The sequence below is a fragment of the Eikenella sp. genome (genome assembly GCF_057315495.1).
In genome coordinates, this window is sequence record NZ_DBHKXY010000032.1 from 1 (window position 1) to 42,632 (window position 42,632).

Below are 42,632 nucleotides of genomic sequence, written 5' to 3' on the forward strand. Positions count from 1 at the left end.
GAAAGAATGCGAATTTCGGTTTAACTTCGGCACACCGTCCCGGCAGCTAAAAATCCTGCGGGATTGGTGTGGAATTTAGGGCTAATCTACGTCAGCCCCTATTTTTATGTGGGGATCATGAGCTAGAGCCCTTCTTGCTCTGCCAAGTTGTGTTGCTCTAGTGTAACGTCAGCGGTTTGTGGTTTGTATGGGACAGATAATTGCTCAGCCATAGTAGACAAAAAGGCTACCTGAAATATTCAGGTAGCCTTTTTGATGCTGCAGACAACAGCGTAGGTTTATTCTGCGGTCGGTACAACAACTACAGTAATATTAGCCACAGCATCGGTATGCAGGGCGATTTCGATTGCGTATTCGCCAACTGCTTTGAACGGGCCATTGGGCAGGCGTACGTTAGCTTTAACAGCTTCCACACCAAATGCACGGATGGCTTCGGCGATGTCGGCGTTGGTTACAGAACCGAACAGACGACCGTCCACGCCAGCTTTCTGGGCGATGGTGATGGATTGGCCTTCCAGTTTGGCCTGGCGAGCCTGCGCATCGGCCAAGATTGCAGCCTGACGAGCTTCAAGTTCGGCACGGCGGGCTTCGAAATCAGCCAGGGCAGCTTCGGTAGCGCGTTTGGCTTTACCTTGCGGGATCAGGAAGTTGCGGGCATAGCCGTTTTTTACGGTTACTACATCGCCCAGATTACCCAAGCCGCCAATTTTTTCTAACAGAATGATTTGCATAATATAAATTCTCCGTTAATTATTTGTGTTGGTCGGTGTAGGGCAGCAGAGCCAGGAAACGGGCGCGTTTTACGGCCACAGACAACTGGCGCTGATAGTGAGCTTTGGTGCCGGTAATGCGGGCGGGGATGATTTTGCCGTTTTCAGAAATGAAATCTTTCAGCAAATCAACTGCTTTGTAATCTACTTGTTTGATGCCTTCTGCAGTAAAACGGCAGAATTTTCTACGTTTAAATGTTTGACGAGCCATCTCATTCAACCTTTATTTTCAATAATTGTCTGTATATGCAATATGGGGCGGCGGTATTTTTGGCTGTAAGCTGCAAGAAATCCGGATATATCCACCATACTGCCTGCTTTGTGTTGCCAGAGTTTTGCCTGTTCGCCGATTAATTTCGCCTGGAGTTCAAACCGGGCTAGATAGGGTTCGCCTGCTTCGGTTTGCCATGATTCATGCTCTAGCATCAATCCCAATACGGCTATGCCGGCCGGGGTGTAGCGCAAGGTGTCGGCATATTTGATGCGGGCGGTAAGGCTTACAGTATTGTTCAAAATCTCACGCTTAGGCTTCGGCGGCAGCTTCTTCCTGAGACTGGCCGTTCAGCAGATTTTTGGATTTTTCTTCCTTCATCATGGGGGAAGCTTCGGTAACGGCTTCGTCCATTTTGATGGTCAGGTGGCGCAATACGGCGTCGTTGAAACGGAAACCGGTTTCCAGCTCTTCGATGGCAGCCGGGGTGCACTCGATATTCATCAGCACGTAGTGTGCTTTGTGCAGCTTGTTGATTGGGTAGGCCAATTGGCGGCGACCCCAGTCTTCCAGACGGTGAATGTGGCCGCCAGACTCGGTAATCAGGGTTTTGTAACGTTCAACCATAGCGGGCACTTGCTCGCTCTGGTCGGGATGAACGATAAATACAATCTCGTAATGACGCATGTTATCTCCTTATGGCTAAATACAGCCCGCCGTCATGCGGAAACAGCGGGCAAGGGGTGGAAAACGCGGCATTATATCGGCAAAATACAGCGTAAGCAAGCATTTGCTGAGTAGGGTGTGGTGACTATGGCTTGGTATGTGTGCAATATTTCACACAGTGAACACAGGCTACCTGAAAAATGAAGATTCAATAACTTGGAAGTGAGTTTGGGATATAAAAAACCCGTATGCCAAAGCATACGGGTTTTAATTTGGGGTGGCTGATGGGGCTCGAACCCACGACAACCGGAATCACAATCCGGGGCTCTACCAACTGAGCTACAGCCACCATAAAACTTTTGGCGCGCCCGACAGGACTCGAACCTGTAACCGCCCGCTTAGAAGGCGGGTGCTCTATCCGGTTGAGCTACGGGCGCTCTACCTATCCTGTCGTTCACAATTTTTCGGAGAACTTTGGTCGGGGCGGTGGGATTCGAACTCACGACCCTCTGCTCCCAAAGCAGATGCGCTAACCAGACTGCGCTACGCCCCGATAAGAAAAGCGAATTCTACTCATACTGCTTTTACCCTGTCAAGCAAGTAATGCAAAATTAAATATCAGTTTTGATTTGTTGTATGGTTTCATGCTAAATAACAGTATGTTAATTGAAGATATGCTTACGCAACATCAGTACATATATGCATAAGAAGTTTACATGGCCAACGTCTCTTCCAGCCTAAAAGTGTTATGAACAACATGCTATAATTGCCAAGCCAACAATCGTTGAAATCTCAGCAAAATAGCCGGCTGTAGCATATGTTGCCGCGTAAAGTGTTTTTATTTTTTTATCAATAGATTAATACATGATTTAATTTTTACCCGAGGCAGCCATCCAGCCCGTCCAGTTTACTTCTCCACCCAACCCGATAGAAAAGGAACAGCCTATGACAGCCCAGATTCTCGATGGTAAAGCCGTTGCTAACGAACGTCTGCTGAAACTTGCCGACAAAGTGGCCGAGCGGCGCAAACAAGGCTTGCGCCCCCCGTGTTTGGCTGTTTTGCTGGTTGGTAGTGATCCTGCCAGTGTTGTGTATGTGAACAACAAAAAAATTGCCTGTGAAAAGGCTAGTTTCGACTCCCGTTCCTACGAATTGGCAGCGTCCACTATCGAAGAAGAGCTGCTGCAACTGATTGACGAACTCAATGCCGCCCCTGATGTGGACGGTATTTTGGTGCAGCTGCCTTTGCCGGCACACATTAACAGCCAATCAGTTATCGAGCGCATCCAGCCGGATAAAGACGTGGATGGCTTCCATCCTTACAACGTTGGCCGCTTGGCCGTGAAAATGCCGCTGATACGCCCATGCACACCTAAGGGCGTGATGACCTTATTGGAGACTTACGGCGTGGAGCTGCGCGGTAAAAAAGTGGTGATTGTGGGTGCATCCAATATTGTCGGTCGCCCGCAGGCACTGGAAATGCTGCTGGCCGGTGCCACGGTTACCGTATGCCACCGCTTCACCGTAAACTTGGAGCATGAAGTTTCTGAAGCCGATGTAGTAGTAGTGGGCGTGGGTAAGCCTAAATTGATTCATGGCAGCTGGATTAAACCCGGCGCCGTGGTGGTGGATGTGGGCATCAACCGGTTGGAAGACGGTACGCTCTGTGGTGATGTGGATTTTGAAGCCGCCAAAGAACGCGCTTCCATGATTACTCCTGTCCCCGGCGGCGTAGGCCCGATGACCATCGCCACCCTGCTGGAAAACACCTTCTACGCAGCCACTCTGCACGACCAACCGGCAGCCTAGGCGCATATTGGTGCACAATAAAGGGCAAACAGCTATATCGACTGTTTGCCCTTGTTTTTCTAGATGATTTAGCTGATCACAAGGCTACCTGAAACCCTGCTGGGCACATCAAACAATATTTTCAGGTAGCCTCTCCCTCTTCACCTAAGATTTCCTGAAACGCCTGAAACAGTTCGCGCTCTTCAAAACGCGCGTGGCCGCGCAGGGTTTCGGCAAAAGCCTTCATCCAATCTGGATTATTGAACTGCGGCGCAGCCAGCATTTGGCGCAACAGCGCATGTTCTTCCTCAAAACGCCGTTGCATGGCCGGCTGTGCCAATTTATCCCACCATGGCGCAAACAGCGTTTCCTCCTCGGCAAAATGCGCCAGCAAATCATCTTTCTGCTTGGCAAAATCGGCACGGTGATCGGCGGCAGGATCGCGCAGGATGCGGGCACACATGGCCAGCGAGTGGTGGTGGTCTTGCGACAGCGGAATCAGTAGGGAATGGCGTTTCATTTTTCAGGTAGCCTGAAGTGGTTGCACAATAGCCGGATTATATAGCGGACAGTGCAAAACGCCCACAAACACGCCGCCATTTCATGATAGACTGCCCAACGTTTGTCATCCTGTTTTCCTAATTGAAATGACCCCGCAAAAACTCGTTATCGCCAGCCGCGAAAGCGCCCTCGCCATGTGGCAGGCCGAACACATCCAATCCCGCCTGCGTGCGCTCTATCCCGGCTGCGAAGTATCCATCCTCGGCCTCACCACCCAAGGCGACCGTATTCTCGATAAAACCCTCTCCAAAATCGGCGGCAAAGGCCTGTTTGTGAAAGAGCTCGAACAAGCCCTGTCCGACGGCCGCGCCGACCTTGCCGTACACTCTATTAAAGACGTGCCAATGGTATTGCCCGAAGGCTTTGCCTTGGCCGCCATCTGTGAGCGCGAAAGCCCGTTTGATGCCTTCGTTTCCAACGACTACCAGCGGCTTGAAGACCTGCCCGCCGGCGCCATTGTCGGCACGTCCAGCCTGCGCCGCGAAGCCCAGCTGCGCGCCCGTTTTCCACAGCTTCAGGTAGCCCCTTTGCGCGGCAACGTGCAAACCCGCCTTGCCAAACTCGACCGTGGCGACTACGCCGCCATCATCCTGGCCGAAGCCGGCCTCAAGCGTCTCGGCCTCACGCAGCGCATCCGCCACACCCTCTCCCCCGCCGACAGCCTGCCCGCCGCCGGCCAAGGCGCGCTCGGCATCGAAATCGCCACACACCGCAGCGAATTACTGCCCCTGCTCGCCCCGCTGAATCACGCCCAAACCGCCGCCTGCGTTACCGCCGAACGCGCCCTCGCCCGCGCGCTGGGCGGCAGCTGCCAAGTGCCGCTGGCCGCCTACTGCACCGAGCAAGACGGCCTACTCACCCTGCACGGCCTGGTCGGCCATCCCGACGGCTCCGTCATCCTGCGTGAAGAAGCCCAAGCTCCGCGTGAATACGCCGACGCCCTCGGCCGTGCCGTCGCCAAAAAACTGGCCGATAACGGTGCCCAAGAGCTCATCGCCGCCGTACTGGCCGAGCAGGCTACCTGAAAAAGTAGGCACAAAACCGGACAGCATCAGGGCAGTATTTCAGTAAAAGCAAAACAAAACAAATTCCCTCCAAACGTTTTCAGGTAGCCTGTGCTTGAGGCTACCTGAAAACGCAATTTTCCACAAAATTATAATCTTATCTGCTATTTGTCTAGTATCAAACACCTCAAAGCGATTGACCACATGGTAATAGACCGCGAACAAGCCATGCGCCAACTGGCCGAACACAAAATCGGCCAACTCTCTGGCGAACAAAAGCTCAATCTGGTTTTGGATTATTGGTATTCGTTTGAAGATTTTGACCTCGCTCACGAATTAAAATCCTTTCTCGCCAGCCATGAAGCCGAAAGCCTAACCGAATACACAGATTTTTTCCGCCCCATCGTCCTTATCGGTTTGGCATACCAATATCAAATCTTCAACAACAAATACCTGGCTGCAGAATTAAAACGTTATACTCAAAACGAATTTCAAGTAAGCGGCAACGAAAAACAAACCTTATCCCCTTGCCCCTACTGCTCGTTTTATTCCCTCAGTCCTCCAACAGATTACGCTGTTTGCCCGATTTGCCAATGGGAAAACGACGGCACAGCCGGCGAGCAATACTCCGCCATCAACCGCGGCACACTCAGCCGCTATCGGGAAAACTTCCTGGAAAAGCATTCAAAAAGCGCACTACAAACCAAATACATTTTGTAAACGGTTCTACACAGAGGCCGTCTGACTCTCCCCAGAAAGGCAGAAACCATGAAACCTAAATCCCTCTACCGCGCCGCCCTGCTCGAATACCTCTTTTATGCCTCCTTAACCGCCGATCCTGCCGAAGCCCGCGCCGCCTACCGCACCTACCGCCAACTTGCCAGAAAAGGCTGTCCCGACGGCTGGTTCGGCCTCGGTCGCGCCCGCCAGTACGGCTACGGCGTCAAGCCAAACCCCGCAAAAGCCGAAAAATATTACCGCCGTGCCGCCAAAAACGGCCACGCCGAAGCACAGGAAGCACTCGGCTGCCTATACGAATTTGCCGAAAAAACCGACTACCGCCGCGCCCGCAAGTGGTACGCCCGCGCCGCCGCCCAACGCAGCAGTGACGCCCCCGATGCCGCCTACCGCCTCGGTTATCTATATGAAAAAGGCCTCGGCGGCAAAAAAGACGTTCAGACGGCCTACCGGCTCTACCACCGCGCCGCCAAAAACGGCCACGCCGATGCCCAACGCGCCCTCGGCTACCTATATGAAAAAGGCCTAGGCCTACACAAAAACCATGCCAAAGCCCGCAAATGGTACATCCGCGCCGCCCTGCAGGCGGATGCCACCGCCTGCAACAACCTAGGCTTCCTCTACTACAATGGCAAAGGCGTACGCCGCAGCAAAAGCTTGGCGAAAAAATGGTACAAACTCGCCGCCCGCGCGGGCAGCATCCATGCCTTATCCAATCTCGGCGTTCTCTATGAAGACGCAGGCCGTCTGAAAAAAGCCGTCCACTACTACCACTGTGCCGCCGAGGCAGGCAACAAATATGTTGCCAAGCAATTGAAACGGTTGGATAAGTAATCACCGGCCGTTTTCAGACGGCCTTTTTGTAGAAGGCCGTCTGAAAACAAAAAATCGGCAGGTACAGGTAGGATTTTGTCATCCGGCCTGCTCCTGCCGATTGCCGCTTAAGGGGATTACAGCCGCCAGTTCAATTTGAACATGATATTGCGCGGCATGCCGTAAAAGTTATCGGCACCGTTGCTGCGGTTGGCATTGTTTTCAAAATAACGCTTGTCCGAAAGATTGTTGCCTATCAAGCTCAAACGGATTCGGTCGGTCGGCGCGTATTGCACATCGGCATGCCACAAGGTGTAGCCGCCCTGCTTGAGATTAGGCTGGTTATACAGGTTGCCGGTACGGCTTTGCGTGCTCATACCCACACCTATGCTCCAACGGTTGGCAGCACCCGGCAAACGATAGTTGGTGTAAAGTCGGAAAATATTGCGCGGCGTGTGCTGACTGAATCTTTGCCCGTCTTCGTTGTGTTCATCACCGTTGCGGTATTTGCTGTCGTTGTAGGTGTAGCCGGCAAACAGCTTCCAGTTATCGGTCAGATTACCGGAAATTTCCGCATCCAAGCCTCGGCTGACCACGCGGCCTGTGTTGATATAGTAGCCGTTGCCCATGCCGTCGTCACCGCCATAAACGGCGCGGTTTTTCTGGTCGATTTGGAACAAGGCGACGGCGGTGTTCAAGCGATTGTTGTTCCAAGCGGATTTCCAGCCAATTTCGTAGTTGGTGCCGATAACGGGCGGTAAATCATTGCCACTGGCATCTTTATATTCGAGCTGCGGTTTGAAAATCGAGGTGTAGCTGGCATACAGGCTGTGATGCGGCGTTACATCCCATGTAATGCCCAGATAAGGCACAAAGCGGTTGCGGTTGATGCGGCGGGTCAGTGTTTCCAATGAGACGGGGTTGGCAGGGTCGATAATGTCATCGGTGTTTTGCCGATAACGCCAACGGGTGTAGCGGAAACCAGCCAGCAGGTGCAGTTTGTCGGTCGGATTAAAGCGGATGCCGGCACTGACGGCATGGGAACGGGTATGCTCATCGGTATGTCGGTGGATGGGATTGAAGCGGTAATCCAGATCGGCCAGTTTGCTCCAATCGGGGCGCGGGATAACGGAACCGTCAAACGGCTCCAGCGGGAAATCGCGGCTCAAGTTAGGGTCGCACCAGTTCGGCCAGCCGCGCGATGCGCAAAACTGGTTCCAAGAGTCGGACGGGTCTGCCCACAAATTCCAATGCTGCATGGTTTCGGAATCGGTACGCCGTTTGTTGTAGCTGTATGTGGCAAACACGTCGTGCTGCCGCCCTAAAGCCTCAAAGCGGCCGGTCAGCTTGCCTTGCGCCGTCCATTGCACGGTTTTATTATCGGCAAGGCGGTTGCCGCTGCCCCAAATGGTGCCGCTGCTGTTTTGCCAACTCGGCCCGCTGCTGAGCGCGGCATACTCGCGAAATGCCGTGTCGCGGCGATAATCGACCAAGCCGACAGCCCGCCAGTTATCGTTGAAATCGTACCGCAGCTCCGAAAATAAATTGAATTTGGTGAAACGGCTGTTGTTCCACGGCGCACCGGAATAAGCATTGCGCGGCAGATGCAGCGGATGATCCTCGCTGCCCGCAGGCAGTCCGTACACATCCGGCACCGCATGGCGGTTTTGATACAGGCTGCCCACCGTCCACACTGCCTTTTCACCCAAATCGAAATCAAGCACGCCGTACACCACGTTTTGCCGGCTATTGATGTGGTCGATGAAAGAGCCAGCCTTTTCCCATGCGCCCGACAGACGGCCGCGCACCGTGCGGCTGCTGTTTAGGCTGCCGGAAACATCCAATTCGCTGCGGTAAGTGGCGAAACGCCCCGCACTTACGCTGCCCTGTATCTGCCGTACGGAAGTCGGCCGTTTGCGTACCGCATTGATGGTTCCGCCCGGCTCGCCGTTGGCCTGCGTCAAACCGGTGGCACCGCGCACCACTTCGATGTGGTCGTACACCGACAAATCGGTCTGGCTCTCGGCATTGAGAATGGTTTCGCCCACATAGCTGGAAACATCGGAAGAAACGCCGTCTTCTTCTATTTGGTCGATATAGAAACCGCGCGACATGAAGCGCGAGCGGTCGGAATCGCGCACAACGGTAACCCCCGTAGTGGCCTTCAGCGCGTCTTCCAAACTGGTAATGCCCTGACCTTCAATCTGGGTTTTGGTAATGACACTGACTGACTGAGGCGTTTCCTTGGGCGACAAAGCCAAACCCGTGGTGGTACGCATGGCGGAGGTGGTGAACGAATCGCGGTTTTCGGTACGCGTACTGCGGTTCACCGCCTGAATATGGATATCTTCCAACACTGCAGATCCTTCAACCTCATCGGCAAGCGCTACGGCATGGCTGCCCAACAGCATGGAGGCAATCAGACTCATGCGGAATCCCAAACAGTTCATTTCTTCACCTTTCCTTTTCACAGATTAAATTAAATTAACTTTTTATTTTATCGGTGAAGGAGCAGTACACTTATCGGTAGAACGGCGTAGTTCTAAAGCATAGGGCATAGGCAAAAGAAATCCTAGGACAGGGAGCATTGCTTTGCAGGCTACCTGAAATGCTATCGGGGCAGTGTTTGTGCCGTCATTTTCCAAAATGGGCAAAGGCTACCTGAAAATTGCCAAACTCTTTCTAGTTTGAGCTTTCAGGTAGCCTTTGTTGTGCGCTGGGCGGCTTGGATAGCTGTTGGATAAACTCAAGCTCGCAAACTGCCGTCGTCCATAGTGAGCACGCGGTCGAAGCGTTTGGCCAGCTGCTCGTCGTGGGTAACCACGATGAGGGCGGTACCCAGCTCGCGTTTGAGCTCCAGCATCATTTCCAGCGCGTGGGTGGCGTTTTTGCGGTCGAGGTTGCCGGTGGGCTCGTCGGCCAGCAGGCAGTCGGGCTTGGTTACCAGGGCGCGGGCGATGGCGGCACGTTGGCGTTCGCCGCCGGAGAGTTCTCCGGGGCGGTGGGTCATGCGGCTGCCCAGGCCGACTTTTTCTAAAATTTCGGCAGCGGCTGCCTGCGCTTCAGCCCGGCTTTTGCGTGCCACCAACAGCGGCATCATTACGTTTTCCAGTGCGGAAAACTCGGGTAGCAGGTGGTGGAATTGGTACACAAAGCCAAGATGCCGATTACGCAGCTGGCCGATGGCTACTTGGGAAAGGCTGTTTAGGCCCTGGCCTTGGATTTTCACTTCGCCGCTGGTGGGCTTGTCCAGCCCGCCGAGAATGTGCAGCAGGGTGGATTTGCCGCTGCCGGAGGCGCCGATGATGCCGATGCCTTCGCCTGAGGCTACCTGAAAATCGATATTGCGCAGCACTTCCACTTTGAGGCTGCCGTCGTCGTAGGTTTTACCTACATTTTGGCATTGGATAACGGCTTCTTTATTCATAGCGCAAGGCCTCTGCGGGTTGGGTTTTGGATGCGCGCCAGCTGGGCAGCAGGGTGGCCACGAAGGAGAGGCCGAGGGAAATGGCAACAATCGCCAGCACGTCGGACAGCTTCACTTGCGAGGGCATGTAATCGATGAAATAGATGGCGGAAGTAACCAGTTTGCGGCCGGCCATTTGCTCGATGGCGGAAACGATAGCGCCCACGTTCAGCGCTACGGTTACGCCCAGCACTACGCCGATAGCGGTACCGACCACGCCCAAAAGCGTACCCTGTACCAGGAAAATCTTCATAATACCGCGCGGAGGCAGGCCGAGGGTGCGCAAAATGGCAATGGCTGCCTGCTTTTCGGTTACGGTCATGATGAGGGTGGAAATCAGGTTGATGGAGGCGACAAGGCTGATGAAGAACATGATGACGAACATCATCTTTTTCTCCACTTCCACGGCTTGGAAGTAGTCGCGGTTTTGGTAGGTCCAGTCGAAGGCGGCGATGCGGTTGCGCTGCTCGGCGGGCACAATGGTGGCGGTCACGTCGGGGGCGGTTTCCGGCTGCGAAAGGCGCAGCTGGATGCTAACATCGCCATCACCGGCGCGATACAGGGTTTTGGCGTCTTCAATATGGATGATAGACAAGCTGTTATCTACAGCAAAAATGCCGGTGGAGACGGTGGAAGCCACAGTGAATTGCTTCATGCGCGGCACCATGCCCACCGGTGTAACGTTGCCTTCGGGCGAAATCAGAGTAACTTTTTCGCCCGGCTGCACGCCTAAGCGGTCGGCAATATCTTTGCCTAAAATCATTTCAAACTGGCCGGGTTTGAGCTGCTGATACAGCTCATTGGGCAGCTTGTCGCCGTATTCCGACACTTTCGGTTCTTCAGCCGGGTCGATCCCCTTCACTTGTACGCCCTGCACTTCGCCGGAATTAGCCAGCAGCGCCTGCCCGCTCACATAAGGTGCTACACCCAGCACGCGCGGATTGGCTTGAGCGATTTTGGCTAGGCCTTGCCAAGTGTCGCCTGGATCGGCTTGCAAATAGCTCATCTGCATATGCGGGGTAACTTGCAGCAGTTGGCCGCGAATCTCTTTTTGAAAACCGTTCATCACGGAAAGCACCACAATCAGCGCGGTTACGCCGGTGGCAATGCCGAAAATCGAGATGATGCTGATTACAGACATCAACCCGTTGCGTTTTTTGGCGCGCATATAGCGCAGGCCGATCCAGGTTTCTAAGGAAAGCATAGTAGAATGGGCTCCGCAGTCTGCAATCGTGGGATTGGCGGGGTTTCAGGTAGCCTTTATCCGGCTAAAAATCACTTCATGCAGCGCATGGGTTCGCTTTGTTTGCAAAATATGCTTCAGTTGTGCATTTGATACGGTAGCGTGACATATAAATATGCAAGCTTGGCTAAGCATGAGATTTGCCAAAAAGCGGCGCACAGTATACAGGCTCTTTGCCGGGCAGGGCATTGGTATTACGCGCATTTGCCCTATTTAACGGCAGATGCGCCCTTAGTACGGCAGATATAGAAAACTGCATTCTCTGCCAAGCAGAAAATGCAGTCTGAGTAGAAAGTGTGGCTGAAGATTATTTCAGCTTGGTTTCTTTGTAAACCACGTGCTTGCGGGCAACCGGATCGAATTTTTTGATTTCGAATTTGCCGGGAGTAGTCCGCTTGTTTTTGGTGGTGGTGTAGAAATGGCCGGTGCCGGCGCTGGATTCCAGCTTGATTTTATCGCGCATGACTCTGATTCCTTAAATAATGTGATTAGGCTTCGCCGCGTGCGCGCAGATCAGCTAGAACGGCATCAATGCCAACTTTGTCGATCAAACGCAAAGCCGCATTGGAAACGCGCAAACGTACCCAGCGGTTTTCGCTCTCAACCCAAAAACGGCGCGATTGCAGGTTCGGCAAAAAACGGCGCTTGGTTTTGTTGTTGGCGTGCGATACGTTGTTACCGGACATCGGCCGCTTCCCGGTTACTTTGCAAACTCGTGCCATGGTTAATTCTCCAAACTTCAAAAAATATTAGATAGAAACGAAACTTGCTTTATACCATAGAAAGCATTTCCGGTTCAAGTTTTATCGCGATGAACTTGGCGGATGTGCTGCTGGATGCAACATTTTGCAGGCAGAGTGCATAGAGCATGCGCGTTAGACGGTTTTTGCATTTAATGCGCTGTTTTAATAATTTAATTGCTTTAATAATTTTGTTTTTAGGTAGCCTTAATTGGCAGGAACATACGCGTCATCAAAGCCGGCATAGTTTGATAAATGCGGTCAGGCTCATTTAATATTTCTTGTTTTCAATCGTAGTGAAATGCTTTAAATGTAGCTAAACACTAGATTTAAAGGCAATGTCATGGATAAACCTAACACCAGCGTGAGCAAATTTCTTAGCTATATCCTGCGCCACCACCCCGAAGCCATCGGTTTGACGCTGGATGGCGAAGGCTGGGCAGATGTGGATGAGCTATTAGCTCAAGCGGCGGCACATGGGCGCAACATCAGCCTGAAGCTATTACATGAAGTGGTGGCCACCAATAATAAAAAACGGTTCTCCCTGTCTGCTGATGGCCGCAAAATCCGTGCCGAGCAAGGGCATTCCACGGCACAAGTGGATATTGCCTACACCGAAACTGAGCCGCCGGAAATCCTGTATCACGGCACGGCGCAGCGTTTTGCTGAGGCTATTGAACAGCAAGGCTTGCTGCCGGGTAGCCGGCATTATGTGCACTTGTCGGGCGATGTGAAAACGGCTGTATCGGTGGGTAGCCGCCACGGCAAGCCGTTGGTGTTGGAAGTGCAGGCCGAGCTGATGCGGCAGAAGGGTTTTGTATTTTATTTAACAGCCAATAAAGTGTGGTTGATTAAGGAAGTGCCGCCACAGTTTTTACGGCGAATGTAAGAGGCTACCTGAAAATTGTCGATTGCTCAGGCAGACTTTCAGGTAGCCTGTTGGGTATGGATTGAAGGGCTACCTGAAGGTGTAGCTGCAACCTAAGCCAAACACTTGGTCGGCGATATTCTTTAATAATCTACGGTGTGCTATTTTCCCTAATTGAACAAAACCCTCGTTAAAATCCGCCATTTCCGCCGTATGGGCAAACAATTTACTTGCTACTTGCGCCATGTGGCTTTACAGTTCAGCCTGTGCGAAATGGCACGTTTTTCCGGAGTAACCCATGCAACAAATAAAAAACCAAGAATGGCTGCTGGTAGACAGTGGCAATCTTGAAGTGAGCGTAACCCGCGAAGCAGATGCCGTGGAAGAAGCGCAACGCTTGCGTTTCGACATTTTTGGCCGCGAGATGGGCGCCGGCATACACGCTGAAGACGGCCGCGATATCGACCGTTATGATGAATTCTGTCGCCACCTGATCGTGCGCGACAAAAACAGCGGCCGCATCATCGGTACCTACCGCCTGATTACCGAAGAAGCGGCCCAAGCCGCCGGTGGTTGGTATTCCGATTCGGAATTCGACCTCTCCCGCATTCGCCATATCCTGCCCAAAACTGTGGAGCTGGGGCGCGCCTGTGTACACAAAGACTACCGTACTGGTGGCACGATTTCGCTGCTGTGGATGGGTTTGATCAGTTTCATGCAAGCACATGGTCTGGAATACATGATCGGCTGTGGTAGCGTGCATGTGGACGACGGCGGACACTATGCCGCCAGCCTGTTTAACCAGCTTAAACAAACCTATTACTCGCCCGAGGAATACCGCGTATTCCCGAAAGTGCCGCTGCCGTTGAATGAACTGCGGCAGGATTTAGAAGTGGAAGCGCCGCCTCTGATGAAGGGCTATCTGCGCGCCGGCGTATGGATTTGCGGCGAGCCGCATTGGGATAAGGATTTCGGCAGTGCCGATATGCTGGTGATGATGCCGATGGCCAATATCCATCCACGTTACGCCAAACATTTTGTTAAATAAATCAGAAGACAAGGTTAGCTGATGCGTAGGCTCAGACTGATTGTCAGGCTATTTGGGGTGGCTGCCATTTTGTTGTGGGGCTGCCTTCAGGTAGCCTTGTTTTTCGGCCGTGAAGATAAGGCCAAACGTCAATGGCGGATTCAACGCTGGTCGCGCCAATGTATGAAAGTGTTCGGTACCAAGCTGACCGTACATGGTGCGGAGCGTTTTTTCGCCGAAGGCGGTCAGTTTATGGTGGGTAACCATATTTCCTGGCTGGATATTTTCCTCATCAACTCTGTGCAGGCTGTGCGCTTTGTGGCTAAGCAGGAGGTGCGCGATTGGCCGGTAATCGGCTGGCTGGTGGCTCGGGTGGACACGGTGTTTATCAAACGCGGCAACCGCCAATCGTCACAGCAGGTGATGGATGTGTTGTTGCAGATTTTGGCGGAAAAGGATTACGCAGTGGTGTTCCCTGAAGGAACCAGCACCGATGGGCGGGGCATCAAGCCGTTTAAGAGCGGGTTGTTTGATACCGCCATCATTGGCCAATATCCGGTGTGGCCGGTGCTGGTGTACTACCCGAACGAAGACGGCAGCCCGAACACGGATATGGCCTATTGCGGCGAAATCAGCCTGTGGGAGTCGTTTTGCCGCATCCTGCCGCAAAAGCGCAGCGAAGGCGTGCTGTATTTTCTGGAACCAATTTCACCGGAAGGTAAAACTCGGCAGGAGCTGTGCTCGGCCGCCCAAGCGCAAATTGCGGCCAAGATGGGCGAGCTGCGCGGCCTACCACCTGAGAGCGTGGTGGAAGAAAAGGGTGCCGTGTTTGAGCGGACTTAATCTGTTGTGATGATTGTTGAGCCGTCCCGTTTGTGGGACGGCTTTTTGTTTGAGTGGGTGGATCTGATTGGTAGCCACATCAACAGTTTTACATACAAGCTGGTGAGAGTTGCAGGCAATACAGCAACATGGTGAGATGAGTTTGATTACATGTAGTTTCTATTGGAACAGCTAAAAACCTTTTCAGGTAGCCCCAAGGTGATATGGAGGCTACCTGAAAACCGATGCAAGCCAAATAAACCGGCTGCCTGATGAGTTCTGGCAGCCGGTGTTTTGTGCGCGGATTACTTGAAGAAGTTGTCCATGCCGGGGGGTAGGCTGAGGCCTTGGGTGAATTGCGATATATGCTGTTGAGCAGCGGCTTCTACTTTGCGGGTAGCATCGTTGAAGGCGGCGGCAATCAGGTCTTCCAGCATTTCTTTGTCGGAAGCGACATCGGCGGCGAGGCTGTCGTCGATGTGCACGCGTTTAACGGCGTGGTGGCAGCTGAGGGTGATTTTCACCATGCCGCCGCCGGCTTCACCTTCCACGGTGATGTTGGCCAGTTCGGCCTGTGCCTGTTTCATTTCTTCCTGCATTTTTTGTGCCTGTTGCATCAGGTTGCCGAGGCCGGCTTTGTTGAACATGAGTGTGCTCCTATTTAAAGAGTGGGTGGGAATAAAAAAGTGCGGGAACGGCCTTAGGTTTGGCCGTTTTCCTGCAATACAAGGCTTTCAGGTAGCCAGCAGGCGCCGAATAGATTGAGGATATCTTGCGCGGCAGGGTCTTGTTCCAGCAGGCTTTGTGCTTGATCGCGGGCGGCTTGGCGCAGGCGTTGTTGGCGCATAGCGGGGGTTTCGGCGACTTTGCCGCCGGCCGGCCAATCGATGGTGCGGATGCTGACGGGATGGCCGTAGGCGGCAGCCAGGTGCTGCTCGATGCGCTGGATGTGTTCGCGGCTGATGCTGACTTGCCCGGCTTCGGCCACGGCAAGGGTGAGCAGGTGTTGCTGCGGGTCGTAGCCGAGGCAGGCGGTGTGCTGGGCGCTCATTTGGGCGGCACCGATTTTGGGGGCGATGGCGGCGACGATCTGCGGCCAGGTATCGGCATCGGGCAGGGGCAGGGCTGCGGTGTCAGTGCTTTCTGGGGTTTCAGCAGCGGCTGATTGGGCGGGAAATGGTTCGTTTTGCCCGTTTTGGCTGTGTGGAAGCTCGCCTTGTTCGTTTTCAGGTAGCCTTTGGCTTAATGCGCCGCCCGACAACGCGGTTTCTAAACCGGCGGGTGGGGCATCATCCCACGGCGGGCTGCTTTCGAAGGCGGCGGGGATGGCTTCCGACACGGCAGGTTGCGGCTCGCTAGGATAGGGGCGGCTGGGTTCGGCTGAAGCGGGTGCCGGGCTGCCGGATTCGTTTGGGTTTGGCGAAAGCCCGTGCTGACCGTTTGGGCTACCTGAAATATTTTCAGGTAGCCTTTCGGTATGTCGAGCAGCGGGGGCAGTTTCTTGCGTCAGGGGTTCGTTGTGCGAAAGCCTGCCGTTGTCGTCTGGGCTACCTGAAAAACGGTCGTATTCATTTGGGCTGTGCGGGAACTCGCGTTGCTCGTTGTTGCTGCGCAGAAGCGCGCTATGTTCGCTTTCAGGTAGCCTTGGTTCGGCTTGGGCGGGTGGGGTTTCTGCTGCATGGTTTTCAGTTAGCCTGTGGGCCTTATCCGGCTGCGGTGTGGCAGCCGGACGGGGCTTTGGGGCGGGATCGTGCAGTTCGCTGCCGCTGATTTGGCTGCCTTCGGGCAGTTCGGCTGCAGCCAGGGGGGCAAAGGCGAGCAGGCGCAGCAGGGTCATCACGAAGCCGGCGTATTCGTCGGGCGCGAGCGGCAGGTCTTGTTTGCCGTGGATAACGCATTGGTAATACAGCTGGATTTGTTCGTCGCCCAGTTGGCCGGCGAGCTGTTGCAGGGTATCGCGTTCGGGGTCGTCGGCGGGCACGGCGGCGGGGATGGTTTTGATGAGGGCGAGTTTTTGCAACAGGAGGGCGAGCTCGCTCAAGGCGCTGTCGAAACCGATGGCGCGGCCAGCCATTTCCTGCGCGGTGGCGAGCAGGGCGGCGCCGTCTTGGTTGGCGGCGGCTTGCAGCAGGGAGTAAAGGTAGCGTTGGTCGACGGCGCCGATCATTTGGCGCACGTCGGCTTCGGTTACGCTGCCCGAACCCATGGCGATGGCTTGGTCGAGCAGGCTGAGTGCGTCGCGCATGGATCCTGCGGCGGCGCGGCCGAGCAGGGCAAGGGCGGGGGCTTCGTAGGGGATTTGTTCGCTGGTCAGAACGTGCGCAAGGTGCTGCGATACCTGTTGGGCGGTCATGTTGCGCAGCACGAATTGCAGGCAGCGGCTGAGCACGGTAACGGGTACTTTGTGCGGGTCGGTGGTGGCGAGGATGAATTTGACGTGTTCGGGCGGCTCTTCCAGCGTTTTGAGCATGGCGTTGAACGCGGATTTGGAGAGCATGTGCACTTCGTCGATGATATAGACTTTGTATTTGCCGGCGGTGGGCGCGTATTGGGCGTTTTCCAGCACTTCGCGGATGTTGTCGATGCCAGTGTTGGACGCGGCGTCGATTTCGAGCAGATCCACGAAGCGACCGGCGTCGATATCGCGGCAGCTTTGGCATTGTCCGCAAGGCTCGCCTTCGTGCGGGGTTTCGCAGTTGAGGCTTTTGGCAAGGATGCGGGCGATGGTGGTTTTGCCCACGCCGCGGGTGCCGGTGAGCAGGTAGGCGTGGTGCAGGCGGCCTTTGCCCAGGGCGTTTTGCAGGGCTTTGACAACGTGTTCCTGCCCGACTAAATCGGCAAAGGTTTTGGGGCGCCACTTGCGGGCGAGAACTTGGTAGGCCATGTGGAATGCTTTGATGGGGTTGTTCGGGCGCACGGATGCGCGGTGCGGCATGTTGTTGCTAAGGGCGGTATTTTAGCATTATCAACGCTATTCTTGGCGACAGGAAAAAGCAAACAGGCTACCTGAAAATTGGATTTCAGGTAGCCTGCCTGTTTGTCCGGGCAGGGTTTATTTGCCATTGCCGCCATTGTTGGCGCGGTAGTATGCCCATTCTTCCACTTCTTTGCCGTCTGGCAGGATGCACATGCCATATTCGCTGCCGTCTTGGTTTTTGCGGATTTCAGACTTACCGCCTTGCTGTACGCAGTACACGCTGGCGGGGTTGGCCATACCGACGGCGGGCATAGAGGCATCAGCCGGCTCGGCGGCAGCAGGGGTTTGGCTGCCGGCGCAGGCGGCCAGGCCGAGGGCGGCCATCAGGGGGAAGAAACGTTTCATGGATTTATCCTTTTTGGGTGTTGCAAATGAATTTTCAGGTAGCCTTTATCCGGATTTAGCTTGCTCTGATAATGGCTACCTGAAAGATAACAGCTAAATGGAAAAAGGAACGTTAATCTGAGTTCGGCTAGGTAAAGGCGCGGTGTGTTACAGCTTAACCTTGCGCACGGCGCGGCAGCACTGGCGGTACCAGCGTTTTTGCGCGGCTTTCGGGGGCAGGCCGTCATCGGCGTAGTTCCAGCGCTCGTATTGTGCCAGCAGGCTTTCCAGCTCGGGGCTGAGGCATTCCTGCTCACGCAGGATGTCGGCGGTTTCGGCGGGACCGAGGGCGGCAGGGTCGATGCCTTCCACGTCGAGCAGGCGTTCTTTGATGCGGGCGAAGCCTTCTTCCAACAAGTTGGCATAACGCCGGCTGCTGCGCCGCCACCACAACCACAGCGGAATCACGGCCAAAGTGCCGCCAATCAGCAGGAATACGAGCAGGCTCAATAGGTTGAAGCCGCCCAAGCCTAAGCTGCGGAACAGGCTTTGCTGCGAGCTGCTGTCGTAGTTCACCACCCATTGCTGCCAGTAAAACTGGCCCTCGGCGCTGAGTTTGCTCCACCATTGCCAATTGCCGCTGCCGGCCACCAGCTCTTGTTCGCCAACCTCCAGCACGGAGGAGAGGCCTTGTTCGATGCGGTTGCTGCTCACGGCGGCGGTGGGATCGACGCGCAGCCAGGCTTCTTCTTCGGGCAGCCACACTTCGGCCCAGGCGTGGGCATCTTTGCCGCGCACCTGCCAGAAACCGCCGTCGGGGTTGTATTCTCCGCCCTGATAGCCGGTAACCACGCGGGCGGGCACGCCGGCGGCGCGCATGATGGCCACAAAGCTTTCGGCATAGTGTTCGCAGAAGCCGCGACGGTTGTCGAACACGAAGTTGTCGATGCGGTCGGGGCTGCGGTCGAGCGGGGGGTTGAGGGTGTAGGCGAAGGATTGGTTGCGGTAGTAGGCCAGGGTACGGTCGACGAAATCGGCGGTGTTGGCGGATTGGCTGCGCAGCTGGCGGGCGAGTGAGCGGATACGTTGGTTGCTGTAGCCGGGCAGGCGGCTCAGCTGGTGTTGGCGCGAGGGGGAGAGTTTTTCAGGTAGCCTGTTGCCGATGGCGGCACGAAGCACGAAACGGCGCAGGCCGTCGTGGCTGCGCACGCGGATGGTGTGGCCTTCGGCAAAACGCATTTTGCTGCGGGCGTTGTCAGCGTTGAAGTTGATGATGGGGTAGTCCAGCGCAGGAATGCGGCCTTGCTCGTCGCGCATAATGATGCTGTAGGAAACGATGGTTTGCGTGTAGGCAGTGTCGGCGCGGGTGGGCAGTTCGTCATCATCAGCACGCCATTGCTCACCATCAAACTGGCTCATGGTGATGGCGCGCCAATAGAGGTCGGCCGGATTGGGGGTGTAGCCCCCGTCGAAAGTAGCGTTGAAAGCCAGCTCGTTGCTTTGCACCAAATTGCTGATGCTGCCCGGCTGCATGGTATCGGACAGACCGGTTTGGGCTTGGCCCGGCTTGGGCGGCTGCGGAATGCGCCACAGCGGTTCGCTCATGCGCGGCACGGCGATAAATAATACGGCGGCCAGCGGCAGGGTGAGCAGCAGGGCGGTAGCGGCGTGGCGGGCGGCCAGGCGCAGCGGCATATTGAAGAGGGCGATGCAGGTGGCGGTGCCGAACAGGCCGGCCAACAGCCACAGACCGATGAACATGCCTTGGTTGAGCAGCACGGTGGCACCCATCAGGAACACCATGGCGGTAAGCAGCATATGCCAATCGCGTAACACGCGGCTTTCATAGGTCTTGAGCAGCACCAGCAGCAGAAGCAGTGCGCTGCCGCCTTCACTGCCGAGAAAGGTGCCCAACTGCGAAAACACGAAGCCAAACACAGCCAGGCCGCCGATGGCGGTGGCCCAAGCGGGCAGGCCGCGGCTGCCGATCAGCGTGAGCCCGAGCTGGATCAGCCACAGCACGCCGAATACGACAATGACGCCTACAGGTAGGGCGAAGGCCAGCGGCAGGGTAATCCATAGCAGCAGCAATAGAACGCCCAAACGCGGCAGGCGTTCGGGCGGGCGGTCGATGTATTCGGGGTTGAAAACGAGCATGGTGGGTTGGGTTTGCCGGCGGCTTTGTTGTTCGCTTCGCAGAAACTCGGTTTGCTTGGGCAAACTTCGTTTCAGGTAGCCTTTTTATCAGACGGTGTGTTTTGTGTGCCCGTAGCCGCCAGTCTGCGTTCAACCGGTTATCAGATTGGGCAGGCTGTGGCTCAGTTGCAGCGAATTGCCGATTATACCCAAATCCGCATCGGCAAAGCAGGCGTTTTCCAAAATCAGCCCGCCGTTGGGGCGCGAGGCGTGCAGGCTCATGCGCATTTGAGCGGGGGTGAAGGGCAATCCGCGTTTGCGGGCGTATTCGGCAGCGCGGCGGTTGGCGGTTTGCAGCATCGGAATCAGCGTGATGTCTAAATGAAACACGCGCACACCCAATACCAAAATACGGGCGGCAAACCAATCTGCTTCTTCGGTGAATACTTCCGGGCTGTGCTGCTTGAAATTGTGCCGCTCGGCAGCAATCAGGCAGGCCAGGGAGCGGATTTGCGGCAGCAGGGCTTCGCACAGCATGAAATCTTGCTGCTGCGGCGTATCGGCCTGCAAATCGGCACGATGCTGGTTGCCGTCTACGGCCAAATACCAGCGCTGCAGCTCGGTGCGGGGCTGGGCGGGGGGAAGCTGGCGGAGTTGGCGGGCTAGGGCAGACATTTTATGTTCCTGTTCGGCTTGGCGGTTCATGGGAGGGATTCCGTGGGTGAGCGGCCTTGCCGGAGTAAATAAAAAACCGCTCGGGGTTTCCGGGCGGTAGCTTTTCTTTCGGCTGGTGTGGCGCAAATCAGGCGCGCAGCAAAAGATACCGCTCGGCTGGGCGGTACCAATAAAACGGGGCGAAAGAGAGGTTTTGCGTATTCATGGGTAGGGAGTGTAAATGGAGTAGAGTAGGCTGTCAAGTGCCGGATGGCGGCGGGATTGGCGTTTTCAGGTAGCCTGGATAAACAGGAATAGCTAGTTTGAAAACTGTAAAAATAATATTACAGACAGTATGTTGGAGTAAAGCCGGGTTAAACGGTTTCGAAATTGCTTGTTCCGCTGCTATCATGCCCAGCTTTGTGGATACCGCACGGGCATTCCGAATTCTGTTCCAAATCAGCCGGGCTCAATCAGGTTTGGCTGGCTGTAGGAGAAAAAAGTTGAAATATTCTAATTTATTGTGGCTGTTGCCACTGTTGGTGCTGGCCGGTTGCGTTTCGCCGGAAGCGGCGGGTATCCGTCGGCAGCAGTCGAATATCAATTATGATGACGATGTGAAAATCGGCAGTTCGCGCATGGCCTACGGCTTCCGCAGCCAGCCCACGCGCGGCAGGCCGGAGGTGGAAGTGCAGAGCAACAAAGCGCCGGGCGAAGCGGCGCAATGCCTGCAACAACAGCTGCAAACCCGTTTGCGTTTGCCGGAAAACTTTATCCAAGTGCGTAGTTACACCAATTCAGCCTACACTGTGGCGCTGCACAACCCTTTCACGAATAAAGATGGCGTGGTGATGGATGTGCGCCAACGCGGCGTGAGAAGCTCGGAGATTAAACTGTATGCCAACGGCACCACGCTTTCGCGCGTTTGGCGCAGCATCCCGGCGGCGTGCAAGTAGCCGAGCGGGTACCAACATATTATAATGGCAGCGTTTTAATCCGATTAATCACACAGGCAGACGAAACATGAAAAAATATTTGCTGGCTTTGCTGTTGGCCTTGAGCAGCACCGCTTGGGCGTACCGCTTCCCCATCGACAGTATGGAAGTGGCCGTGCTGAAATCTGCTTCTTTTCCGCAGGTTACGCTCACTACAGACGGCTTTTCCTGGCTGCGTACCCTGACTTTGGGCTGGCTGGACGATGGCGCGAAGACTGTGGATATGGTGCAGGGCGTGCGCATTAAAGACGAGAACAACCGCTTCATTACCCACGGCCAGCTGCAAAACTACACCGGCCGTATCGTGGCTCTGCGCCGCAACGGGGCGGGCAATATTGTGGAAATGTGGATCTTGACCCCGCAGGAAAACGAAGCATTTAAAGAACGAGCTGCCTTGCTGCAAAACCAGCAGCGTTAAGGCGGGATGAAAAACGAAACCTCCTGCTGCCCAAATGGGGTGGCGGGAGGTTTTGGTTTGTTGGAGTTTTGTTTTCAGCTAGCCTTTGTGGAAGGTTAGCTGAAAGATTGCCGGCTATGCTGTGAGGCTACCTGAAAACGCAGTGTTTAGTTTTCAGGTAGCCTTTTTATTAGGTTGGCTTAATCAGCATGGCCGTTATACACATCAAACCGGGTTGATTTTCCCGTGTATTGGTAATCTGGCTTGCGGCCGCACAGAAAATCGCCCAGCCGCGGGCGTTTGACCACCACACGGGCGGTGGCTGTGGCGAGGGCGGCATCGAGCAGGGCGGTGTCGTTTTGCGCGGTGCCGACCAGCTCGTGGAAAAACGCCATTTCTTTTTTTACCGCTGCCGATTTGCGCCGTTCGGGGTACATCGGATCGAGATACACCACTTGCGGGCGGCCGATTTCGGCGGCCAGGCGCGGCATATATTCGGCGGCATCGGCGTGGTGCAGGGTGAGGTGGGAAGCGGTTTCGGCGGTATCAGGATGGAGTAGGGCGCGAGCAAGGCCGTCGGCTAAGAGGCAGTATACGGCGGGATGCCGCTCGAAAATGTGCACGTTCAGCCCCAAACCGGCCAAAACAAAACTATCGCGGCCAAGCCCGCCGGTGGCATCCCACACGGTGGGCTGTTTGCTGCGGCCGACGGCTTTGGCCAGCAACTCGCCGCCGCCGTGCAGCCGCCGGTGCTGCGCCGCGCCGGCGGTGAAATCTACCCACACGCTGCCTTTGTCGCCCGCGTGGTGCAACACGATGCCATGCTCTTCAGCGGCCAGGTAGAGGCCGGAGGCAGGCGGGGTATTGGAGACAGTCAATGCGGGATGGCGGGCATAGTCGGGTAGGGTGTACGGGGTGGGGGTGATGAGCGGGATGGGGTGCATGGTGGCTTATCGTCTGGTGTGAGGAAATAATTGTTTCAGCTATGGCGGCGGGTGTGTTCGTTAGAATAAGGTAGCAAAGCAGACAAGCGCAAAACCTACCCCTGTCATCAGAAATCCTCGCCAAAATGCGCCTTTATTGCTGCCTTCCCAATCACGCTGGGTAATCAACAGCCAGAAAAAGCCGAGAGACCAGGCACACATCCCGATAAGATAAATAAACAGCGCATCTGTGTTGGATTAAAGGAATACCCACCATAGCGCCATATTGGCACTGAGTGAAATGCCTGAGGCCAGATAGGGTTTGAATTCTTTCCATTTGAGGCCGAACACGTACATAACTAGCGTGGGCAGCATCAATAAGAGAAACAGGCTCAAACCATACCAATCGGCATAAGCCATAAACAGTACCAGCATCGGCACATAGAACAGCGCGGCGAGCAAGCCGTCCAGGGTGCGAGGATTTGGTTCTTTCCACATTGGCTTCTCCTTGTATCTGGATTTTGGCTTTCAGGTAGCCTTATCTGCAGGCCGGTGATTGCCTAACAAAGATAGCGGTTATTTTACTCCTTTGGATTGGAGCCTGAATGGAAACGTGTACTGGGGGATTCGAAGGTTTGGTTATATAGTGGATTAAATTTAAATCAGGACAAGGCGGCGAGCCGCAGACAGTACACACGTTACGACAAGGCGAGACAACGCTGTACTGGTTTAAATTTAATTCACTATAAAGATGTTTTTTATATTCATATGGATAAACTTTCAGGTAGCCTCAAAGGCTACCTGAAAGTTTATCGCTTGGTTCAGCCAAGTTATTCGGCTATTCGATTTCCAAGCGTTCCATCCGGTAGCGCATGGAGCGGAAGCTGATGCCGAGCAGTTTGGCGGCCTGGGTGCGGTTGTAGCGGGTTTTTTGCAGGGCTTGCTCGATAATCAGCCGCTCTACATCGTCGAGATAGTCCTGCACCTGGGTGCGGCCGAGGACGAAGCCGGGCAGGTTGTCGAGCTGGCCGCTGCTTTCGGGAGCGGCTGCTTCAGCGGTGTCGGCGCTGATGCTGTTTTGGCTGACGGCGGCGATGGCGCTGCCCCAGTCATCGTCTTCATCCAATAGCGGGGAGCTGGAGAGCTGGAGGTCGGTGGCATCGATGGTGTTGTCGGCGGCTAGGGCGACGGCGCGTTCGAGGATGTTTTCCAGCTCGCGGAAGTTGCCGGGATAGCTGTATTGCAACAGTGCCTGTTTGGCGGGCTGGGTGAGGGTGTAGTCGCCGCCTTGGCGGTGTTTGCTCAAGAGCTGGGTGATGAGCTGGGGCAGGTCTTCGCGCATTTCGCGCAGGGGCGGCATGGTGAGGGAGACGACATTGAGGCGGTAGAACAAGTCTTGCCGGAATGCGCCTTTGGCTACGAGGGCAGCGAGGTCTTTATGCGTGGCGGAAATGATGCGCACGTCTACTTTCACTTCTTGCGCGTCGCCGATGCGGCGCACGGCCTTTTCTTGGATGGCGCGCAGGAGTTTCACCTGCATGTGCAGGGGCAGGTCGGCCACTTCGTCGAGGAAGAGGGTGCCGCCGTGGGCGTGTTGGAAGAAGCCGAGGCGGTCTTGGTCGGCGCCGGTGAAGCTGCCTTTTTTGTAGCCGAAGAATTCGCTTTCCATCAGGTTTTCGGGGATGGCGCCGCAGTTTACGGCTACGAAGGGGCGGTCGCGCCGATCGGAGAGCTCGTGGATGCTGCGCGCGGCCTGCTCCTTACCGGAACCGGATTCGCCGGCGATATACACAGGCACGGTGGTGCGGGCAAGTTTGCGGATCATCTGCCGGGCTTCTTCGATTTGCGGGGAACGGCCGATAAGGCGGGGGATGTCTTCGGGGTTGGCGGCAGGCTGTTTGTCGGCTGCGGGCTGGAGCTTGCGGCCGGCGGCTTTGTTTTCTTCCTGCGGCTCTTCGTTTTCAGGTAGCCCCTCGCTTTCAGGTAGCCCTTCGTCTGCGCCGTCTGCTTGGGACGGGGGCTCTTCTTTGGCTGGTACGGGGGCGGGGCGGCTGTCTTCTTCGTGGATTTTGATGGCAGATTTAACCAGGGTGCGCAGTTGCGCCAGGGTGATGGGCTTTTGCAGGTAGTCGAAGGCGCCGGTTTTGATGGCCTGTACGGCCTGGTCGGCATTGCCGAAGGCGGTGATCACAGCCACGGGCACATCGAGCTCTTTTTCGTTGATGTATTCCACTACTTCGAGCCCGGAACCGTCGGGCATGCGCATATCGGTGAGCACGAGGGAGAACTTTTTGCTGTCGAGCCACTTTTTGGCGGCGTTAACACCCTCGGCAGTTTCCACCGACAAGCCCATTTTCATCAGGGTCATTTCCATCAGGTCGCGGATGTCTTGTTCGTCGTCCACAACCAACACTGGTTTTTGCAGGCTTTGTTTACTCATTGATATCTTTCGGCATGATTAGTTCGAATCCCTTGACTTCGGGATGATAGCGAAGCTGGCCGGAGTTGGCGTGCGCCAATTCGCGTGCCACATACAGCCCCAGCCCGGTGCCTTCGGAGCGGGTGGTGAAAAACGGCTCGAACAGGCGCGGCTGATTTTCGAGCGATACGCCGGGGCCGTCGTCCATCACGGTGAGCGATACGGATACGTTGTCGTTGGTGGGCTTTACCAATACAGTGATGGAATCGGCCTGCTTGCTGCCGTGCTGCCAGGCATTGTTGATGAGGTTCCATATAATCTGCTGCAGGTGCATTTTGTCGAAATACACTTTCAGCGCACTGCCCTGCATATAAAGGTGCACGGCGTTTTTGGCTTCGGGGTGGGTGAGCAGGAATTCCTGCTTGAAATCGAGCCAGAATTTCATCAGGTTGATGGTTTGCACATCGAGGCGGTCGCTCTTATTCAGGCTGCTCACTTCTTCCAGCATTTTATCGATGCGCTGGATATTGTTGTCGATGATGCCGCGCAGCTTGGTGGTCATCGGATCTTCGTCTTCCTCGGCCAACAGGCCGTTGGATTGGCGGATGGCGGAGAGCGGGTTGCGGATTTCGTGCGCCAGATTGGCAGTAAGCTGGCCGAGCGCGGCCAGTTTGGTGGCCATGGCTTCCATGGCGACTTCTTGGTCGGAGCGGATAAACAGCATCAGCAGCGATTCGTCTTCGCGCACCAGTGGGCGGGCGCGCACCTGTACGCCTTGCCCGCCCAGCTCGGCATGGGTGATGAAGTTGCGTGTAGGCGCACGCTGCCAGCGTTTCACCAAAAGGGTGAACATTTCTTCATGTCGGTCGAGCTTTACATAAGGAAAATAGAGGCCGGCTTGGCGGTTCATCAGCCAGATACGGCAGCCGGTATCCACCACCACCACGGCCTCGGCCACATGATTGAGCACCAGTTCGTTTAGGCCTTTGAGGCGGTCGAAAGCGCGGCGGTGTTTGCTCAGGGTGTTGGCGGCGCGGTTGAGGAAGGAGGCATAAAACGAGGTGAGCAGTGCAACCAGATAGCCCACTGCCGAGAGCACGATAGTGTGGATAATCGCATTGCTGCCGGCCTGGCTGTTGGCTTCAAACGGCCAATAGTTTAGCCAAGTACCGATCAATAGCAAGAGGGCAACATAGGAGGCATACAAGAGCGGATAACGGCCGTGGCTGAGCAGGCAGGACACGCCGATAAAGGGCAAGATTAGGATGCCGAAGCCGGAAGAAATGCCGCCGGCCAGGTGCATCAGTATCACCATCATGGTGATATCGACCACCGCGCTGATGTTGGGCAGGTTGTTTTTCTGTTGTTGCCAGTTGGGAAATACCATACTGAACACAATCAACCCGCCATACACTGCCGCCCAGATATAGAAGCGACTACCGAAAATGGGCATCGAAGCCAACTTGGCCATGCCCACATTCGAGCCGTAGGCGTTTACCAACACGTGGAAGGTGAGCAGCGAGAGCAAGAGGCTCACGCGGGCGATGTTCATCAGCGAAGGCAAGCGGTCGAGTTGGCTATCCCATTCGTTGGGGGTATACGATTTCGGCAGCTGGATCATGCTTCGCCCTCCTGCGTGCTGCTCAGGCTGATGAGGCTACCTGAAACATCCAACACCCGGCCTTTGCGGCCGCGTTTGCCTTCAATGTCCTGCACGCGTAAGCGTTCGCGGTGTGCCGCACCGCGTTTGCCGCGGCTGCACACCCAGAAATCGGGGGTGGATACCAAGGCGGTCAGTTGCAGCGTGTCGTTGCCACGTAAAGACATCAGTTGCAGGCCGCGCCCTTTGGCCATCACTTTCAATTCGCCGATCGGGAAGGCGAGCAGGTGTTTTTCCGCACTAGCCAGCACCAAGCGGCAATCGGGGTTGATCAGCGCAGACTGGCGCACCGGCTGCGGCATCAGCAGGGTTTCGCCTGCCTCCAGTTTCACCACTTCCTTGCCCGCCTTCACGCGGCCGACCAAATCGCCCAGTTTGACGATGAAGCCATAGCCGCCGCTGCCGGCAAGCAGGTAGTGCTCTTGCGGCTGCCCGGCCAGCATGGTGAGCACCGACGCGCCCGGCTGCAATTCCAAGAGCGAGGCCAGCGGCACGCCGTCGCCGCGCCCGCCGGGGATTTCGGCTGGATCGATGGTGTAGCTGCGGCCGAGCGTGTCGAGCACCACCACCGGGTCGACAGTGCGCGTTTCCAGCGGTTGCTGCAATTCGTCGCCTTCTTTAAACGCGGTGGCCGACAAATCCAGCCCGTGCCCGGCCCGGCTGCGAATCCAGCCCTGGCGCGACAGGATGAGCGTTACTGGCTCGTCGGCCGTGGTGTGGGTGAGCGCGGCGCGTTCGGCTTCGGCCACCAGTGTGCGGCGCGGGTCGCCAAATTGCTTGGCATCGGCCTGCATCTCTTTGATGATGAGTTTTTTCTTCGCGCCCTCGTCGGCCAATAAGTTTTTCAGGTAGCCTTCTTCCTCGCGCAAATCGGCCAATTCCTGCTCCAGTTTGAAACCTTCCAAACGGGCGAGCTGGCGCAGGCGGATTTCCAAAATATCTTCGGCTTGGATTTCGGAGAGGCCGAAGGCGGCCATCAGTTCGGGCTTGGGTTCGTCGGCTTCGCGGATAACGCGGATAACCTCGTCGATGTGCAAAAAGGCGGTCATGCGCCCGTCGAGGATATGGATGCGTTTGAGCACCTGTTCCAAGCGGTGTTGCAGGCGGCGGGTTACGGTGGATACGCGGAAATCGAGCCATTCCTGCAGGATGTTTTTCAGGTTTTTCTGCGCGGGGCGGTTGTCGAGCCCGATCATCACCAGATTGGCCGGCACATTGCCTTCCAGCCCGGTTTGCGCCATTAGGGTGTTGATGAAGTTATCCGGCTCGATGCGGCTGGATTTGGGTTCGAACACGAGGCGCACGGGGTGTTCGCCGTCGCTCTCGTCGCGCACTTTGTCGATGAGCTCGAGCATCAGCTTTTTGGTGTTGAGCTGGTCTTGGTTGAGTTGTTTTTTGCCGGATTTGGGCTTGGGGTTGGTTTGCTCTTCGATTTCGGCCAGGATTTTCTGCGCGCTGGTGTTGGGCGGCAGCTCGGTGATGACGAGGCGCCATTGGCCGCGTGCCAGTTTTTCGATTTCGTAGCGGGCGCGCACGCGGATGCTGCCTTTGCCGGTTTCGTAGAGCTGGAGCAGGTCTTTGGCCGGGGTGATGATATGGCCGCCACCGGCGAAATCGGGGGCGGGGATGTGTTCCATCAGCTCGGCGGTGGTGAGCGAGGGTTTTTTGAGCAGGGCCACGGCGGCGGCGGTGACTTCGCCCAAGTTGTGCGGCGGGATTTCGGTGGCCATGCCCACGGCGATGCCGGAGGCGCCGTTGAGCAGCACCATGGGCAGGCGGGCGGGCAGCGCCACGGGTTCGTCAAACGCGCCGTCGTAATTCGGCACAAAATCCATCGTGCCTTGGTGCAGCTCGGAAAGCAGCAGCTCGGCAATCGGGGTGAGGCGGGCTTCGGTGTAGCGCATGGCGGCCGCGCTGTCGCCGTCGCGCGAGCCGAAGTTGCCGATGCCGTCGATTAAGGGATAGCGCAGGGTGAAGTCTTGCGCCATGCGCACCATGGCGTCGTAGGCGGAAGCATCGCCGTGCGGGTGGTATTTACCCAGGATTTCGCCCACCACGCGCGCGGATTTCACTGGCTTGGAATGGGCGGCCAACCCCATTTCCTTCATGGCAAACAGGATGCGGCGCTGCACGGGCTTTTGGCCGTCGCCCACGTCGGGCAGGGCGCGGCCTTTCACCACGCTCATGGCGTATTCGAGGTAGGCGCGTTCGGCGTAGGGGGCGAGCAGCAGGATGTCGCTGTTTTCGGCGGATGCGGTGTTTTCTGGCATGGTGTGGCAGGCGTTTCAGTTGCTAAACGCCGTAATTGTAAAGCAAGCAAGGGTTTTCAGGTAGCCTGTGGGGCGGTGGGGCTAGCTGAAACCATCGTGAAAGAACAGGTTAAGTTTTGTAGTGCGCCTTGTAGGCAGCGGGGGAGGGGTTTTATAATGGCGCGCTTTCAGCGAGCCCGCATGGATGAAGGCTACCTGAAACCGGGAAGCCGGTGCATATCGGCATGAAACGTCTGACTCACTTTTAAGAGGTAGCAATAATGACTGAAAAACAAATCAAAATTTTAGGTATTGTGGCCAGCATCATGGCTGTGGGCATGTATGTGGCCTACATTCCGCAGATTGCCGATAACTTGGCCGGGCATAAAGGCAATCCGGTGCAGCCCTTTGTGGCGTTTGTGAACTGTACGTTGTGGACAGGCTACGGTTTGTTTAAAAAACCGCGCGATTGGCCGATTGTGGTGGCCAACGTGCCGGGCATCTTTTTGGGTTTGGCAGCCTGTTTTACCGCGCTGTAAACCTTTAAACTTCGCAGCAACTACATTTTCAGGTAGCCTTTTGCCAACACGGCAGGCTACCTGAAAACATAGTAGGGCTTCTGCCAAGCGAACCTTACTCACTCCAAACCCATGCTCTATCTGCACACCTTCCCCTCGCCCTTGGGCAGCATCCTCGCCGCCGCCACCGAACGCGGCCTGTGTCTGCTAGAATTTGCCGGCAGCCGGCGCATCGACGGCGAATTGCGCGATCTTCAGCGCCTGTTCGTCTGCCAAACCAAGCAGGGCGAAAACGAACACACCTGCTTAGTGCAAGCCCAGTTGGGCGAATATTTCCAAGGCACGCGCCGCGCATTCAGCGTGCCACTGCTCGCTCCCGGCAGCCCGTTTCATCGGCAGGTGTGGGATGCGCTGCAAACCATCCCCTACGGCGAAACCACCCATTATCAGGCACTGGCCGAACAGCTCGGCAACCCTGCCGCCGTGCTCGCCGTGGCCGCTGCCAACGGTGCCAACCGCCTCTCCATCATCATTCCCTGCCACCGCGTCATCGGCAAAGACGGCAGCCTCACCGGCTACGGCGGCGGCCTGCAGCGCAAACAATGGCTGCTCGACCACGAACAGGGCAGGCATCAGGTTCAGCCCGATTTGCTGGACTAATAGATAGAGGCGTTTCAGGTAGCCTGCCCGTGCGCTAAAGGCTACCTGAAATTCCATCTACTTCATTTTTCACGTATCATCTGCCTCCCCGCAAACACCGACACCAACATGACCACCTTCACCCACCAACACACCGCCCACTGCGAAAGCGGCGTGATGTCCACCCTCCTTACCCACCACGGCTGCGCCATGAATGAAGCCATGGTGTTCGGGCTTGCCCACGCGCTCACCTTTGTATATCTGCCCGTGGTCAAACTCAACGGCATGCCCCTGATTTCCTACCGCATCGCCCCGCGCGGCATCATCAAAAACGTTTGCCGCGCCCTTGGCGTGAAGCTGGATATGCGCAAATTTGCCCAAGCCGAGCGTGGTGCGGCCGCACTGGATGAGGCGCTGGCTGGCGGGCAGCCGGTCGGCTTGCAAACCTCCGTGTATTGGCTGCCTTATTTCCCGCCCGAAATGCGCTTTCATTTCAACGCCCACAATCTTTTGGTGTATGGCCGCGAAGGAGAGGATTATTTAATCAGCGACCCCGTGTTTGAAACGCCCCAGCGCTGCGCCGCCGCCGATTTGCAGCGTGCCCGCTTTGCCAAAGGCGCCCTGGCCGGCAAAGGCTTGATGTACACACTCAACACCGCCAGCCTGCCGACAAAGCAACAACTGGCCGAACGCCTGCCTGCCCTGCTGTATGCCGTCATCCGCAAAAATGCCAAACAAATGCTCGCCCCCGTGTTTTTCGTGGGCGTGCGCGGCATCCGCACCGTGGCCAAGAAAATCGAGTGCCTGCCGCAAGAGCCGGAAAAATACCAAAAGCTGTGGCTCGGCCACTTGGTGCGCATGCAGGAAGAAATCGGCACCGGCGGCGCCGGTTTCCGCTATCTTTACGCCTATTTTTTGGAACAGGCTGCCGATATTTGCGCCAACCCCGCCCTGCAAACCGCCTCGCAGGAAATGACCGCCATCGGCGACCAATGGCGGCAGCTGGCCAGCCAGTGCGTGAAACAATGCCGCCGCCCGAGCGAACAAAGCTGTGCCCAAATCGCCGCCTTCCTGCGCGAAATTGCGGATCAGGAAGAAAAACTGTGGCGGGGGCTGCTGCACATCAGGAAATAGGCCGGAGAATAGGCTATAGTGAATTAACAAAAACCAGTACAGCGTTGGCTCGCCTTGCCGTAACGTGTGTACTGTCTGCGGCTCGCCGCCTTGTCCTGATTTAAATTTAATCCACCATAAAAGGCTACCTGAAACTTATCGGCATTATTTCGCCTGTTGTGCGGCCAGTTGTTGCGAGAAGGCGGCCACTTCGTCGCGTTTGGCGCGGGCTTTGCCGCTGTCGATGGCTTCGCGCGCCATGTCCACGCCTTCGTCCAGCGTATTGGCTACGTTGCCGGCGTAGAGTGTGGCGCCGGCGTTGAGCAGCACGATGTCGCGGTGGGCGCCGGCTTTGCCTGCGAGCACGCGGTTCATCATGGCGAGCGATTCGGCGGCAGAGGCTACCTTGATGTCGTCGAGATTGGTGCGCACGGGCAGGCCGAATTGTTCGGGGTGGATGTCGTATTCGGCAATCAGGCCGTCTTTGAGCTCGGCCACGCGGGTGGGGCCGGTGAGGGTGATTTCGTCGAGCCCGTCGCTACCGTGCACCACGAGGGCGTGTTTGCTGCCCAGCTGCTGGAACACGCGGGAGAGGATGCCCACCAAATCAATGTGGAACACGCCGATGAGCTGGTTGGCGGCGCCGGCGGGGTTGGTGAGCGGGCCCAAGATGTTGAACACGGTACGCACGCCCAGCGTGCGGCGCACGGGGGCAACGTATTTCATGCTGCTGTGGTGGTTGGGGGCAAACATAAAGCCGGCGCCGCATTGGTCGATGCATTGCCCCACTTGTTCGGGCGAAAGGGCGAGGGAGATGCCGGCCAGCTCCATTATGTCGGCCGATCCGCTGGAGGAGGACACGCTGCGGTTGCCGTGTTTGGCCACTTTGGCGCCGGCGGCGGCGGCCACAAACATGGCGGTGCTGGAAATATTGAAGGTGTGCGCGCCATCACCGCCGGTGCCGACCACGTCTACGAGCTTATCGGGCTCGGCCACGGGCACTTGGGCGGCAAACTCGCGCATCACTTGGGCGGCGGCGCTGATTTCAGACACGGTTTCCACTTTGATGCGCAGGCCGATAAGGATGGCGGCAATCAGCTCGGGGGCGACTTCGCCGCGCATGATTTGGCGCATGAGGTCGATCATTTCGTCGTGGAAGAGTTCGTTGTTGCTGAGTAGGCGCTGCAGGGCTTGTTGGGGAGTGAACATGGGGTTTCCTTATATGATGGTTCGGGCGGTTTCAGGTAGCCTTTGCGGGGGAAAGAAAGGCTACCTGAAAAAGGGGGTAGTTAATATCGGTATGTGGTTTTTTCCAAGGCAATCGGCTCGGGGTTGCGGCACACCCAAAGGGTGGCCAGCTCGCACAGACGGCTGCTGCCGGTGCCGTCGTCTTCCAACATGTGTTTGGAGATGTGGGCTACTTCGGCCAGTTGGCTTGCCGACAGGGCGTTGCCTTGTTGCAAATAGCCGCCAAGGGCGGTGAGCATTTTGCGGTATTCCTTATCCCAGTTGCCCATGGCGTTGCGCAGGAGTTCGTCGTTGATCTTGCCCGCGATGCGTACGGCTTCGCCCTGCATGGTGCCGGCCTGGCCGCTGCCAGGTACGAGCAGCACCCAAGCTTGTTCGTAGCGTTGCTCCCAGGTATCGCCAGCGAGCACGATGGGGGATTGGCCGTCGTGTTGGATGCGTTTGGGCACGGGCGGCACGGCAAACAGGCGGTAGAGCTGTTGCAGGCCGGCTTCGGTTTCGGCTAGGAATTCGGGGTTGAAGCCAGCGCGGTGGAATTCGAAATCTTCGCCGATACGGACAACCTGCTTTTTAGCCAGCTTGGTGGGCTGGTAGCCCGCCTGCAAATACACTGCGGCGGCTTGGGCGGCACGGGCGATTTCGCCGCTGCTCAGTCGGCTGAGCATGCGTTCCACCACGTCGTGCCTACTGTCGCCTTTGGCTTTGATGTCGGCACCGTGTTCGATTAACAGGCGGGCGGCATCGGCATGATATTCGGCAAAATGCAGCGGGGTGTTGCCGTAGGTGTCTTGGGCGTGAATGTCTGCACCTTGTGCCAACAAGAAGGCGAGCTGCGCTGTGTTGTTCACTTGGGCGTGATAGTGGAGCGGGGTGCGGCCGTATTCGTCTTTTACATTGATGTCGGCACCTTGTTCCATCAGCCAGGCCATCAGCTCCACGGGAATGTCGTAGAAGGAGAGGGCGGGTTTGTTAAATGCATAGCGATCGTAGGCATTGGGCTCGCATTGGCTAAGCGCGGCTTTGAGGGTGTTTAAGTCGTTGGCGGCTAGCAGCTCGGTGAAATCTTTGGGCAGGGTTTTCTTTTTCTTGGCCATGGCGTGATGGGGTGAATATGCAGTACTGCGTTTCAGGTAGCCTTTACGGGGAAAAGAAAGGCTACCTGAAGGCTGTCGGCATGTTCAGGTAGCCTCTGGGATGCTATTTCTGCAAGGCGGATTTGAGCAGGCGGCTCACATCGCTCATGTCGGCCTGGCCGGCAAGGCGTTTTTTCAGCACGCCCATGGCTTTGCCCATATCGGCCATGCCGGATGCACCGGTTTGGGCGATGGCTTCGGCCACGGCGCTTTGGATTTCGGCTTCGGACAGCATTTCGGGCAGGTAGCGCTGGAGGATGGCTACTTCGGCCAGCTCTTTGTCGGCCAGGTCTTGGCGGCCGGCTTCGTGGTAGATGGCGGCGCTTTCTTTGCGCTGCTTAATCATTTTGCTGAGCATGGCGGTGATTTTGGTATCGTCGGCTTCGGTGCGCTCGTCCACTTCGTAGCGTTTGATTTCGGCGTTGGCCAGGCGGATGGTGGATAGGGCGAGCGTGTCTTTGGCGCGCATGGCGGTTTTCATGTCTTCGGTGAGGCGGGCTTTCAGGCTCATGGTGTTCTCCTTATTTATTTGAGGTTTGAATTTTGGGTTTCAGGTAGCCTTTATTGTTGCAACGAGGCGAGCCGACGCGGGAACGAAAGTTCGGCTCACTGGCTACGTACGGGCAGCGTGCTCTTTGAGGAAATTGGCCAGCATATCGTGGCCGTGTTCGGTAAGCAGGGCTTCGGGGTGGAATTGTACGCCTTCCACGGCGTGTTGTTTATGGCGCACGCCCATGATTTCGCCGTCTGCCGTCCAGGCGGTGATGTCGAGGCATTCGGGCAGGCTGGCGCGTTCGATGGCAAGGCTGTGATAGCGGGTGCAGTTTACGGGGTTGGGCAGGCCGGAAAATACGCCGCTGTCGGTGTGGTGCACGGGCGATACTTTGCCGTGCATCAGCTCTTGCGCACGCACGATGCGGCCACCAAAGGCTTCGCCGATGGCTTGGTGGCCGAGGCACACGCCCAAAATGGGAATCTGCCCGGCAAAGCGGCGCAGGGCCGGCACGGAAATGCCGGCTTCTTTGGGCGAGCAGGGGCCGGGGCCGATCACGAGGTATTGAGGCCGGAGTTCGGCAATTTCATCCAGCGTGATGTCGTCGTTGCGGCGTACGCTGATTTCCTGGCCGAGTTCGGCGAAGTATTGGACGATGTTGTAGGTGAAGGAGTCGTAGTTGTCGATAAATAACAGCATGATACGGTTTCTTTATGAGGCTACCTGAAAACGGAGTTGCTTGGTAACAAGCGGGTTTGTTTCAGGTAGCCTTTGGTTTGGTTAGGCTTGTTCGTTTTTCACGATAAAGGCTTTGTTGATACGGATGCGTTCGCCGCGCCCGGCTTTTTTGATTTCCACCCAGTCGCTGTAGATGGAGTGGATGAGGTCGCGGCAGTTGGCGCAGCCGTATTGGATGGGGTCGATGGCGGCGGGAAGTTGTTTGACTACGTCACCCAGCCGCGCCCAGCCGTCGGGATCGGCGGTGGCTTGGATGGCCTGCTGCACGGCGGGGATGAGTTTGGTGAAGGAGGGTTTGGCAGCTTTGGGTGCGGCGTTGCTTTCGGCTTTGGCGGACTGAGGTTTGCGTTTGCCGGGTTTGCCTTCGGCAGGCTGGTCGTTTTGGGAGCGTTGCTCATTTTGGTTGGTACGGGCTTCGTTTCGCTCATTTTGGCTTTGGCGGGCCTCGCGTTGCTCGGTTTGGCTTTCAGGTAGCCTTTCTGGGCGGGATTCGGTTTTGCGGCGCACTTGGAGTTGGTTGTTGTCGGTGCGGTGTTCGAAGATGTCGAAGGATTTGATGAGGTCGGAGAGTTTGCCGTAGCCGTAGAGGCGGGAGTCGAAGTCGGGGTTGGTGTTATTGATGTAGCTGCCGATGGGGCCGAGGTTGGCCCAGCCGAGGTCGTCGGCGTTTTCGCGCACGGCGCGTTTGAGCAGGGGCAGGGCGTCAGGGGGATTGTTGTTTTCTTCGGCGGCGGGGGAGGGGTTTTTTCCGTTGCCGCGCTCCTTGTGGGCGCGTTGTTTTTCGGGCAGGAAGATTTCGGTGTAGATGAATTTGTCGCAGGCTTTGCGGAAGGCGGTGGGGGTTTTCTTTTCGCCGAAGCCGTATACGGTGAGCCCGCTTTCGCGCAGGCGGCTGGCGAGGCGGGTGAAGTCGGAATCGCTGGATACGATGCAGAAGCCATCGAAATTGCCGCTGTAGAGCAAGTCCATCGCGTCAATTACTAAGGCCATATCGGTGGCGTTTTTGCCTTTGGTGTAGGCAAATTGCTGCACGGGAATGATGGCGTGCGGCAGGAGGGCGGCTTTCCATTTGGAGAGGCCGTGGCTCCAGTCGCCATAAATGCGTTTCACGCTGGCGATGCCGTATTTGGCGATTTCTTCGAGCAGGCGGTCGATGATGTCGGCGGGGGCGTTGTCGGCGTCGATGAGGACGGCGAGGCGGGCTTGTTGGTCATTTTTCTGCATGGTGTTTGGTTTCTTGATTGGGGCTACCTGAAAATCGGCTTTCAGGTAGCCTTTGGTGTTAAGGCTGTTGGTTTAACAGGGTTTTGAGGTCTTCTGCCAGTTGGGTGGCGGTTTGGCCGAAGGCTTCCATCACCACGGGGCGGCCTTGGCGGTTGATGAGAAAGGTGGCGCTGCTGTGGTCTACGCTATAAAAGCCATTGGGTTGCGGCGGCTGTTTTACGGCGGTGGCGCCGTAGAGCTTCATCACGGCTTGGGTTTCAGCTTCGCTGCCATCGGCGCTGGTGAGCCCGATAAAGCTGGGATTGAAGGCGGGCACATAGCGCGCCAAGAGCTCGGGGCGGTCGCGCGCGGGGTCGATGGAAACGAACAAGAGTTGCACCGCTTCAGCTTGCTCGGGCGGCAACTGGGCAATGGCCTGGGTATAGGTGAGCAGGTGCGTGGGGCACACATCTGGGCAGTGAGTGTAGCCGAACACGAGCACCACTATTTTGCCGCGAAAATCGCTTAAGGAAACGGGGCGGCCGTTGTGGCTGGTGAGGGTGAAGTCGCCGCCGATGGGGTCTTGGCTGATGTCTGTGCCGTGAAATTGGCTGGTAACGGCAGAGGCGGCGGAAGCCGCAGATGCCGATGCTTCGGGCGCGGCAGGCGGTTCGGAGGGGCAGCCGGTCAATAGCAGGAGGGCTGCGGAAAGGAGGATTGTTGTGCGCATGCGGCGATTATATATAGCAGATTCACTTTAAACCAGTAGCGCATTGGTTGGTTGTACCATGCTGGCTGTATTCTGCGGCTTGTTAATTTGTCCTGATTCAAAGCCAATCCGCTATAATACACACAAACGAGAGCTTCACCTCCCTACGAAATAGGGTGTTGGCCAGCCAAAAGGCAATAGGGTGGAGCAGGGCTGTGGTTTTATTGCCATTGAAAACACGGTTTTAAACGGCAAAACGGCAGATATGCAGGTAAAAAACTTTACAAACGTGGAAAAATGCCTATAATGCCGTTTCTTCATCACCTGCCCAGGTGGCGAAATTGGTAGACGCAGGGGACTCAAAATCCCCCGCCGCAAGGTGTGTCGGTTCGAGTCCGACCCTGGGCACCAAATAATACAACAGCCTGAAATGTTTAGCGTTTCAGGCTGTTCTGCGTTAGCTGCTATAAGTTTCAGGTAGCCTTTGCTATAGGCCGCTGCAGGTTACCTGAAAATGCCCGCACACATCACAATAATATTGAAGGGGGAGCCGGAATTGCATAAGCCATCAGATGTTTATATCAAACGCGCTGCTGCGTTTCTGCCCAACTTACCGGTGGGCAATGAACAGATGGAAGCCGTGCTTGGTATAGCAGGGGATACACCTTCTCGGGTGCGCAAGATGATTTTGCGCTCCAACGCCATTACTTCCCGCTATTACGCCATCGACCCGCACACCCGCCGCGCCACTCATAGCAACACGGAGCTGGCTGCGCTGGCGGTGCGCGGTTTGCTGGAGCAGGGCTTGCGTGCGGACGAAATCGGCAGCCTTGCCTGCGGCACGTCTTATCCCGATCAGATTCTGCCCGGCCATGCGGTGATGGTGCATGGGTTGCTGCCGCAGATTCCACCTTGCGAGGTGGTGAGCACGGCGGGCGTGTGTGTGGCGGGGATGGCGGCAATGAAACAGGCTGAGCGCGCAGTGCGCACCGGCGAATGCCGCGAAGCGGTGGCGGCAGCTTCGGAAACGGCTTCGGCGGTATTGCGCGGCGAGCGTTTCCGCTGCGAAACCGACAACTTGCGCCTGCAGGATGCCAAGCCGGAAATTGCGTTTGAAAAGGATTTTTTGCGCTGGATGCTGTCGGACGGTGCCGGTGCGGTGCAGCTGGGCAGTGAGCCGCTGGCCGGGCAGTTGAATTTTAAAATCCATTGGATTGATTTGCTGTCGTATGCCAACGAGATGCCGGTGTGCATGTATGCTGGCGGCGAAGTGGGGCAGGGCGGGGAATGGCTGAGTTGGAAAGATGTTGATGCCGATGAGTGCGCCAAGCGCAGCCTGATGGCGGTGAAGCAGGATGTGAAGCTGCTGAACGAAAATATCGTGGCCTATACAGTGGAAAAGCCGCTGCGCCGCTTGATTGCTAAATATGGCCTGCAAGCCGACGAGATTGATTGGTTTTTACCGCATTATTCTTCCGGTTTCTTCCGCAGCAAACTGGCCGACGGCCTTGCTGCAGCGGGGCTGCCGATTGCCGAAGAAAAATGGTTTACCAACCTGCACTATAAAGGCAATACCGGCTCGGCGGCGATTTACATTATTTTGGAAGAGTTTATGCGCCGTGCGGACATTCAAAACGGCCAGAAAATCCTGTGCTACATTCCCGAAAGCGGCCGCTTTTCCACTTGTTTTATGCTGTTGGAAGCGGTGTATGCCTGAGGCTACCTGAAAAACCAAATTCTGCTTGTTTGGAACTATTCGGCATGGATATCAACGACATTCCGCAAGACGACAGCCCCAGTTATCGGGGGCATCAAAAAATTATCTACGGCACGCACAATGGCCGCTACCAAGCCGCCACCAGCACCGGCTGGCAAGATGAATCCTACGCCACCGTGCAGGCTGTAGCCGAGTTGGAGGAGCAGACCGAAGCTGCCAAACAGGCTGTAGCGCGCGGCGAACGTTCCACTTTGTATTACCACATGTTCCGCAGCCGTCATGATGAAGCCAGCCTGGCCATGGCCGCCGGTGTGTGGCGCTGGCAACTGCGCCGACATTTGCAACCTGCCATGTTTGAGAGGCTACCTGAAAAAACTTTGGCCAAATATGCCCAAGCTTTGGGTATCAGTTTAAGTGAATTGCAGCAGCCGTTTTAAAGAGAGGGATTTGTAAAAGCGGGTGCTGAAAATTGGTTTCTGGCATTGATGGCTTAAAAAGCTTGCTTGTCTAATGACAAGTAAGCTTTTTTTTATGGCTTATTCAGTTGTATTGGATTGTATTCGCCAGATTATGCAGCATCCTGTGTGTAGGTTTGTGTGGTGCCGTGATGGAACTTTTGCAACATAGGGTGATAAAGGCTACCTGAAAGCTAGGGAGGTAGGGTAATGCGATATTTTGATTGATTTTTTATTTCGTGTAGTAGAGGGTTTAAGAACGGATATTGCTGGTAGTCCATACTGGGTAAATTAAACTGGGAATAGCTTGCAATTTACCTAGTGAGGCTACTCAATAGAAGCTGGAATTTCACTTAGATGACAGAATGTGGGAGTGTTCTATAATTTGATTTTCAGGTAGCCTGAATTGTTAAGTGATTGTATATAAGAAAATACTAAAAGTATTTTTATTGTTTGAGATTGGGTGAGAGGCGCAGCTGGTATGGCTTGTTCAGGAAGATGTGTTGCAAAATAGTTGTAAACTTTTGTAATAAAATACAACCAATCGATAAGCGACTAGGAGGATGCGTTAATTAGCCGTATCATCCAACCTCAATTTGCCAGCAGGTTTTAGAATATATAGTCTATTGAATTTATTTGAATAAAATAAATTCGCTCTGCAAGAATAATTTAAGTTTTGTGTGATTTGGCAAGCGTAGGAAGAAGTAGGTAGTGAGATTGATGTAAATCAACCTATGGGCTCTATTCCGCTATTTTTTTGATTTTTTTTGAAAGTTAGGGAGCTGAGTATATGAACAAAGTTTACCGTATTGTATGGAATGAACATACCAATACTTGGGTGGCTGTGCAAGAAACAGCCAAGGCGCATGGCAAGTCTGGGCGCAGCAGCATGGTTGCTGCTGTAGTGGACGGCATTGTTCTGAATAAGAAAGTATTGGCGATTTCTGCTTCTGTTGCAGCTGCCTTTATGTCGCAGACCGCAATGGCAGATAATGCTCGCATTGAGAATGGTTCTGCTCAATGGACCATTGCTATTAGCCCAAGTAATAGTACTGCGGGGAATGGTGGTGCTAAAGCTACAGGCGAAACTTCTATAGCTGCCGGTTGGAATGCTACGGCTACTGGGGATGAATCCATTGCGGTGGGATACGATGCCTCAACAGCAACTGACCCGATCTCAGCGACTGACCCACGGATATTACTCCGTACTAGTCCTGGTGCTAAGGCGGCGCGTAATATAGCGATTGGTACCAAATCAAACTCAGGTGGTTTGGAAACAATTGCGATTGGTTCTAAGTCTTATGCTGCTAGAGTACAGTCCATTGCTTTGGGTCATGATGCTCAGGCAACAGGTGATCAAGCTGTGGCACTTGGTGCGAATGCCCATGCAAAAGGAGATTCTTCGGTAGCAATTGGTGGCGACGATTTGGATTCGGTCGCTTCCACGGTGTATCGCCTGACTTCTCCAACTGCGGATAATGATGCGTATAACGATACGCCGGTGGCGCAGAAATATCGAGCCTTAACAGGTCAAAATTTGGTTAATTTTACGACGGCTGGTAATCGTTATATCAACACAACTACCGGCCAGGCTGGCGTTGCGGTGGGCGTTTCTGCCAACGCAGCAGATTTGGCAACGGCAATAGGTACGAAATCCCATGCTACGGGTGATTACTCTGTTGCATTCGGTGTGGGGGCGACTGCCGATAAGACTAATGCTGTGGCTCTGGGTGCAGGTAGTACAACTGCAACAAACGCTACTGATGTACCATCAGCCACAATTGGTGCAATCACCTACGGTGGTGGGACTAGCCCGTTTGCCGGCAGCGGCAAAGTGGTTTCCGGGGACCAAGTTTCCGTTGGTTCGGCCGGTTTCGAACGCCAAATCAAACACGTTGCGCCAGGCGCTATTACTGCGGCTAGCACGGATGCCATTAACGGTAGCCAGTTGTTCCATGTAGCTAAAGGTTTACAAGAACAAATTACAGCTGCCGGTGGTAATGGTATTCACTTCTACCATGTAAACGGTGTAAATACTGACAATAACTATAATAATGACGGTGCAACCGGCAACAAAGCCTTGGCAGCAGGGATTAACGCTAAAGCGGCCGGTGCTAGTTCTGTTGCCGTTGGTAGCGCTAAAGTTGCGGAAAAATCTGTTGTTGGCCAATCAAACTCCGAGGGAGCGGTTGCAATTGGTAATTCCGCATATGCAGCAGGTCGAGAAGCGGTTACCCTGGGGGCTAGTCGTGCGGAAGAGGAACAATCAGTAGCCATTGGTTCTAATGCACGTTCTAGTGGCAAGGCTTCTACGGCTATTGGTGCGGCTGCAGTCGCTTCTCAAGAAAATAGTATCTCTATTGGTTCCAGTGCTAATACTGCGGGTAATAATAGCGTAGCGATTGGTGCAGATAGTTCTACTGTTGCAGCTGGTTCAGTTGCCTTAGGTTATACCTCTCAGGCCACTCGAGCTGCTATCGATGCAACTCAGGTTCAGGCTAATGCTGCGCCGACTGTGGCGAATAATCAGGTTTATGCATTAGCGTCGGCTTCCAATGTTGATCAAAATAATATTAAAGCTACAGTAAAAGGTGAGTTGGGTGCAGTATCAGTAGGTACGCAGAATGGTACCCGCCAAATCATTAATGTGGCCGCAGGTACGGCAGATTCTGATGCAGTGAACGTTGCTCAACTGAAGGCTGTGGCAAATCAGATTACTACTCAAGCCGTAGCCACTACTCCGTTGAAAGTAGGCGATGGTAACAACGGCAACCCGGCCGGCAAAGTAATTGCCCCGATTCCTGCAGATGCCAACAAACTGGCTACTGCCGGCGATATTGCCAATGCCATCAACAACAGCGGCTTCCAAGCCACAGCCGGCGGCAGGCTGGCTAGCGGTACTACTGCCACCGCCACTACCGTTAAACCCGGCCAGAAAGTCACCTTTGCCGCAGGTAACGGTTTGACTGTGAAACAGGAAGTGGATGGCACCAATGGTAATCAAACCTACACCTACGCTTTGGATGCTCAGACCGTGGTGCAGAACGCCCAAACCCCGGTGGTATACACCAAGGCCGATGGGAGCAAAGTGTATAAACACACCGACGGCAAGTTCTACACCCAACCCAACGGTGCAGGTACTCAAGTAGCCGCCAGCAATGTGATTGCCAGCATGCAGGATGCAGCCGGTAACACCACCACCCCGACTACTTTGA

41 protein-coding genes, 4 tRNA genes and 1 pseudogene are annotated in these 42,632 nt (G+C 55.5%); 17 read left to right on the forward strand and 29 right to left on the reverse strand.

Annotation, left to right across the window (positions count from 1 at the left end; translation table 11 throughout):
• A pseudogene (locus tag ACO6EE_RS05110) lies at nucleotides 1-79 on the forward strand (IS1595 family transposase); the annotation flags it as partial.
• A gap of 199 nt (nucleotides 80-278) precedes the next feature.
• Here the strand turns inward: ACO6EE_RS05110 and rplI are convergent.
• The 7 genes from rplI to ACO6EE_RS05145 form a co-directional block, all read right to left on the reverse strand.
• Nucleotides 279-731: a 50S ribosomal protein L9 gene (rplI, locus tag ACO6EE_RS05115; protein ID WP_485959720.1), complete on the reverse strand. Its 453-nt coding sequence runs from the start codon at nucleotides 729-731 to the stop codon at nucleotides 279-281.
• Between the two features lie 19 nt (nucleotides 732-750).
• On the reverse strand, nucleotides 751-981 hold the full coding sequence (gene rpsR, locus ACO6EE_RS05120) for a 30S ribosomal protein S18 (RefSeq protein ID WP_064089792.1): 231 nt from the start codon (nucleotides 979-981) through the stop codon (nucleotides 751-753).
• Between the two features lie 5 nt (nucleotides 982-986).
• The gene (priB, locus tag ACO6EE_RS05125) at nucleotides 987-1,283 is read right to left on the reverse strand and encodes a primosomal replication protein N (RefSeq protein WP_485959722.1); all 297 of its coding nucleotides are present in this window, start codon (nucleotides 1,281-1,283) and stop codon (nucleotides 987-989) included.
• A gap of 10 nt (nucleotides 1,284-1,293) precedes the next feature.
• The gene (gene rpsF / locus ACO6EE_RS05130; protein WP_485959724.1) at nucleotides 1,294-1,668 is read right to left on the reverse strand and encodes a 30S ribosomal protein S6; all 375 of its coding nucleotides are present in this window, start codon (nucleotides 1,666-1,668) and stop codon (nucleotides 1,294-1,296) included.
• A 252-nt stretch (nucleotides 1,669-1,920) separates the two neighbouring features.
• A tRNA-His gene (locus tag ACO6EE_RS05135) sits at nucleotides 1,921-1,996 on the reverse strand.
• 11 nt (nucleotides 1,997-2,007) lie between these two features.
• Nucleotides 2,008-2,084, reverse strand: a tRNA-Arg gene (locus ACO6EE_RS05140).
• Nucleotides 2,085-2,122: 38 nt separating this feature from the next.
• Nucleotides 2,123-2,200, reverse strand: a tRNA-Pro gene (locus ACO6EE_RS05145).
• A 392-nt stretch (nucleotides 2,201-2,592) separates the two neighbouring features.
• Between ACO6EE_RS05145 and folD the strand changes: the two genes are divergently transcribed.
• On the forward strand, nucleotides 2,593-3,456 hold the full coding sequence (gene folD / locus ACO6EE_RS05150) for a bifunctional methylenetetrahydrofolate dehydrogenase/methenyltetrahydrofolate cyclohydrolase FolD (protein WP_485959726.1): 864 nt from the start codon (nucleotides 2,593-2,595) through the stop codon (nucleotides 3,454-3,456).
• Between the two features lie 121 nt (nucleotides 3,457-3,577).
• Here the strand turns inward: folD and ACO6EE_RS05155 are convergent, their stop codons facing one another.
• Nucleotides 3,578-3,955: a hemerythrin domain-containing protein gene (locus ACO6EE_RS05155; RefSeq protein WP_485959728.1), complete on the reverse strand. Its 378-nt coding sequence runs from the start codon at nucleotides 3,953-3,955 to the stop codon at nucleotides 3,578-3,580.
• 127 nt (nucleotides 3,956-4,082) lie between these two features.
• Between ACO6EE_RS05155 and hemC the strand changes: the two genes are divergently transcribed.
• From hemC to ACO6EE_RS05170, 3 genes are all read left to right on the forward strand, one after another.
• Complete coding sequence (gene hemC, locus ACO6EE_RS05160; protein ID WP_485959730.1) at nucleotides 4,083-5,021, forward strand: hydroxymethylbilane synthase; 939 nt, start codon at nucleotides 4,083-4,085, stop codon at nucleotides 5,019-5,021.
• Nucleotides 5,022-5,204: 183 nt separating this feature from the next.
• Nucleotides 5,205-5,720, forward strand: coding sequence for a CPCC family cysteine-rich protein (locus tag ACO6EE_RS05165; protein WP_485959732.1), 516 nt, complete (start codon nucleotides 5,205-5,207; stop codon nucleotides 5,718-5,720).
• 48 nt (nucleotides 5,721-5,768) lie between these two features.
• Nucleotides 5,769-6,572, forward strand: coding sequence for a tetratricopeptide repeat protein (locus ACO6EE_RS05170; RefSeq protein WP_485959733.1), 804 nt, complete (start codon nucleotides 5,769-5,771; stop codon nucleotides 6,570-6,572).
• Between the two features lie 116 nt (nucleotides 6,573-6,688).
• Here ACO6EE_RS05170 and ACO6EE_RS05175 read toward each other — a convergent pair whose 3' ends face one another.
• The 5 genes from ACO6EE_RS05175 to rpmB all read right to left on the reverse strand — a co-directional run bounded on the left by ACO6EE_RS05175 (nucleotide 6,689) and on the right by rpmB (nucleotide 11,982).
• Nucleotides 6,689-9,001 (reverse strand): TonB-dependent siderophore receptor, encoded by a 2,313-nt coding sequence (locus ACO6EE_RS05175; RefSeq protein ID WP_485959735.1) that lies wholly within the window; start codon nucleotides 8,999-9,001, stop codon nucleotides 6,689-6,691.
• Nucleotides 9,002-9,297: 296 nt separating this feature from the next.
• On the reverse strand, nucleotides 9,298-9,978 hold the full coding sequence (gene lolD / locus ACO6EE_RS05180) for a lipoprotein-releasing ABC transporter ATP-binding protein LolD (protein ID WP_153708221.1): 681 nt from the start codon (nucleotides 9,976-9,978) through the stop codon (nucleotides 9,298-9,300).
• Nucleotides 9,971-11,221 (reverse strand): lipoprotein-releasing ABC transporter permease subunit, encoded by a 1,251-nt coding sequence (locus ACO6EE_RS05185; protein WP_485959736.1) that lies wholly within the window; start codon nucleotides 11,219-11,221, stop codon nucleotides 9,971-9,973. Before ACO6EE_RS05185 ends, lolD begins: the two co-directional genes overlap by 8 nt.
• A gap of 346 nt (nucleotides 11,222-11,567) precedes the next feature.
• Complete coding sequence (gene rpmG / locus ACO6EE_RS05190) at nucleotides 11,568-11,723, reverse strand: 50S ribosomal protein L33 (RefSeq protein WP_003822324.1); 156 nt, start codon at nucleotides 11,721-11,723, stop codon at nucleotides 11,568-11,570.
• A 25-nt stretch (nucleotides 11,724-11,748) separates the two neighbouring features.
• A complete protein-coding gene (rpmB, locus tag ACO6EE_RS05195) occupies nucleotides 11,749-11,982 on the reverse strand; it encodes a 50S ribosomal protein L28 (RefSeq protein WP_035579964.1) in 234 nt (77 codons plus the stop codon).
• 361 nt (nucleotides 11,983-12,343) lie between these two features.
• Between rpmB and ACO6EE_RS05200 the strand changes: the two genes are divergently transcribed.
• From ACO6EE_RS05200 to ACO6EE_RS05210, 3 genes are all read left to right on the forward strand, one after another.
• Complete coding sequence (locus ACO6EE_RS05200) at nucleotides 12,344-12,889, forward strand: RNA 2'-phosphotransferase (protein WP_485959737.1); 546 nt, start codon at nucleotides 12,344-12,346, stop codon at nucleotides 12,887-12,889.
• Nucleotides 12,890-13,166: 277 nt separating this feature from the next.
• On the forward strand, nucleotides 13,167-13,916 hold the full coding sequence (locus tag ACO6EE_RS05205; protein WP_485959739.1) for a GNAT family N-acetyltransferase: 750 nt from the start codon (nucleotides 13,167-13,169) through the stop codon (nucleotides 13,914-13,916).
• Nucleotides 13,917-13,937: 21 nt separating this feature from the next.
• Nucleotides 13,938-14,738 carry a lysophospholipid acyltransferase family protein gene (locus ACO6EE_RS05210; RefSeq protein ID WP_485959740.1) on the forward strand — a complete coding sequence of 267 codons (801 nt, stop codon included), beginning with the start codon at nucleotides 13,938-13,940 and terminating at the stop codon, nucleotides 14,736-14,738.
• Nucleotides 14,739-15,022: 284 nt separating this feature from the next.
• On the opposite strand, the gene ACO6EE_RS05215 is transcribed toward ACO6EE_RS05210, so the two are convergent.
• The 5 genes from ACO6EE_RS05215 to ACO6EE_RS05235 all read right to left on the reverse strand — a co-directional run bounded on the left by ACO6EE_RS05215 (nucleotide 15,023) and on the right by ACO6EE_RS05235 (nucleotide 20,829).
• Nucleotides 15,023-15,364 carry a YbaB/EbfC family nucleoid-associated protein gene (locus ACO6EE_RS05215; protein ID WP_485959742.1) on the reverse strand — a complete coding sequence of 114 codons (342 nt, stop codon included), beginning with the start codon at nucleotides 15,362-15,364 and terminating at the stop codon, nucleotides 15,023-15,025.
• A 53-nt stretch (nucleotides 15,365-15,417) separates the two neighbouring features.
• Nucleotides 15,418-17,601 carry a DNA polymerase III subunit gamma/tau gene (gene dnaX, locus ACO6EE_RS05220; RefSeq protein WP_485959799.1) on the reverse strand — a complete coding sequence of 728 codons (2,184 nt, stop codon included), beginning with the start codon at nucleotides 17,599-17,601 and terminating at the stop codon, nucleotides 15,418-15,420.
• Between the two features lie 168 nt (nucleotides 17,602-17,769).
• Nucleotides 17,770-18,039: a putative hemolysin gene (locus tag ACO6EE_RS05225; RefSeq protein ID WP_485959743.1), complete on the reverse strand. Its 270-nt coding sequence runs from the start codon at nucleotides 18,037-18,039 to the stop codon at nucleotides 17,770-17,772.
• A gap of 147 nt (nucleotides 18,040-18,186) precedes the next feature.
• A complete protein-coding gene (locus tag ACO6EE_RS05230; RefSeq protein ID WP_485959744.1) occupies nucleotides 18,187-20,238 on the reverse strand; it encodes a transglutaminase TgpA family protein in 2,052 nt (683 codons plus the stop codon).
• A gap of 66 nt (nucleotides 20,239-20,304) precedes the next feature.
• Nucleotides 20,305-20,829, reverse strand: coding sequence for a hypothetical protein (locus ACO6EE_RS05235; RefSeq protein WP_485959746.1), 525 nt, complete (start codon nucleotides 20,827-20,829; stop codon nucleotides 20,305-20,307).
• A gap of 482 nt (nucleotides 20,830-21,311) precedes the next feature.
• On the opposite strand from ACO6EE_RS05235, the gene ACO6EE_RS05240 reads away from it, so the two are divergent.
• Both ACO6EE_RS05240 and ACO6EE_RS05245 read left to right on the forward strand, forming a co-directional pair.
• Complete coding sequence (locus ACO6EE_RS05240) at nucleotides 21,312-21,764, forward strand: hypothetical protein (protein ID WP_485959747.1); 453 nt, start codon at nucleotides 21,312-21,314, stop codon at nucleotides 21,762-21,764.
• A gap of 67 nt (nucleotides 21,765-21,831) precedes the next feature.
• Nucleotides 21,832-22,221, forward strand: coding sequence for a hypothetical protein (locus tag ACO6EE_RS05245; protein WP_023886959.1), 390 nt, complete (start codon nucleotides 21,832-21,834; stop codon nucleotides 22,219-22,221).
• Nucleotides 22,222-22,400: 179 nt separating this feature from the next.
• Here the strand turns inward: ACO6EE_RS05245 and ACO6EE_RS05250 are convergent, their stop codons facing one another.
• The 5 genes from ACO6EE_RS05250 to parC all read right to left on the reverse strand — a co-directional run bounded on the left by ACO6EE_RS05250 (nucleotide 22,401) and on the right by parC (nucleotide 29,472).
• Nucleotides 22,401-23,144 (reverse strand): class I SAM-dependent methyltransferase, encoded by a 744-nt coding sequence (locus tag ACO6EE_RS05250; protein ID WP_485959749.1) that lies wholly within the window; start codon nucleotides 23,142-23,144, stop codon nucleotides 22,401-22,403.
• A gap of 237 nt (nucleotides 23,145-23,381) precedes the next feature.
• Nucleotides 23,382-23,621, reverse strand: coding sequence for a hypothetical protein (locus tag ACO6EE_RS05255; protein ID WP_485959751.1), 240 nt, complete (start codon nucleotides 23,619-23,621; stop codon nucleotides 23,382-23,384).
• A gap of 340 nt (nucleotides 23,622-23,961) precedes the next feature.
• The gene (locus ACO6EE_RS05260) at nucleotides 23,962-25,563 is read right to left on the reverse strand and encodes a sigma-54-dependent transcriptional regulator (RefSeq protein ID WP_485959752.1); all 1,602 of its coding nucleotides are present in this window, start codon (nucleotides 25,561-25,563) and stop codon (nucleotides 23,962-23,964) included.
• Nucleotides 25,556-27,163: a sensor histidine kinase gene (locus tag ACO6EE_RS05265; protein WP_485959753.1), complete on the reverse strand. Its 1,608-nt coding sequence runs from the start codon at nucleotides 27,161-27,163 to the stop codon at nucleotides 25,556-25,558. The genes ACO6EE_RS05260 and ACO6EE_RS05265 overlap by 8 nt, the downstream gene beginning before the upstream one ends.
• Entirely contained in the window at nucleotides 27,160-29,472 is a 2,313-nt protein-coding gene (parC, locus tag ACO6EE_RS05270; protein WP_485959754.1) for a DNA topoisomerase IV subunit A, read from the reverse strand. The genes ACO6EE_RS05265 and parC overlap by 4 nt, the downstream gene beginning before the upstream one ends.
• Before the next feature lie 260 nt (nucleotides 29,473-29,732).
• Between parC and ACO6EE_RS05275 the strand changes: the two genes are divergently transcribed.
• The 3 genes from ACO6EE_RS05275 to darH all read left to right on the forward strand — a co-directional run bounded on the left by ACO6EE_RS05275 (nucleotide 29,733) and on the right by darH (nucleotide 31,742).
• On the forward strand, nucleotides 29,733-29,990 hold the full coding sequence (locus tag ACO6EE_RS05275; protein WP_023886953.1) for a SemiSWEET family transporter: 258 nt from the start codon (nucleotides 29,733-29,735) through the stop codon (nucleotides 29,988-29,990).
• 111 nt (nucleotides 29,991-30,101) lie between these two features.
• Entirely contained in the window at nucleotides 30,102-30,629 is a 528-nt protein-coding gene (locus tag ACO6EE_RS05280) for a methylated-DNA--[protein]-cysteine S-methyltransferase (protein WP_485959755.1), read from the forward strand.
• Between the two features lie 108 nt (nucleotides 30,630-30,737).
• Entirely contained in the window at nucleotides 30,738-31,742 is a 1,005-nt protein-coding gene (gene darH / locus ACO6EE_RS05285; RefSeq protein ID WP_485959757.1) for a BtrH-related acyltransferase DarH, read from the forward strand.
• Between the two features lie 144 nt (nucleotides 31,743-31,886).
• Here darH and trpD read toward each other — a convergent pair whose 3' ends face one another.
• From trpD to ACO6EE_RS05315, 6 genes are all read right to left on the reverse strand, one after another.
• Nucleotides 31,887-32,930: an anthranilate phosphoribosyltransferase gene (gene trpD, locus ACO6EE_RS05290; protein WP_485959758.1), complete on the reverse strand. Its 1,044-nt coding sequence runs from the start codon at nucleotides 32,928-32,930 to the stop codon at nucleotides 31,887-31,889.
• 80 nt (nucleotides 32,931-33,010) lie between these two features.
• Nucleotides 33,011-34,063, reverse strand: coding sequence for an ankyrin repeat domain-containing protein (locus tag ACO6EE_RS05295; protein WP_485959759.1), 1,053 nt, complete (start codon nucleotides 34,061-34,063; stop codon nucleotides 33,011-33,013).
• 103 nt (nucleotides 34,064-34,166) lie between these two features.
• Nucleotides 34,167-34,613 (reverse strand): GatB/YqeY domain-containing protein, encoded by a 447-nt coding sequence (locus tag ACO6EE_RS05300; protein ID WP_485959761.1) that lies wholly within the window; start codon nucleotides 34,611-34,613, stop codon nucleotides 34,167-34,169.
• 102 nt (nucleotides 34,614-34,715) lie between these two features.
• Nucleotides 34,716-35,294 carry an aminodeoxychorismate/anthranilate synthase component II gene (locus ACO6EE_RS05305; protein ID WP_485959763.1) on the reverse strand — a complete coding sequence of 193 codons (579 nt, stop codon included), beginning with the start codon at nucleotides 35,292-35,294 and terminating at the stop codon, nucleotides 34,716-34,718.
• Between the two features lie 81 nt (nucleotides 35,295-35,375).
• A complete protein-coding gene (locus tag ACO6EE_RS05310; protein ID WP_485959764.1) occupies nucleotides 35,376-36,557 on the reverse strand; it encodes an NYN domain-containing protein in 1,182 nt (393 codons plus the stop codon).
• Between the two features lie 58 nt (nucleotides 36,558-36,615).
• A complete protein-coding gene (locus ACO6EE_RS05315; protein ID WP_485959766.1) occupies nucleotides 36,616-37,266 on the reverse strand; it encodes an SCO family protein in 651 nt (216 codons plus the stop codon).
• A gap of 305 nt (nucleotides 37,267-37,571) precedes the next feature.
• Here ACO6EE_RS05315 and ACO6EE_RS05320 point away from each other — a divergent pair.
• From ACO6EE_RS05320 to ACO6EE_RS05335, 4 genes are all read left to right on the forward strand, one after another.
• A tRNA-Leu gene (locus tag ACO6EE_RS05320) sits at nucleotides 37,572-37,656 on the forward strand.
• 103 nt (nucleotides 37,657-37,759) lie between these two features.
• Nucleotides 37,760-38,962 carry a beta-ketoacyl-ACP synthase III gene (locus tag ACO6EE_RS05325; RefSeq protein WP_485959768.1) on the forward strand — a complete coding sequence of 401 codons (1,203 nt, stop codon included), beginning with the start codon at nucleotides 37,760-37,762 and terminating at the stop codon, nucleotides 38,960-38,962.
• Between the two features lie 44 nt (nucleotides 38,963-39,006).
• Nucleotides 39,007-39,399 (forward strand): DarG family dialkylresorcinol biosynthesis protein, encoded by a 393-nt coding sequence (locus ACO6EE_RS05330; protein WP_485959770.1) that lies wholly within the window; start codon nucleotides 39,007-39,009, stop codon nucleotides 39,397-39,399.
• An 808-nt stretch (nucleotides 39,400-40,207) separates the two neighbouring features.
• The coding region (locus ACO6EE_RS05335) for an ESPR domain-containing protein (RefSeq protein ID WP_485959772.1) at nucleotides 40,208-42,632 on the forward strand (2,425 nt) is incomplete at its 3' end.

Bases quoted from the DNA above. Each gene is read 5' to 3' on its own strand.
- rpsR (WP_064089792.1), bottom strand. From the start codon at position 981: ATGGCTCGTCAAACATTTAAACGTAGAAAATTCTGCCGTTTTACTGCA.
- rplI (WP_485959720.1), bottom strand. From the start codon at position 731: ATGCAAATCATTCTGTTAGAAAAAATTGGCGGCTTGGGTAATCTGGGC.
- ACO6EE_RS05210 (WP_485959740.1), top strand. From the start codon at position 13,938: ATGCGTAGGCTCAGACTGATTGTCAGGCTATTTGGGGTGGCTGCCATT.
- ACO6EE_RS05305 (WP_485959763.1), bottom strand. From the start codon at position 35,294: ATGCTGTTATTTATCGACAACTACGACTCCTTCACCTACAACATCGTC.
- ACO6EE_RS05185 (WP_485959736.1), bottom strand. From the start codon at position 11,221: ATGCTTTCCTTAGAAACCTGGATCGGCCTGCGCTATATGCGCGCCAAA.
- ACO6EE_RS05300 (WP_485959761.1), bottom strand. From the start codon at position 34,613: ATGAGCCTGAAAGCCCGCCTCACCGAAGACATGAAAACCGCCATGCGC.
- ACO6EE_RS05215 (WP_485959742.1), bottom strand. From the start codon at position 15,364: ATGTTCAACAAAGCCGGCCTCGGCAACCTGATGCAACAGGCACAAAAA.
- trpD (WP_485959758.1), bottom strand. From the start codon at position 32,930: ATGTTCACTCCCCAACAAGCCCTGCAGCGCCTACTCAGCAACAACGAA.
- ACO6EE_RS05280 (WP_485959755.1), top strand. From the start codon at position 30,102: ATGCTCTATCTGCACACCTTCCCCTCGCCCTTGGGCAGCATCCTCGCC.
- ACO6EE_RS05260 (WP_485959752.1), bottom strand. From the start codon at position 25,563: ATGAGTAAACAAAGCCTGCAAAAACCAGTGTTGGTTGTGGACGACGAA.
- ACO6EE_RS05330 (WP_485959770.1), top strand. From the start codon at position 39,007: ATGGATATCAACGACATTCCGCAAGACGACAGCCCCAGTTATCGGGGG.
- ACO6EE_RS05295 (WP_485959759.1), bottom strand. From the start codon at position 34,063: ATGGCCAAGAAAAAGAAAACCCTGCCCAAAGATTTCACCGAGCTGCTA.
- folD (WP_485959726.1), top strand. From the start codon at position 2,593: ATGACAGCCCAGATTCTCGATGGTAAAGCCGTTGCTAACGAACGTCTG.
- ACO6EE_RS05170 (WP_485959733.1), top strand. From the start codon at position 5,769: ATGAAACCTAAATCCCTCTACCGCGCCGCCCTGCTCGAATACCTCTTT.
- hemC (WP_485959730.1), top strand. From the start codon at position 4,083: ATGACCCCGCAAAAACTCGTTATCGCCAGCCGCGAAAGCGCCCTCGCC.
- ACO6EE_RS05265 (WP_485959753.1), bottom strand. From the start codon at position 27,163: ATGATCCAGCTGCCGAAATCGTATACCCCCAACGAATGGGATAGCCAA.
- ACO6EE_RS05325 (WP_485959768.1), top strand. From the start codon at position 37,760: ATGCCCGCACACATCACAATAATATTGAAGGGGGAGCCGGAATTGCAT.
- rpsF (WP_485959724.1), bottom strand. From the start codon at position 1,668: ATGCGTCATTACGAGATTGTATTTATCGTTCATCCCGACCAGAGCGAG.
- rpmG (WP_003822324.1), bottom strand. From the start codon at position 11,723: ATGCGCGATAAAATCAAGCTGGAATCCAGCGCCGGCACCGGCCATTTC.
- rpmB (WP_035579964.1), bottom strand. From the start codon at position 11,982: ATGGCACGAGTTTGCAAAGTAACCGGGAAGCGGCCGATGTCCGGTAAC.
- darH (WP_485959757.1), top strand. From the start codon at position 30,738: ATGACCACCTTCACCCACCAACACACCGCCCACTGCGAAAGCGGCGTG.
- ACO6EE_RS05165 (WP_485959732.1), top strand. From the start codon at position 5,205: ATGGTAATAGACCGCGAACAAGCCATGCGCCAACTGGCCGAACACAAA.
- ACO6EE_RS05255 (WP_485959751.1), bottom strand. From the start codon at position 23,621: ATGTGGAAAGAACCAAATCCTCGCACCCTGGACGGCTTGCTCGCCGCG.
- ACO6EE_RS05275 (WP_023886953.1), top strand. From the start codon at position 29,733: ATGACTGAAAAACAAATCAAAATTTTAGGTATTGTGGCCAGCATCATG.
- parC (WP_485959754.1), bottom strand. From the start codon at position 29,472: ATGCCAGAAAACACCGCATCCGCCGAAAACAGCGACATCCTGCTGCTC.
- ACO6EE_RS05155 (WP_485959728.1), bottom strand. From the start codon at position 3,955: ATGAAACGCCATTCCCTACTGATTCCGCTGTCGCAAGACCACCACCAC.
- ACO6EE_RS05205 (WP_485959739.1), top strand. From the start codon at position 13,167: ATGCAACAAATAAAAAACCAAGAATGGCTGCTGGTAGACAGTGGCAAT.
- ACO6EE_RS05310 (WP_485959764.1), bottom strand. From the start codon at position 36,557: ATGCAGAAAAATGACCAACAAGCCCGCCTCGCCGTCCTCATCGACGCC.
- lolD (WP_153708221.1), bottom strand. From the start codon at position 9,978: ATGAATAAAGAAGCCGTTATCCAATGCCAAAATGTAGGTAAAACCTAC.
- ACO6EE_RS05175 (WP_485959735.1), bottom strand. From the start codon at position 9,001: ATGAACTGTTTGGGATTCCGCATGAGTCTGATTGCCTCCATGCTGTTG.
- ACO6EE_RS05235 (WP_485959746.1), bottom strand. From the start codon at position 20,829: ATGTCTGCCCTAGCCCGCCAACTCCGCCAGCTTCCCCCCGCCCAGCCC.
- ACO6EE_RS05250 (WP_485959749.1), bottom strand. From the start codon at position 23,144: ATGCACCCCATCCCGCTCATCACCCCCACCCCGTACACCCTACCCGAC.
- ACO6EE_RS05245 (WP_023886959.1), top strand. From the start codon at position 21,832: ATGAAAAAATATTTGCTGGCTTTGCTGTTGGCCTTGAGCAGCACCGCT.
- dnaX (WP_485959799.1), bottom strand. From the start codon at position 17,601: ATGGCCTACCAAGTTCTCGCCCGCAAGTGGCGCCCCAAAACCTTTGCC.
- ACO6EE_RS05315 (WP_485959766.1), bottom strand. From the start codon at position 37,266: ATGCGCACAACAATCCTCCTTTCCGCAGCCCTCCTGCTATTGACCGGC.
- ACO6EE_RS05225 (WP_485959743.1), bottom strand. From the start codon at position 18,039: ATGAAACGTTTCTTCCCCCTGATGGCCGCCCTCGGCCTGGCCGCCTGC.
- ACO6EE_RS05200 (WP_485959737.1), top strand. From the start codon at position 12,344: ATGGATAAACCTAACACCAGCGTGAGCAAATTTCTTAGCTATATCCTG.